The sequence below is a fragment of the Clostridium sp. genome, assembly GCF_017888565.1.
Classification (GTDB): Bacteria; Bacillota; Clostridia; order Clostridiales; family Clostridiaceae; genus Clostridium.
Map to the genome: position 1 here is coordinate 1 of NZ_JAGHFX010000090.1, position 57,671 is coordinate 57,671.

The 57,671-nt window shown below is 25.8% G+C and carries 53 protein-coding genes (1 of these 53 running past the window's edge); 5 read left to right on the top strand and 48 right to left on the bottom strand.

Features of this window, described 5'->3' with window-relative positions:
- Nucleotides 1–210 precede the first annotated feature (210 nt).
- On the top strand, nucleotides 211–540 hold the full coding sequence (locus J7M87_RS17230) for a HesB-like protein (protein WP_291652931.1): 330 nt from the start codon (nucleotides 211–213) through the stop codon (nucleotides 538–540).
- A gap of 77 nt (nucleotides 541–617) precedes the next feature.
- Here the strand turns inward: J7M87_RS17230 and J7M87_RS17235 are convergent, their stop codons facing one another.
- The 7 genes from J7M87_RS17235 to J7M87_RS17265 all read right to left on the bottom strand — a co-directional run bounded on the left by J7M87_RS17235 (nucleotide 618) and on the right by J7M87_RS17265 (nucleotide 7,467).
- Nucleotides 618–1,487 carry a methionyl aminopeptidase gene (locus J7M87_RS17235; RefSeq protein ID WP_291652933.1) on the bottom strand — a complete coding sequence of 290 codons (870 nt, stop codon included), beginning with the start codon at nucleotides 1,485–1,487 and terminating at the stop codon, nucleotides 618–620.
- A gap of 339 nt (nucleotides 1,488–1,826) precedes the next feature.
- Entirely contained in the window at nucleotides 1,827–2,483 is a 657-nt protein-coding gene (locus J7M87_RS17240; protein ID WP_291652935.1) for a hypothetical protein, read from the bottom strand.
- 152 nt (nucleotides 2,484–2,635) lie between these two features.
- Nucleotides 2,636–3,979, bottom strand: a complete 1,344-nt coding sequence (locus J7M87_RS17245; RefSeq protein ID WP_291652937.1) for a VWA-like domain-containing protein — start codon at nucleotides 3,977–3,979, stop codon at nucleotides 2,636–2,638.
- Nucleotides 3,980–3,992: 13 nt separating this feature from the next.
- Entirely contained in the window at nucleotides 3,993–5,078 is a 1,086-nt protein-coding gene (locus tag J7M87_RS17250) for an AAA family ATPase (RefSeq protein ID WP_291652938.1), read from the bottom strand.
- Between the two features lie 19 nt (nucleotides 5,079–5,097).
- A complete protein-coding gene (locus tag J7M87_RS17255; RefSeq protein WP_291652940.1) occupies nucleotides 5,098–5,871 on the bottom strand; it encodes a hypothetical protein in 774 nt (257 codons plus the stop codon).
- 221 nt (nucleotides 5,872–6,092) lie between these two features.
- Entirely contained in the window at nucleotides 6,093–6,887 is a 795-nt protein-coding gene (locus J7M87_RS17260) for a hypothetical protein (RefSeq protein WP_291652942.1), read from the bottom strand.
- Nucleotides 6,888–6,906: 19 nt separating this feature from the next.
- A complete protein-coding gene (locus J7M87_RS17265; protein WP_291652944.1) occupies nucleotides 6,907–7,467 on the bottom strand; it encodes a TetR/AcrR family transcriptional regulator in 561 nt (186 codons plus the stop codon).
- 231 nt (nucleotides 7,468–7,698) lie between these two features.
- On the opposite strand from J7M87_RS17265, the gene J7M87_RS17270 reads away from it, so the two are divergent.
- Complete coding sequence (locus J7M87_RS17270; protein WP_291652946.1) at nucleotides 7,699–8,520, top strand: N-acetylmuramoyl-L-alanine amidase; 822 nt, start codon at nucleotides 7,699–7,701, stop codon at nucleotides 8,518–8,520.
- A gap of 162 nt (nucleotides 8,521–8,682) precedes the next feature.
- Here the strand turns inward: J7M87_RS17270 and J7M87_RS17275 are convergent, their stop codons facing one another.
- The 7 genes from J7M87_RS17275 to J7M87_RS17305 all read right to left on the bottom strand — a co-directional run bounded on the left by J7M87_RS17275 (nucleotide 8,683) and on the right by J7M87_RS17305 (nucleotide 16,859).
- Complete coding sequence (locus J7M87_RS17275) at nucleotides 8,683–10,200, bottom strand: ClC family H(+)/Cl(-) exchange transporter (protein WP_291653059.1); 1,518 nt, start codon at nucleotides 10,198–10,200, stop codon at nucleotides 8,683–8,685.
- Nucleotides 10,201–10,247: 47 nt separating this feature from the next.
- Nucleotides 10,248–11,012, bottom strand: coding sequence for a 5'/3'-nucleotidase SurE (surE, locus tag J7M87_RS17280; RefSeq protein WP_291652948.1), 765 nt, complete (start codon nucleotides 11,010–11,012; stop codon nucleotides 10,248–10,250).
- 174 nt (nucleotides 11,013–11,186) lie between these two features.
- Nucleotides 11,187–12,188 (bottom strand): LLM class flavin-dependent oxidoreductase, encoded by a 1,002-nt coding sequence (locus tag J7M87_RS17285; protein WP_291652950.1) that lies wholly within the window; start codon nucleotides 12,186–12,188, stop codon nucleotides 11,187–11,189.
- 117 nt (nucleotides 12,189–12,305) lie between these two features.
- Entirely contained in the window at nucleotides 12,306–14,297 is a 1,992-nt protein-coding gene (locus J7M87_RS17290) for an ABC transporter permease (RefSeq protein WP_291652952.1), read from the bottom strand.
- Nucleotides 14,287–15,057 carry an ABC transporter ATP-binding protein gene (locus J7M87_RS17295; RefSeq protein WP_291652954.1) on the bottom strand — a complete coding sequence of 257 codons (771 nt, stop codon included), beginning with the start codon at nucleotides 15,055–15,057 and terminating at the stop codon, nucleotides 14,287–14,289. The genes J7M87_RS17290 and J7M87_RS17295 overlap by 11 nt, the downstream gene beginning before the upstream one ends.
- Before the next feature lie 114 nt (nucleotides 15,058–15,171).
- Nucleotides 15,172–16,188, bottom strand: coding sequence for a sensor histidine kinase (locus tag J7M87_RS17300; protein WP_291652956.1), 1,017 nt, complete (start codon nucleotides 16,186–16,188; stop codon nucleotides 15,172–15,174).
- Entirely contained in the window at nucleotides 16,179–16,859 is a 681-nt protein-coding gene (locus tag J7M87_RS17305) for a response regulator transcription factor (RefSeq protein ID WP_291652958.1), read from the bottom strand. The genes J7M87_RS17300 and J7M87_RS17305 overlap by 10 nt, the downstream gene beginning before the upstream one ends.
- Before the next feature lie 319 nt (nucleotides 16,860–17,178).
- On the opposite strand from J7M87_RS17305, the gene J7M87_RS17310 reads away from it, so the two are divergent.
- Entirely contained in the window at nucleotides 17,179–17,310 is a 132-nt protein-coding gene (locus J7M87_RS17310) for a hypothetical protein (protein ID WP_291652982.1), read from the top strand.
- 85 nt (nucleotides 17,311–17,395) lie between these two features.
- Here the strand turns inward: J7M87_RS17310 and J7M87_RS17315 are convergent, their stop codons facing one another.
- The 3 genes from J7M87_RS17315 to J7M87_RS20465 all read right to left on the bottom strand — a co-directional run bounded on the left by J7M87_RS17315 (nucleotide 17,396) and on the right by J7M87_RS20465 (nucleotide 18,786).
- Nucleotides 17,396–18,160, bottom strand: a complete 765-nt coding sequence (locus J7M87_RS17315; protein WP_291652984.1) for a hypothetical protein — start codon at nucleotides 18,158–18,160, stop codon at nucleotides 17,396–17,398.
- Between the two features lie 176 nt (nucleotides 18,161–18,336).
- Entirely contained in the window at nucleotides 18,337–18,570 is a 234-nt protein-coding gene (locus J7M87_RS17320) for a metallophosphoesterase family protein (RefSeq protein WP_291652986.1), read from the bottom strand.
- A 63-nt stretch (nucleotides 18,571–18,633) separates the two neighbouring features.
- A complete protein-coding gene (locus tag J7M87_RS20465; RefSeq protein ID WP_365846107.1) occupies nucleotides 18,634–18,786 on the bottom strand; it encodes a metallophosphoesterase family protein in 153 nt (50 codons plus the stop codon).
- Nucleotides 18,787–18,900: 114 nt separating this feature from the next.
- Between J7M87_RS20465 and J7M87_RS17325 the strand changes: the two genes are divergently transcribed.
- Complete coding sequence (locus J7M87_RS17325; RefSeq protein ID WP_291653061.1) at nucleotides 18,901–19,314, top strand: EamA family transporter; 414 nt, start codon at nucleotides 18,901–18,903, stop codon at nucleotides 19,312–19,314.
- Between the two features lie 301 nt (nucleotides 19,315–19,615).
- Here the strand turns inward: J7M87_RS17325 and J7M87_RS17330 are convergent, their stop codons facing one another.
- The 12 genes from J7M87_RS17330 to J7M87_RS17385 all read right to left on the bottom strand — a co-directional run bounded on the left by J7M87_RS17330 (nucleotide 19,616) and on the right by J7M87_RS17385 (nucleotide 31,259).
- Nucleotides 19,616–19,834 carry a hypothetical protein gene (locus tag J7M87_RS17330; RefSeq protein WP_291652988.1) on the bottom strand — a complete coding sequence of 73 codons (219 nt, stop codon included), beginning with the start codon at nucleotides 19,832–19,834 and terminating at the stop codon, nucleotides 19,616–19,618.
- A gap of 31 nt (nucleotides 19,835–19,865) precedes the next feature.
- Nucleotides 19,866–21,074 (bottom strand): ATP-binding protein, encoded by a 1,209-nt coding sequence (locus tag J7M87_RS17335; RefSeq protein ID WP_291652989.1) that lies wholly within the window; start codon nucleotides 21,072–21,074, stop codon nucleotides 19,866–19,868.
- Between the two features lie 2 nt (nucleotides 21,075–21,076).
- Entirely contained in the window at nucleotides 21,077–21,748 is a 672-nt protein-coding gene (locus J7M87_RS17340; RefSeq protein ID WP_291652991.1) for a response regulator transcription factor, read from the bottom strand.
- A 479-nt stretch (nucleotides 21,749–22,227) separates the two neighbouring features.
- Nucleotides 22,228–22,974 (bottom strand): ABC transporter permease, encoded by a 747-nt coding sequence (locus J7M87_RS17345; RefSeq protein ID WP_291652993.1) that lies wholly within the window; start codon nucleotides 22,972–22,974, stop codon nucleotides 22,228–22,230.
- Nucleotides 22,967–23,665: an ABC transporter ATP-binding protein gene (locus J7M87_RS17350; protein ID WP_291652994.1), complete on the bottom strand. Its 699-nt coding sequence runs from the start codon at nucleotides 23,663–23,665 to the stop codon at nucleotides 22,967–22,969. Before J7M87_RS17350 ends, J7M87_RS17345 begins: the two co-directional genes overlap by 8 nt.
- A gap of 1 nt (nucleotide 23,666) precedes the next feature.
- Nucleotides 23,667–24,596, bottom strand: a complete 930-nt coding sequence (locus J7M87_RS17355; protein WP_291652995.1) for an ABC transporter substrate-binding protein — start codon at nucleotides 24,594–24,596, stop codon at nucleotides 23,667–23,669.
- 135 nt (nucleotides 24,597–24,731) lie between these two features.
- The gene (locus J7M87_RS17360) at nucleotides 24,732–26,906 is read right to left on the bottom strand and encodes a sensor histidine kinase (RefSeq protein WP_291652996.1); all 2,175 of its coding nucleotides are present in this window, start codon (nucleotides 26,904–26,906) and stop codon (nucleotides 24,732–24,734) included.
- The gene (locus J7M87_RS17365; RefSeq protein ID WP_291652999.1) at nucleotides 26,881–27,585 is read right to left on the bottom strand and encodes a response regulator transcription factor; all 705 of its coding nucleotides are present in this window, start codon (nucleotides 27,583–27,585) and stop codon (nucleotides 26,881–26,883) included. The genes J7M87_RS17360 and J7M87_RS17365 overlap by 26 nt, the downstream gene beginning before the upstream one ends.
- Nucleotides 27,586–27,709: 124 nt before the next feature.
- Complete coding sequence (locus J7M87_RS17370; protein WP_291653000.1) at nucleotides 27,710–28,324, bottom strand: hypothetical protein; 615 nt, start codon at nucleotides 28,322–28,324, stop codon at nucleotides 27,710–27,712.
- A complete protein-coding gene (locus J7M87_RS17375) occupies nucleotides 28,305–29,555 on the bottom strand; it encodes a glycosyltransferase (protein ID WP_291653002.1) in 1,251 nt (416 codons plus the stop codon). Before J7M87_RS17375 ends, J7M87_RS17370 begins: the two co-directional genes overlap by 20 nt.
- 11 nt (nucleotides 29,556–29,566) lie before the next feature.
- Entirely contained in the window at nucleotides 29,567–30,082 is a 516-nt protein-coding gene (locus J7M87_RS17380; RefSeq protein ID WP_291653003.1) for a DedA family protein, read from the bottom strand.
- Nucleotides 30,083–30,575: 493 nt separating this feature from the next.
- Nucleotides 30,576–31,259: a VTT domain-containing protein gene (locus J7M87_RS17385; protein WP_291653005.1), complete on the bottom strand. Its 684-nt coding sequence runs from the start codon at nucleotides 31,257–31,259 to the stop codon at nucleotides 30,576–30,578.
- A 416-nt stretch (nucleotides 31,260–31,675) separates the two neighbouring features.
- Here J7M87_RS17385 and J7M87_RS17390 point away from each other — a divergent pair, with 416 nt between their 5' ends.
- A complete protein-coding gene (locus tag J7M87_RS17390; protein ID WP_291653007.1) occupies nucleotides 31,676–32,788 on the top strand; it encodes a DEAD/DEAH box helicase in 1,113 nt (370 codons plus the stop codon).
- Between the two features lie 200 nt (nucleotides 32,789–32,988).
- On the opposite strand, the gene J7M87_RS17395 is transcribed toward J7M87_RS17390, so the two are convergent.
- From J7M87_RS17395 to mgtA, 19 genes are all read right to left on the bottom strand, one after another.
- Nucleotides 32,989–35,250 (bottom strand): glycogen/starch/alpha-glucan phosphorylase, encoded by a 2,262-nt coding sequence (locus J7M87_RS17395; RefSeq protein ID WP_291653009.1) that lies wholly within the window; start codon nucleotides 35,248–35,250, stop codon nucleotides 32,989–32,991.
- A gap of 311 nt (nucleotides 35,251–35,561) precedes the next feature.
- Entirely contained in the window at nucleotides 35,562–36,374 is an 813-nt protein-coding gene (locus J7M87_RS17400; RefSeq protein WP_291653011.1) for a nitroreductase family protein, read from the bottom strand.
- 291 nt (nucleotides 36,375–36,665) lie between these two features.
- Nucleotides 36,666–37,379: a Crp/Fnr family transcriptional regulator gene (locus J7M87_RS17405; protein ID WP_291653012.1), complete on the bottom strand. Its 714-nt coding sequence runs from the start codon at nucleotides 37,377–37,379 to the stop codon at nucleotides 36,666–36,668.
- A 169-nt stretch (nucleotides 37,380–37,548) separates the two neighbouring features.
- Nucleotides 37,549–38,355: a DUF438 domain-containing protein gene (locus J7M87_RS17410; RefSeq protein WP_291653014.1), complete on the bottom strand. Its 807-nt coding sequence runs from the start codon at nucleotides 38,353–38,355 to the stop codon at nucleotides 37,549–37,551.
- Between the two features lie 31 nt (nucleotides 38,356–38,386).
- Nucleotides 38,387–39,088 carry an iron-sulfur cluster repair di-iron protein gene (gene ric, locus J7M87_RS17415; RefSeq protein WP_291653016.1) on the bottom strand — a complete coding sequence of 234 codons (702 nt, stop codon included), beginning with the start codon at nucleotides 39,086–39,088 and terminating at the stop codon, nucleotides 38,387–38,389.
- Nucleotides 39,089–39,349: 261 nt separating this feature from the next.
- Nucleotides 39,350–41,002 carry a hydroxylamine reductase gene (hcp, locus tag J7M87_RS17420; protein ID WP_291653018.1) on the bottom strand — a complete coding sequence of 551 codons (1,653 nt, stop codon included), beginning with the start codon at nucleotides 41,000–41,002 and terminating at the stop codon, nucleotides 39,350–39,352.
- A gap of 143 nt (nucleotides 41,003–41,145) precedes the next feature.
- The gene (locus tag J7M87_RS17425; protein WP_291653019.1) at nucleotides 41,146–43,044 is read right to left on the bottom strand and encodes an FtsX-like permease family protein; all 1,899 of its coding nucleotides are present in this window, start codon (nucleotides 43,042–43,044) and stop codon (nucleotides 41,146–41,148) included.
- Complete coding sequence (locus J7M87_RS17430; RefSeq protein WP_291653021.1) at nucleotides 43,044–43,796, bottom strand: ABC transporter ATP-binding protein; 753 nt, start codon at nucleotides 43,794–43,796, stop codon at nucleotides 43,044–43,046. Before J7M87_RS17430 ends, J7M87_RS17425 begins: the two co-directional genes overlap by 1 nt.
- Nucleotides 43,797–43,892: 96 nt before the next feature.
- Nucleotides 43,893–44,918: a sensor histidine kinase gene (locus tag J7M87_RS17435; protein WP_291653023.1), complete on the bottom strand. Its 1,026-nt coding sequence runs from the start codon at nucleotides 44,916–44,918 to the stop codon at nucleotides 43,893–43,895.
- On the bottom strand, nucleotides 44,918–45,589 hold the full coding sequence (locus tag J7M87_RS17440) for a response regulator transcription factor (RefSeq protein WP_291653025.1): 672 nt from the start codon (nucleotides 45,587–45,589) through the stop codon (nucleotides 44,918–44,920). Before J7M87_RS17440 ends, J7M87_RS17435 begins: the two co-directional genes overlap by 1 nt.
- Nucleotides 45,590–45,811: 222 nt before the next feature.
- Nucleotides 45,812–47,152, bottom strand: coding sequence for a DUF4179 domain-containing protein (locus tag J7M87_RS17445; protein ID WP_291653028.1), 1,341 nt, complete (start codon nucleotides 47,150–47,152; stop codon nucleotides 45,812–45,814).
- A 4-nt stretch (nucleotides 47,153–47,156) separates the two neighbouring features.
- Nucleotides 47,157–47,696: a sigma-70 family RNA polymerase sigma factor gene (locus J7M87_RS17450; protein WP_291653030.1), complete on the bottom strand. Its 540-nt coding sequence runs from the start codon at nucleotides 47,694–47,696 to the stop codon at nucleotides 47,157–47,159.
- A gap of 831 nt (nucleotides 47,697–48,527) precedes the next feature.
- The gene (locus J7M87_RS17455) at nucleotides 48,528–50,381 is read right to left on the bottom strand and encodes an ABC transporter permease (RefSeq protein WP_291653032.1); all 1,854 of its coding nucleotides are present in this window, start codon (nucleotides 50,379–50,381) and stop codon (nucleotides 48,528–48,530) included.
- Entirely contained in the window at nucleotides 50,368–51,126 is a 759-nt protein-coding gene (locus J7M87_RS17460; RefSeq protein ID WP_291653034.1) for an ABC transporter ATP-binding protein, read from the bottom strand. The genes J7M87_RS17455 and J7M87_RS17460 overlap by 14 nt, the downstream gene beginning before the upstream one ends.
- A 481-nt stretch (nucleotides 51,127–51,607) precedes the next feature.
- On the bottom strand, nucleotides 51,608–52,588 hold the full coding sequence (locus tag J7M87_RS17465; protein ID WP_291653036.1) for a sensor histidine kinase: 981 nt from the start codon (nucleotides 52,586–52,588) through the stop codon (nucleotides 51,608–51,610).
- A gap of 9 nt (nucleotides 52,589–52,597) precedes the next feature.
- A complete protein-coding gene (locus tag J7M87_RS17470) occupies nucleotides 52,598–53,290 on the bottom strand; it encodes a response regulator transcription factor (protein WP_291653038.1) in 693 nt (230 codons plus the stop codon).
- Between the two features lie 221 nt (nucleotides 53,291–53,511).
- Nucleotides 53,512–54,534 (bottom strand): ROK family protein, encoded by a 1,023-nt coding sequence (locus J7M87_RS17475; protein WP_291653040.1) that lies wholly within the window; start codon nucleotides 54,532–54,534, stop codon nucleotides 53,512–53,514.
- On the bottom strand, nucleotides 54,534–55,166 hold the full coding sequence (locus J7M87_RS17480) for an HAD-IA family hydrolase (protein ID WP_291653042.1): 633 nt from the start codon (nucleotides 55,164–55,166) through the stop codon (nucleotides 54,534–54,536). The genes J7M87_RS17475 and J7M87_RS17480 overlap by 1 nt, the downstream gene beginning before the upstream one ends.
- A 154-nt stretch (nucleotides 55,167–55,320) precedes the next feature.
- A protein-coding gene (mgtA, locus tag J7M87_RS17485) for a magnesium-translocating P-type ATPase (protein WP_291653044.1) crosses the window boundary here: on the bottom strand, nucleotides 55,321–57,671 show its 3' portion. Its footprint extends 340 nt past the window's final position; 2,351 of the gene's 2,691 nt are visible here — the last part of the coding sequence; the start codon falls outside the window, past its right edge; its stop codon occupies nucleotides 55,321–55,323.

The window sequence follows — 57,671 nt, forward strand, 5'->3', positions numbered from 1 at the left end:
TAATTATATAATTTATAAAATACTAACTATTCATAGTAATTTATAGTAATTTTATTATTTATAATAATTATTATATTTACAATATATAGTAATGACAATAACTATTTATTAAAATTTACTATATATTGCATAAAAAAAACCCTTGATATTTAATTATACTATGTTATACTAGTGATATAAATTATCATTTAATAATAGAAGGTGAATAATATGGATAAAATAATAATAAGTGAAGAAGCATACAAAGAATTCAAATCATTTTTAGATGAAAATGAAGTTGATAACTACAGTATAAGAATTAACTTAGCTGGATTTGGATGTAGTGGTCCTGCTTTCAATATATCTGTTGATGAAGCAAAAGAAGGAGACATTACTCACAAAGTTAACGACATTACTTTCGTAGTAGAAGAAAAGCTAGTTGATGAATTCGGCGGCTTCAAATTACTTTCAACTGACGAAAATGAAGGAAGAGGATTGTCTCTTAAGCCAGTTATCGAAGTTGAAGGCGGATGTGGATCTTGTGGTGGCGGATGTCACTAATTTAATTTTTAAAATTGTTATGCTTTAACATAAAGAAAGCTGTATCATTATTTGATACAGCTTTTTCTATTCCCTTATTACCAAGCTATTATTTCTGCGCCATCCTCTGTTACTAATACAGTATATTCCCATTGTGCAGAATATCCACCATCCTCTGTTAAAACTGTCCATTCATCATCTTCATCTACAAAAACTTCGTAAGTACCTTCATTTATCATAGGCTCTATTGTAAATATCATTCCTGGTACTAAAACCATTCCTTCTCCTCTTTTGCCATAATGAGCTACAAAAGGCTCTTCATGAAATTCTATGCCTACTCCATGACCACCAAAAGCTCTTACTACTGAAAAACCATTTGCTTCTGCATGTTCTTGTATCACAGCTCCTATATCACCTAGGAATCCCCATGGCTTAACCGCTTCAAACCCCTTATCTAAGCATTCCTTAGTAACTCTAACAAGCTTTGCATCCTCTTCAGTCACATTACCTATCATATACATCCTAGAGGCATCAGAATAATATCCGTTATAAATAGTCGATACATCTACATTAACTATATCCCCATCTTTTAAAACAGTATCTTCACTTGGAATACCATGACATACAACATCATTAATAGATATACAAACACTCTTTGGAAATCCCCCATAGTTTAACGGTGCCGGTATTGCCCCACTATTAACAGTAAGTTCATGAACTATTTTATTTATTTCTTCTGTAGTCATCCCAACCTTGATTTTTTCTTGAACTAAATCTAATACTGCATTATTAATTTTAGCACTTTCTTTAATTCCTTCTATTTGTTCTTTATTTTTAATTAAATTTCTAGTTGGGACTTCATAGCCTTTTAATTTTAAACTTTCTAGTTTTTCATCAAATTCAATATGACACTTCTTGTATTTTTTACCACTTCCGCACCAACATTGATCATTTCTATTTAAATTCATATTAAACCTCCTAAAAATCGTATAGTCATAATATATGTATTCCATCTTATAATAGTCATTTTATATTATATTTCTACTATAACTAAATGTGGCTTAAATATTAGGAATTTATATTAACTAATACTACTTATTATTTCTTATATTATAAATATATCATATATTCTGTATTATAAACTTAAAATTTAGTTAAAATAAGAAATCTTATTAATTTTATTATTAATAACTTCACTATAATAAGCAAAAATATTATTTACATTTATTAAATAATTTATTAACTTTTATATCTACTAATCTATTTATTAAAAGAAAAAAACACTCTATCTCTAGAGTATTTCAATATTAATTCTTTATAGTAAATTCATAATTTAAATATTGATCCATTATAGAATTTATACCTTCTAAAACATCTATCCAGTAATTCTTCTTAATTGTAAGTAGCTCTTTATCTTTTTCATCTACATTTTTAAATTTATTTTCGTTAAAATCTTTAAAAAACTCATCTAATTGATTAGTCATACTACTCATAGCTTTAAAATTATCTAATGTTCCATCTTCTAGAATAACCTTTTCATTACGATTTTTCATTTCAAAATTTAAGTATTCGAATAATAAACTTTCAATTCTAAGATAAACTTCATTAGGCATCTCTTTTGATATCTTTGTTTTTTTATTTATAGATATAATTTCTTCTTTTCCATAATCTCTATAGTTTGCCCATAAATTTGTAAACTCTTCTGATATTGAACTATAACTCTTATATAATGTAAGTAACTCCTCATTATTAATACTACCTGCTTTAATGCATTGATTTAAAGTATTCAATATACCTTCATTTCTACTTCTTATTTCTTCAACACTTTTATAATTTTCTTTTCCTATTAATATTTTATAACGTGAATTCATTACCGACGTGTAAACGTTTATGGAAAGACTTATAACCAATACAATTATTATTAAAAGAATACTATTATTTTTACTTATTTTATAAGATTTCATAATGCACCCCCACAATTTTTTATTATATCATAAATTATCGCCTAATACCAGTATTGGGAGTATTTTGCCAAGCAAAATAATGTAAAATGAAAAACTTGAGGAAATCCGTTTTCATTTTCCACAATTTTTCACTTTACATTTCATTTCTTCACTTAAAAGTATCTTCCATGTTCTTGTTGATACTCCTTAATCATTTCTAATCCAGTAGTACCACCTTCACCTTTTTCTACTTTACCTTCTATTCTTTTTATTTTTCCATAAGGATTTGTTAAAGATAATTCTTCATCTCCTGTTAACACCCAAATTGTGTTTGGATTTAAGGGCGTGATTTCTAGTTCCTTCTCACCTACTCCATCAGTAAAATATATAAGTACATGATTTCGCAATTTATTATCTCTTATATATTTAAATACCGGTGAAAATCTAGTTGATCCAATATTAGATACCCTTTTTTTAATCTCATTTTTAGATTTTATTTCATAAACACGTCTAATTTCATTATCACATTCTATTACAGTAATTTTATTAGTTCTAGTCCTAGTTATTTCTAATATTTCAATCATTATTTTATAAACTTCTTCTTCACTCATAGATGCACTAATATCTATTGCGACTATAACCTCTGGAATACTATTAGGAAGTGTTCCTCTTATATCTAATCTTTCTGGTTGTCTTCTATTTCTTCTTGTTATAGTCTTCTTTTCTCCAGCTCTAAGAGACGGTATCAAGTTTTTTAATAATTGTTGCCATGATATTTCTGCTTTTTCTGTATATGATTTAATAATTGCTTCTATATCTTTCGGCGCTTTACCTCTAAAAGAGCTTATTGCTACCTTCTTAGTCATATCCTTTATTGAATCGTAATTTAAAGTACTTTCTTCCCAAACATCATGTGCTTTTGAAATATCTATAATTTCTCCTATAACATCACTTTTTTCACTCTTCATACTTTTAGATAACTTTGACTTTATTGCTTCTTCAATTTTTTCGGCATATACTTCAATTGCATTATCTTCTTTAAGACTTAAATTATATTCTCTATTCACCGTTTCAATTTTAAAGCTATCTGTCGGTAAATTCTTTATAAATTGATTTATAGAGATATCTAATGCTAAATTAACAGCTGTAGTTGTATATTTATTTTTTAGATCTCTTTCTCTTTGATGATGACCATACATTATATGATATATTTCATGTTTAAAAAGAGCCTGCATTTCCTTTTTATCAAACATCAAAAATAATATTGGATTAAAATACATTTTAAATCCCTGCATCTTTGGAATAGTAGCTAAAGGCCATGTTATATTAAACCTTATACTTCTTTCTATTTTTACTAAGAATTGTCCAAAAAAACTATCTTCACCTTCTAACATTCCTATAACAACTGATTCTACTAAAGAAAAAAATTCTCTTTCAAAATTACTATCTATCCTAGCATTTTCCTTTATATCTAAAGCTTGCTTTAATAAACTATTACGCTTATCTTCAAATAACATATATCATCATTCCTTATTCAAAAATATTAAAGAATGCATCTAAGAATGTATCTTCATTTAATAAATCATAATATAAAGCTTCACTAGAATCACTCTTAACTTCCTTCATTATACCAAGCCTTAAATCTCTTGGATAACAAGTTAATAGATTTCCAAAAAGCTTTCTATTATTTTCTGTATTATTTTCTTCTAAGTATCTTAAGGAATTCTTAGCTAAAATATATAATCTTGAATGACTTTCTTTTCTTATTTCATCTTTTAATTCTATAGGTAAAATAATGTATGAAAATAAATCTTCTGGTTTAATTAGTGGATTTTTTATATTCTTAATGTAATTGATAAAATCTGTTGCAATGCTTATTCCTAAATTACCTTTTACAACATTATAAAATATATCCACTGAGTAGTTATTAACGTTTTTCACATAAATATTATATGCTTTGGCAACTCTTTCCCAACTTCTTGGAGTTGCTTTTATAGTTTCTTTAGAATTTGGAGTGTTTAAATATTCTGGGAATGTTGATAAAAACTCAATTATATGATCATGAATGTTCCCATCATCACTCATAGCCCATTTAATCCATTCCTTTATATCAGAGTCTAATTCTATCCATACAAATCTATCTTCTTGAGCTTTATCCATATCAACAACTTGATAGTCACTGTCTTCAAAACCATCATATTTATTGGAAGGATTCATAGCAGCCACTATCTTAACATTATGTTCTAACTTATATCCGTTTATTTCTCTATTTAAAATTAAATTCATAAGCTCTTGTTGAACAGCATGCTCGCATCTATTTAACTCATCTATAAATAATAATACCCCATCATAATTTTTATTTTCTATAGCTTCTTCCATTTCAATAAGCTTATAATGAGTTGCATATTTTGTTCTTCCATTTTCAACTACTGGTAATCCGCCTATTTCACCTTCTTTTAAAAGGTTAGCATCTATATTAACTAAATAATAATTATCACTTTTACATATTCTTTTTACTAATGAAGTTTTACCTATACCAGCTTCTCCTATTATTAATGGTACACTTCCTGATTCTAAAACTAATTCTATAGTACTTATAGCTTCTGAAAATTTCATATTATCACCTCTTTTTGCCTTATCTTGAAAGTTTATAATCTACTAATAAAATTTTAGCCTTTTTGCTTCCATATTCTCTTATGAAATTAACTTTGTCCATTTCTAAAATTTCAAGTTCTAAAAAGTCTTTTATATACTTTTCATCTATAAGGTCTTCCTTTACTTTATCTATTACAACATTAACTACAAAATCCACATCTATAGAATCATAAACATATTTTACAATTTTTATATTATCTCCAATTAATATTCTTAATTCATCTAAATTAAAATCGATATAGTTAATTGCCTCTTCATTTCCTCTAATCGCTTCTCTTCTAGCTTCTAAACTAGCATTATCTATAAATTTTATTGCTGCCCAATATTTTTTAATTGCTTCAATTTGAACCTTCTCAGAAGGATTTTTTATATATTTTATTGCATCATAATCTTTAGATACAGCTTTTATTTGCATTTCCTCACTAGGATCGACTATAAATTGAATAGCCCATCCCTTTGCATTAATCGCCTCAAATTTTACCTTTTCAGTAGGATTCTTTATATATTTAAGTGAATTCCACAATAATCTAACTGCAAGTATTGCATTTTCCTCACTTAACTCTTCTATATATTCAACTGCAAGTGGATTATTTTTAATTGCTGCTTCTTTCATTTCATTAGTTGGATTTTCTATATATCTTATTGCTAACCCATTCTTTTTAACAGCTTCAAGTATTAATTCTACACTTGGATTTTCTATATATCTTATATATAAAGGGTTATCATATATTTTTTTAAAATCATTATTTTCCATGCCTTTTCCTTCCTATCACTTAAAATTAGTTTATTTAAAAATTAATTTTTCTAATTAATTTGTAATATCTATATTACTTATATTATACTATATTTAACTGATAATTACTATTGCTATTATTTAATAATTATTGTTAATTAAATGGTAATAAAACAATTACATCTTAGTTTATAAATAAAAAAGGTAAAAGTATCTTAAAATACCTCTACCTTTAAACTATTTTACTTATGCTCGTGATCTCTTATATGGTTTATACAATAACATTGCTTTCCTGAACATTTTGAACAATATCTAAATTCCATATTTGAATCATCTTTTTCAGTTATTCCACATACTACACATTTATGAAGAACTTCTCTTTGCTTTACTTGCGATTTAAATTTTTGTTTTCTATGATAATTTATTGTTCCACTTTTCGTTCCAGTTATTATATCTTTTCCAAAGAATATTAAGTAATTAATAACTGGAATTAATACTAATATCATACCACTCAATGATCCTGCTGTAATAAAGTTAAAACCTATTATAATCCAGTTGAATATCGCCAGATATTTAACTTTTATTGGTATTATATAAAATAGCAATATTTGAAAATTAGGATAAATTCTAGCAAATGCTAAGAATAAAGAAAGATTAATAAAGGTTCCTGTAGCTTTAAGTCCTGTTAAAAGCGATACTACTATGGTAGCAATCATACCTACTAAATAATATATATTTAGTTTAAATCCGCCCCACTCATTTTCAAGACCTGTTCCTGCTAAATAATAAAAATATAATGAAAAGAATAAAGAAATTATACTACTTGCTTCTGGAACAAATATAAATGTTACAAGTCTCCATACTTCTCCCTGCATGACTCTTTGTGGAATCAATTCAATATTATTAATTAGTGTAGAGTCTCCTCCATTCATCATTGTAAGTGCAAATACAAAAGCATTTCCTATTACAATAATAAGCATTAAGTTTCTTATATAAAACTTTCCAAACCTTCGTTCTAATTTATTTAATAAATTCATAACTTCAAACTTACTCCTTTTATAATTTATTTGTAACTATGTAAATTAAATCATCTATTGAAAATTCTTTATTTTTCATTGTTATTGTAATCATATTGCTTATTAAGAATGAAGTTAATTTTCGCGTTTCTAAATCGATAGTTATATCCTTGTTTGCTTTATGCAAATCTATTATTTCATCTACAATTATATACAAAGGATCTAAGACATCATATCTCTTGCACCCATGAGACTTTTCACTTTCTACATGCTTTTCACTTTTGGTCAATTCAAAAAATACTTCTTTATGATATATTAAAAACTTTTCTAGTCCTAAGTATATTAACTTTAACTTTTCATCAAATGATATTTCTTTTTCTTTTACTTCTTTTAATTCTCCTAATATTTCTATCCATCTATTATTAAATATTTCACCAACTAATGACATTTTATTTTCAAAATAATTATAAACTGTCCCTAAAGCTATTCCACTTCTACTAGCTAGTTCTCTCATACTAAATTTACTATATCCTTGCTCCTTTAAAAGTGAATATGCTTCTCTTAATATTGTTTCTCTTGGATTTTGTAATATTTTTGGCATGAAACTCCCTCCCTTATAATATAGTTTATATTAATATTCTTATATTATCAACCAAGTAAACTTCGTTTATTGACTTTCCATTTATTTACAGTTATTATTATGTTAAGTATAATAATATTATATAAGTTGCTGTATAAATCTTATCCAAGAAAAGCTTTTATACTTAATAAAAAATTTATCAAAAGCAACTTATAAAAACAAACTACTATACTTAAATAAGAGGTATGTATTATGGAAAATCAAAAGTTCAATATCGCATACAAAAGAAAACTTCTCTATAAACGAAAAAGAAAAAGAAAATTAATATTACGTCTTTCCCTTATATTAAGTGCTTTTTGTATCTTATCATTAATTTTATTATTAAATAGTAAAATTAACAACAATAATAATTATATCAATAAAAAAGTAACAACCTCTTCTTCTACCGAAAATGAATTTATAGTTTGTATTGATCCAGGACATGGTGATTGGGATGCAGGGACAAAAGGTACTAGCGGAGTTCTTGAAAAAGATATAGTGTTAAATATAGCACTTAAACTTGGACAATTATTAGAATCTAATGGAGTAAAAGTTGTTTACACAAGAACTAATGACTCACTTCCTTGGCTGGAAACAGCTAATGATAGTTTAAAAGAAAGAATTAAGATATCTGAAGTATTTGAAGCAGATTTATTTATATCACTACATTGTAATAGTAATTATGATGACTTAGAATCTAAGGGATTGGAATCTTGGTATAAGCCTTCTAGTGAAGCTAGTAAAAACTTAGCACTAACTATCCAAAATGCTCTATTAAAATTAAGATATACAGATGATAGAGGATTAAAAACTTATAAAAATAAAGATGATGCTCTTGCTGTTTTAGAATTAAATTCAAGTGTTCCAGTCTTAATAGAACTTGGATTTTTAAGCAATTACACTGATGAAAGATTTTTAAAATCTAATCGAGGCCAAGAGTCTTCTGCAAAAGCTATAAATGAAGCAATTTTGAGTTATATTGAAAATAATAAGGAGGACTTGCTAAAAGCTCGAGAAAATAAGAAAAATCAATGAATTGCAAAATAATTTATTAGTGAAAAAATGAAAGAACTGAGGTTGTTTTACTACGCAAAACTTAAAATGTATAAGTTGTAATCACTTTCTATTCAAAAATCCTTCAAGGATTTTTTCCTCAACTTTTTCACTCTTTCATTTTTTCGCTATTCACTTTTCTTTCTATACTAAAGTCAAACCATTAATTTGTTCTATCACTGAAGCCCGCCTATCTATATTTACTAAGACTACTATATAATCACCACTTATTAGTTTTACGGACCCCCTAGGAATTATCTCTTTATCCCCTCTTTTTATAGAAACAAGTAAACAATCCTTAGGCCAGTCGACTTCGCTTATAAATTTTCCTTCTACTATACTTTCCATTTCAACTACAAACTCTAATATAGCCTTCTTATTATCATTTTCTTCTTTGCTTACTCCAAGCCTCTTAAGTAACCTTTCTAATAAGACTTCATATATCGGCTCATTCCTTAATAATTCTGAAGTAATAAATGATATTATTACTACAACTGATAATGAAAGTAAATGGCTAAATGAACCTGTCATTTCCATTATAAGAACTATTCCTGTTACTGGAACTTTTACTACTGATACAAAGTATCCCGCCATACCTAGTGCTATAAAATTAATTATAAATGAACTATTAACACCTAATAATTCTATTGATAGAACTCCAAAAACATCTCCTATTATTGCTCCTAGAAGTAGCATAGGCAGAAATATACCTCCTGGTACCCCTGAGCCAAAACAAACTAATAACAAAAGAAATTTTAAAATATATATTATGATTAAAAATAAAATTGACTGCTCTCCTGAGGTTAACTCTAATATAAGTTCATGTCCCCCACCTAATAGCATAGGCGCTATTAATCCTACAATAGCTGTTACTACAAAAGGTATCATAACTTTAACTTCTTGAGGCACTTTTTTTAGCTTAGAATAAATATCTTGAAATAAATATATTCCTTTTGAAAATAAAACACCTAGTATCCCTGTTAAAACTCCTAATATTATCAATATCCAATAATATTTTAAAGGGATTGCATTCATTTCACTAAAATTTAATGCTGGCGCCATTCCTAAAAAGTTTTTTGATATAAAATCTGCACTTATTGCAGCAGCCATAGCTGATAATAAAACTAATGGCGAAAAGTTTCTATGAATTTCTTCTAATGCAAATATTATTCCTGACAAAGGTGAATTGAATGCAGCTGAAAGACCTGCTGATGCCCCTGATGTTATTAAAAACTCTTTTTTAACAGGCATTTTTTTACATGTTTTCTCTGCAACTCCTTCTCCTATAGAAGCACCAATTTGTACTGATGGACCTTCTCTCCCAAGAGATAAACCAGCTGATAGAGCTAATAATCCACCTATAAACTTGTAAATTAATATTCTTAACCAGTTCATTTTAAGCTTATTTATAACTCTACCCTTTACCTGTGGAATACCACTACCTGAAATCATACCTTCTCTCTTAACCATAAGTCCTACTAGCAATCCTATAAGAGCCAACACTACCATTACTAAAATAGCATTTACTACTCCTTTATTTCCCCAAGCATAAAATCTAATAAAAACTGAATATAGTTTATTTATTCCTAATCTATTTAATACAATTACTCCACCTGTAATTAACCCTATGATAATTCCTTGAATAATTAATCTAAATTTCATATTCTTTCTTTGAAGTAATATATCTTTTATTTTTTCTCCTTCCACCCTTACATCACCTTATCTTCAAATATATCTTTTACTTCATCTAATATTTTAAAGTTTGTAAAATCAAAATGTAGTGGTGTTAATGTTACATAACCTTGTGATAAGAAATATAAATCAGAATCATCTTCTAAAATATCATTTCTAGTACCTTTTGTTATATAAACTTTATCTTCGTTTTCTTCTAATAAAATATAATTTGTTTTGTATGTGGACTTTCCTAATCTGCAAACTTTTAATCCTTTAATATCTTCTTCATTTATATTAGGAACATTAACATTTAAAACTACATTATCTTTCAAATAATCTTTTTCTGCTACATCTACTATTTTACTTACCCATTTAGCAGCTTTAGAATAATCCTCATCTTCTCTATCCCAATCTACATCCATAGAAATAGCAATTGAAGGTACGCTATATATTGCTCCCTCTACTGCTGCTGATACCGTTCCTGAATATAAAATATCAGTTCCACAATTTAATCCTCTATTTATCCCTGAAATAACTAAATCTATATTTTCTCCAAGTAAAGATAAGCCTGCTTGTGTACAGTCAGCTGGTGTTCCTACTAAGCTATAGGATTTAAAATTTCCAGCTAATTTTTCTTCTCTTATTTTAATAGGATTATGAATTGATATAGAATGACTAGAAGCACTTTTTTGCTCTCTAGGAGCAACAACTATAATTTCATGTTTTTTTGATATTTCTTTTGCTAAAGCAATTACTCCCTTAGCATTTATTCCATCATCATTAGTAATTAATATTCTCATATAAGTCCTCCTCCAATTAACTTTTCTAATTATTATAAATTTAATAAAAACTATTTATTATATTATTACTTTTTACTTATATATTATATACTACCATAAAATTAAAGATGATGAAAAAAAGAGTAATATAGCCTAAATAAATTAAACTATATTACTCTTTCTATTATTTTTTTATTATTCTTTAAAAGCCTCTGCGATTAACTTATATGAATTTATCTTAGAATTTAAATCTGTATTTAAAGTTATAAGCATAAACTCATCAGTTTTATATATTTCACTCATATTTAATATTTGCTCTTTTATTTTATCTGGTGTTCCTATCAACATTCTTTTTCTATTTCTCTTTACTATTTGCATTTCTGTATCAGAATACTTATAGGATAAAGATGTATCTAAAGAAGGTATTCCTTGAGTTCTACCTGTTTCTACAAGAACTAAAGCTAAATCCATAATAGAAGCTTGCCTATTAACCTCTTCTTCATTTTCAGCACAAATCGCAAAACTACATATTATTGTATTAGGCGAAGAAGAAATTATTGAATTTTTGAAGTTATCTCTATACCAATTAACTGAACTAACTCCCATTCCACCTGTAATAAATTGAGCATATGCATATGAAGCTCCTATTTGGGCCGCAAGTCCTGCACTACCTCCACTTGAACCTAAAATATGAATTTCAGGAACTGTATCTATAATGGGTGTAACTTTTAAATCTTTAAACATATGATTTTCTGGCATCATATCATAAATATATCCTACTAGATCTAATACCTTATCTGCATAATCATCAGAATAAATATTTTTTCCTTGTTGCATAGCCCTACTTACTAAAGGCATTCCTCCTGGTGCTCTACCTAAACCTAAGTCTATTCTATTTGGATATAATGCTTCCAAAAGCTTGAAGTTTTCTGCAACCTTATATGGACTATAATGTGGTAGCATAACACCACCAGAACCAACTCTAATTTTCTCAGTTTGAGCAGCAATACTAGATATAAGAACTTCTGGGCTAGATCCTGCTAAACTCTTTGTATCATGATGTTCTGATACCCAAAATCTATGATATCCTAGCTTCTCTAATTCCTTAGCTAAGGTTATTGTATTTTTTAATGCTTCACTTGCATTTGAATTTTCTCCAATAGGAGATTGATCTAATGCACTTAATTTTATTTTCATTTAATTTGCCTCCTATTATTTTAAACTATATTTATCTTTTCCTATAGCTTTACTATAAATACTTTTTAAAAATTTACAAGTAGGCACTTTTAAGAAACTATTAATTAATAATAATTATTATATTTTCTGATTTATATTTTTCTTTGCTCCAATATAAGTTGCAATAAAATATCCACCATATATTACCAATAGTACACATAAAGATATTAATATATTATTCATCATGCTGCTACTACCAAATACTGTTATTATCTTTTTTGAAAATTCTAAACCAACAATTGAATGTATTAAAGCTAATGATAAAGGCATCATAAAGTATATACCTATTTGGCTTAATAAGGATCTATTAATAATATCATCATCTACCCCTATTTTTCTAAGCAAATTATACCTTTCAATATTGTCTGTTGATTCTGATAGCTGTTGAAGAGCTAATACTGCTGCTGATGTTATCATAAATATTCCACCAATATAAATTCCTAAATAAGATATTATAGCTCCTAAACTTGATGTATTAGATAATATCTCTTCTTTAGACATATAATATAAAGTTTTATATTTGCTTTCTATTATAGGGTCTACTTCAGAACTAATTAGATTTTTAATATCATTATTTCCATCTTTATAGTTTAAATTTAGAAATGAACTTTTTGGTTCTAAGTTATTTATAAGGCTATCAGCAACTACAATAGTACATATATTATTTTTCATCATATTATCATAAGCCACCACTTCTATAACCTTATCTCTGCCTGGCTTAAGGATAGTTCCATTTGTATTTATATCCTTATTACCACTTAGAACTTTATCTAATACTTTTACTGAATCATTTATATCTGTAAATATTGCATATTCACTCTCTTTTAAACTTATACTTTCTCTATTTGCCATATTCATAATTTCATTAAACTTTGATAACCCTATTATCTGAACTGGTTGATTTACAGAAACAGGATAGTAATTTTTAAGATCTTCTCTTTCCTCTTCTGATAAAATATCATTATATTTAAGATCACCAGTATAATTTATATAACTAACATACTTATCAGAATATTTACTTAAATCTACTCCACTTTCTTCCAACGCCTTTTCTATATCCATCCCTTTTAAATTCCAGAAGGTTAAATCATATTGTGTTAAATCCTTTATATCTTCATTCATTGCACTACTAATTCCAAGACCACCTGAAAGCATACAGATTCCAACAAACAGCATTAAGCAAATAAAGGACATTGATATAAATACTGTATTTATCTTACTATTTATTTGCCTTAATACAAACATATTTAAATCTTTTAAATAGTATTTTTTATTAGCTTGAACAAGCTTTAATAAAAAACCAGATAATGAAAAGAAAAATAAGAATGTTCCTACAGAACCTAATAATATACTTAACCCATTAATACTCATTTCTAAAGTTGCTACTCCACCAGTAAGAACAGTATGATAAGCATATCCTAGCATAATACAACTTATAATAAATATTATTACTGAAACCCAAACATTCCTTACTCTTATATTTTCATTTTTTCTTGATGATGTTAATAAATCAATAAGGCTAATTTTTCTTATTGATATAGAGTTAAACATTAGTACACCTAAATAAATAGCTCCAAAGCAGACTATAGTTTTTATCATTGCATTATACGAAAATATAAACTTAAATTTAATAAGATTAACTTGGAACATTTTAGCTGTTAATACTGACAGTCCTTGTGATAATAGTATTCCTAAACCTAGTCCAATAGCTAAAGATATTATTCCTACTAATAAGGTTTCTATAAAAATTATTTTTGATAAATTTCCCTTTTCCATTCCTAAAGTCATGTATATTCCAAACTCTTTTTTTCTTCTTTTTATTAAATAATTGTTTGCATATATTATTAAAAATGCTAATATGAAAGATACAAATATTGAAGCATACCCCATTATATTTTCTACTTGTTCAAAGGCAGATGCCTGCATATCATTTAATTCCATCATAATACTTTGAGATTGTATTGAATTAAAAATATAAAATATACATACTCCAAATACTAATGTTAGAAAATAAATAGTATAATCTTTAAAGCTTCTTTTTAAATTCCTAAACGCTAACTTAGAATACATTATTTTGGTCACCTCCAAGAAGTGTTATAACTTCAATTATCTTTTCAAAGAACTCTTTTCTTGAATCATTTCCACGAACTAACTCATTAAATATCTTGCCATCTTTAATAAACAAAATTCTCCTTGCATAGCTTGCAGAAAAAGCATCATGTGTAACCATCATAATAGTTGCATTTAGATTTTTATTTAAATCTTCCATACTCTCTAATAGCATTTTAGCTGATTTAGAATCTAATGCTCCTGTTGGCTCATCTGCTAATATCAACGAAGGATTTGTTATTATTGCTCTAGCAGATGCAACTCTTTGTTTTTGACCTCCTGACATCTCGTATGGATATTTATTTAAAATTTCTTCTATATTTAATTTTTTTGCTATTTCCTTAACTCTTTTATCTATTTCTTTATGATTTATCTTTAATATAGTCAAAGCCAATGCTATATTTTCATAAGCAGTTAAAGTATCTAGAAGATTAAAGTCTTGAAAAATAAATCCTAATTCTTCTCTTCTAAACTTTGCTACCTTTTTTGAATTTAATTTAGTAATATCATTTCCTGATATATGAATATGCCCACTAGTTACTTTGTCTATAGTTGATATACAATTTAATAGTGTAGTCTTACCGCTTCCAGAGGCCCCCATCACACCAACAAATTCTCCTTCTTCTACTGAAAAACTGATATTATTAATAGCTTTAGTTATATTCCCTTTTCTTCCATAATATTTTTCTATATTACTTACTCTTAACACTTCTTTTCTCATATTATTATTCCTCCTATTTGATACTATAGGATAATTTTAAGATTTAATCATTATATAATCCATTGAAGAACATAACAGAAAACTTACACTTTTGTAATATAATAATATTTAAAATTAATTTTCAAAAATCATCATTTTATTTATAGGAAATGTTATTGATACTTTAGTACCAATTCTAAATTCTGAGTTTAAACTTATTCCAATCCCAAGTTTAGATGCTAGCTTTTTGCATAAATATAGCCCTATCCCTGTTGATTTTCCAAATTTGCGTCCATTTTCTCCTGTATATCCTTTATCAAAAGCTTTAATTACATCACTTTCATTCATTCCAATTCCAGTATCTTCAATATGTAAAACAATATTATCACCTAATTTTTTTGTATAAAATTTTATTTTACACTCACCACTTCCAATATACTTTATAGAATTAGATACTATTTGATTAATAATAAACTCAATCCACTTACTATCTGAGTATACAAATACATCTAAATCACTAGCTTCGATTTTTATTTTTCTTTCTATTAGGGTATTAGCATTTCTTTTTATGACTTTGTTTACAGAACTTTTTAAATTTAATTCTTTTATTATATAATCCTTTTCTAAAGCATTACTTCTTGTATAAAAAAGTGCTTGCTCAATATAGTTTTCAACTTTATCTATTTCCTCATCTATACTTTTAGTTAATTCAGATTTATTATTTTCTATAAGTAATTTACAACTTGAAATTGGAGTTTTTATTTCATGAACCCAGAGCTCTATATACTCTCTGTATTCATTATTGTTTATTTTTAAAGAAGCTATTTCATCGTTCATTGATTTTGCAGCTTCTTTAAGTGCATAATATAAAATTTTGCTATCTAAAAAACTTCCTTCTTCTAAAATTTCTGAAATTAAATATTTTTTATCTATCGTATCTAAATTAGAAATTAATTCATCATAATACTTTTTTTTATTAAAATAATCATATAAGTGAAATATTAATATTCCTATAGAGTTAAGAATGAATATAAATACAATGGCATATAAATCTACACTCAAAGCCCTAAGTAATATTGAACTAAAAGCTAATATTACTATACCTATTATAATAAATAACATTCTTTCCTTGATGAAATCAATTAATCGCATATCAATATATATCCTTGTCCTCTCTTAGTCTTTAAATAATCTATTGCACCTATTTCTTCTAGTTTTTTTCTTAATCGATTTATATTCACTGTTAATGTATTATCATCAACAAACTCATCAGATTGCCATAAAGATTCAATTATTTCATTTCTTGATACTATCTTTTCTTTATTTTTAATTAAAACATATAATATTCTACTTTCATTTTTACTTAATTCTATTCTTTTATTGTCATATTCAGCTTCACTTGTAGATAAATTATGTAATAAACCTCTATACTCTAATATTTCCGAATCATAGCTATTATAAGTTCTTCTTATTATTGAAGAAATCCTAGCTAGAAGTATTTGAGTATTATATGGTTTTGTTATAAAATCATCTGCACCCAAATTCATACTCATAAGTTCATCTACTTCACTATCTCTACTAGTAACAACTATTATTGGTACAGAGCTTCTTCTTCTAATTTCTCTACATATGTAATATCCATCATAATAAGGTAAATTAATATCTAATAAAACTAAATGATATTTTTCTTTCATGAATTCTTCTACTATATTTTCAAAATTTAAAGAATAACTAGTTTCATATCCATATCTATTTAAAAATGTACATAATTCATTTCTTATTTTTTCCTCATCTTCTATTATAAAAATTTTCTTTATATCCATATTTCCTCCAAAATCAAAATCTATTTTTTTCTTATTTTGTACTACATTCAATTATATATCAAATTTATATATTTATTGCAATTAATTATTCACATAATTTTTATTGGTATTACTTTAAAGAGTTAAGAAAATCATTTAATTAAAATAAGAAATTAAATTTATGCAAACTATCTAGTTTTAATAAAAATTGATTGATTTATAAATACTATTGAATTTAAATAGTTCGAGAAAGACATTTTATTATTATAAATTATAAAATAATATTTTCTATTAATAAGGGAATTCTATTATTGATAATAATAATTTAGGAGGACTTAAAATGAAAAACAAAAATTCTAACGATGTTACTAACCCATCATCATCTAATTATGATAAGAGAATCAAAAATAAAGCTAATGAAAAAACTCCATATGGTGAAAATGAACCATCTACTCATACAACATATAAATAAATTTTAATAAATAAATACCGTTTATAAAATAAACGGTATTTCTCATTAATTAACTATATACATATTTCTAACATTTATTATTTTTCTATCCTAATAATCTATTCACTATATCACTTGCATCCTGTGCTATTGGTATTATATTTTTAACAAAGGAAATAGTCGTATTAATACTTGTAAGCAAGCTTAAAACCTTTTTAATATTTTCTTTAAACCTTTGATTTTTAGATGCCTCTTCACAAATATTTTTATTAAGCATTATGCTTCCAAGTCCTTGCTCTATAGATGTTTTCAATCCATCTATTCCGTATATTTTATATTCTTCTATTTTATAATATAAATCACTAAGTACATTATTTAAAAATGACTTTAGTTCCTCATTTACCTCTAATTCTTCTAACTCCTCTAATAAAACTTGTATCTTTTCTTTAAATTTCATTAAATTCTCTTCTTCAATATTTTTATATTGATTACATACATCTAAAGCTAAAGCTAAACCATTTATAGATATCAATATTTCCTTTGTAATTATAATATCTAACTTGTGTATATCATCATCTAATCCTATAGCCATAATTTTCTTTTCAAAATTAGTAAGAGATTTTACTAATTCATCTTTTGAATTACTTTCAATCTTATTAGTCAGTTTTTTAATATTTTCTATCATTCCAATAATTTGTATGATAGATTTAAATATTTTCTCATCATCGTTTATATCTAAATCGAAAACCTGAGCAAGAACTGATTCTACCGTTCTAAATCTACTTTGTTTGTTAGCATTGCTACTACAAAACTCTTTTGATTTACTTAAGATCTCGTATAGTCTAACTGCCGGATTAGTTGATAATACCATACTACCCCCTCCATAAAATTTGATACAGTTACTATTTCTATACTCTACTACCGTTCTCCTCTTTTTTTCTTTAATCTTAATAGTTTTTTAAGTATTAAATATTATTAAATTATAATTGATATTTAAATTCATCTTACTATATATAATGCTTTAAATGCATATTATATGTATGTTTTTCAATTATTTATATTTATTTTTTCTATTTGTACTTCCCCATTTATAATATTCATAATAGCCATAGTCAAAGGTAATGAAAATCTCTTTCTTCCACAACTTCCTGGATTAAGATATATAATATTCTCGCTTATATCTAAACTATATTTATGTGAATGCCCATATATTATAATATCAATCTCTAGTAAATTAACATTTATGTTATTTTTATCATGGACAATATAGTTTCTTACCATCTATTTCTAATAGCTCTTCTTTATTTAATATATCTTCAAAATTTTTATTATCATTATTGCCTTTCACAGCAACTGTTTTGCAATATTATTAAGTTTTAATAATATCTCCTTACTACAAATATCTCCTGCATGTATTATTAGGTCACAGTTATATAAGTATCCTACTACCTCTTCTCGTAACAAATTATGTGTATCTGAAATAATTCCAATTTTCATATCTTACCAGCACCTTTTCTTATTTTTAATGATACTATATAATTAAACATAACTATAATTTTAATGGAGGATTTTATATTGCTAAAAAAATTTAATATTAAAGGAGTTGCTAATATGTGGGTTATTTATGCATTACTATCAGCTTTATTTGCCGCGCTTACATCTATTTTAGCTAAAATAGGAATAGAAAACATAAATTCAAATTTAGCTACTGCAATACGTACAGTTGTAGTCTTAGTTATGGCTTGGGGAATAGTTTTTATAAACGGTAGCTTAAATCAAATTAATAACATAAGCCAAAAAAGCTGGATTTTTTTAGTTTTATCAGGTATAGCCACAGGTCTATCATGGCTATTCTACTATAAAGCTCTTCAAATTGGAGAAGCTTCAAAAGTAGTTCCAATAGATAAATTCAGTGTTGTAATAACCATGATCTTAGCTTTTGTAATTTTAAAAGAAGCCCTTACAGTTAAAACAGTTGTAGGAGGAATATTCATTACAATTGGAACTTTTATAATGATCTTGTAAAAATTAATAAGAAATATTATCCGAAAACTAAATATAGCTAAATCTATTTAAAAATCTAAAGCTAATCTTCAAAAATTTCAAATATTAATTTTAAAAACTCAGCTTTGGCTGAGTTTTCTCATTAACTTTTCACTATTTCATTTTTTAATTACTAATTGTACTTATCCATTTTTAATTATCAATTGCATCTCGTCCTTCTATATTCTTTATATAAAAAGTCCTTTGCCTTGGGCAATAATCAACCATAGTTTGTTTTTTTATTGATAAACTATGTTTAAATATATTTCACATAGTATTAATACTACTTATAATTTTCAACTACATCTTTTATAATATCTTTAATTTCACTTACTGATAAATCTAATGTTTCAATTCCACCAATATCACATTGTGACGTAGTTTTTATACTGTTGAATATCCTTGCATATAATTGCTTTTTGTTATCAAATTTCTCATTATCTTGTAATATATAGCTATAAACTAACTTAGTTTCTTTTTCTATATAATCTCTATCATCCATAATATCTTTTCTCCTATTTTAATTATAAATTTTACTTTTCACTATTTAGCTCTATTGTAAATGTAGTATCTTTACCAAGATTACTTTCAGCATATATTTTTCCATTATGTCTTTCAACTATAGATTTAGCTATTGATAATCCTAATCCATATCCACCGGTTTCTCTTGCTCTTGAAGTATCTACTCTATAAAATCTTTCAAATACTTTATTTAAATCTTCTTTTTTTATACCTTCACCTGTATTTCTAACTTTTAGTCTTATTTTATTTTTATCTAAATTTAGATCCACATATATTTTCCCATCTTTATTAGTGTACTTTATTGCATTGTCCAATAATATTATGCATACTTTTTTTATGCTTTCTTTATCTCCTTTTAAAAGCACATCATTTAAAATATTGGTTTCTAGTTCAATTTTATTTTCAAATATAACTGCTTCAAATGTTAATAATATATTATTTAACAATTTACTTAAATCAAATGTTGAAAATTCTATAAGCTCTTTACCTGTATCAAGTTTAGCTAAAGATAGCATTTCATCTATTAATTTTGTCATTCTTTCTGTTTGATTATTTATATAATTTATCCATTTAATTTGATTACTTACAGTATCGTCTTTATTAGATAAAACTACAGATGTATTCGTTCTTATAATTGCAAGAGGTGTTTTAAGCTCATGTGAAGCATCTGCAATAAATTGTTTTTGCTTTTCAAAGCTATCTTTTATAGGTTTTATAGTTCTATTAGTTAAATAAATACTTATAAAAAATAGTCCTACCAAGCTTATACTCCCAATAGTTAAATATGAACTTAAAAGACTTGATAAAGCATTTATTTGAGGTTCCCTACTCATAAGTACTATCTTCATACCTTTATTGGTAGCTTCTTTCATATATACATAACTATTTCCATCTAGTTTTACTTTATCAAACTTTTTATCACTTTTTATTATTTTATATACAGTATCTTCTAATATCTCATTATCAACTTCCATAAAGGTTAATACATTTGCTATATTATTATCAGTATCTAAATCAATAATTATGCTACCCGCCATCATTGGAGAATCTGGTCCTGCTCCCTTACGAGGAGTAAACATAGCACCTTTTAATTGATGCTCTAAATCTCTATTCATATTAATAGCAGTATTAATATATATCGTCCCAAAAATCAATATAAATACTAAGGTTAATAGTGACATATTTATTAATATAAATTTTTTCTTTAATTTGTCAAACAACTCTACTCCTCCATCCTGTATCCTACTCCCCTTATAGTTACAATACTTACATTTGATTTTAAATAAGATAATTTTTTTCTTATAAATGAAATATATACCTCTATATTGTTATATTCAACATCTGAGTCAAAGCCCCAGAGTTTTGTTATTATATCATCTTTACTAACAACACATTTAGGCCTTTCCATAAAATATTTAATTATCTCGAATTCTTTTAAAGTTAATCTTATACTTTCATTATTTACATCTAAATCATAAGTATCTAAATTTAAACTTATATCTCCATATGTTAATATATTGTCATTTACAACAGCCCCTTTTCTTCTAGTTATAGATCTTAAGCGAGCTAGTAACTCTTCTGTAGCAAAAGGTTTTGTTAAATAATCATCTGCACCTAAATCCAGGCCTAAAACTCTATCCTCAATTTGACTTTTAGCTGTAAGCATAATAACTGGTGTAGAAATTCCTGATTTTCTTAACTGCTTTAATAAGCTTAACCCATTTAATTTTGGTAGCATAATGTCTAAAACTATGACATCATATATTCCTGTTAAAGCATAATCTAAACCATCTTCTCCATCATAAACTGAATCAACTGAGTACTTATTATTTGTTAGTATTTGAAACAAGGCTTCTGAAAGTTCTCTTTCATCCTCCACTAGTAACAACTTCATATTATTAACCCCCTTATTTGTATTAAAATTTAAATTCCATCTATTTTTAAATTCTTAAAAGTTCTCTTTTTCCTAAATTCATTCCTATTTTTTATTCTTTACTTGTATTATTGTCAATTCCAATAAAATGATATTGTCAATCCCAATAAAATTTTATCATAGAAACCTTAAAATTAAATTAAATTCCAAATTAAATTAATTTCTACTTAGCAATATTTTTCATTATTTCTAGACCCAACGAAAATATTACATATTATCACATTTTACTTCTAAGTAAATATATTATTATCATGGTTATTTATAGGAGATTACTACGATAATAACACCTTAAATAAAATATTTAGATATAAAGATGCATTTAATCATTTTACTTCAATTAATCCCTCTTATAGCCCTTGGTGAATAATAGTGAATAATAAAAGCCTAATTAGTTTTAAAACATCCTTATCAAAGAGTATTTTAAAGTAATTAGGCTTTTGTTAATTCCATGGACATATTTTCTTTTCTAATAAATCTATAATTTTAAATATAATAAGAGACATTATACTAAGAGCTAATACTCCAGCAAACATTCCTTTATAATCTACCATTGACCATGAATTCATTATATAATATCCTATTCCATATTTAGTTGCATAATTTTCACTAAAAAATAAAGCTGAAATTGCTATCCCTATACTTACTCTTAAAGCCGAAAATATTTTGGGTGCTATTGAAGGCATTACTACTTTTAATATAGTATCCACTTTACTAAATTTCATAACTTTTGCAGATATTAACACATCTTTGTCAATTTCCTTAACTGCATCTCTTGTAACAATTAAAATTTGAAAAATAATTATAGTTACCATGAGTATTATTTTAGATTTATCTCCTATTCCAAACATAACCATAAATATAGGTAAGAAAGCTATTTTAGGTATAGGATATAATAAATATACTACTGGTGATATTATTTTATCTATTAAATTACTAAGTCCAAGAGCAATTCCAACTGGAATACCTATAATTAAAGATATTGCTATTGCTCCTAATATCCTATACATACTATATAGAATATGATATATAAAATCATTTTGTAATAATCTTATTAACTCATATATAGTAGTTTTAGGGGATGGTACCATATTAGAACCTATTAATATACTTAGTAAATACCATAAAGCAACTACAATTATTACTCCATAAAGTCCTTTTATCATTTTTAATAGTAGCTCTTTAATCATATAGTTTACCTCTTACCTCATTACATATTTCTATATACTCTTGCTTTCTTCTTATATCTTTATCACCAAAATATCTATTATTAATTATGCTATGTATTTTACCTTCTTTCATAACAACTATATACTCACCTAAAAAAACAGCTTCTTCAATACTATGTGTAACTAAAATCATAGTATTATTTCTTTTATCTTTTATATCTAAAAGTAAATCCTGAATTTTTTCCTTATTTATTGAATCTAGTGCAGAAGTAGCTTCATCCAATAGTAGTGTTTCTGGATTGCTTATTATTGTTCTTGCTATAGCTACCCTTTGCTTTTGACCTCCGCTTAGCTCCTTTGGATATTTATACTTCAAAGCTACTAAATCTAATTCTTTTAATACATCGTTAACTAATTTTTCTTTTTCTTTTTTTGCAAATTTATATTTATTTAATCCAAGCTCTATATTTTTATATACTGTAAACCAATTAAATAACCCTAAATTTTGTAGTATTAAAGAGGTTTCTCCTTCTATTTCTAATTTCCCTTCATAATTAGAAATAAGCCCTGCTATAGTATATAGCAGGGTTGTTTTTCCACATCCCGATTTACCTATAATTGCATAAGTTTTTCCTTTTTCTATAGATAAACTTAAATTATCTATAGCCTTTTCATTCTTATACTTTACAGTTAAATCACTCATTTTTATCATACTACTTTACAAATTTTCCTTCTAATAAATCAGCTGGCTTTACTGATAAATCTTTATTTAAAGTTTTTTCAGTCCAGTCTATTATACTTTGTAAATACTCATCACTTGGAAGGGCTGCTTTTTTATATGTAGGTAATACCATAATATCTTTTACAGCAGGATTTGTATTTGGTATTTTTTCAATTAATATATCTTTTGCGATTTCAGGATTTTTGTTTATTTCTTCTACAGCTTTATTATATGCTTCATGGAAAGCCTTAATTGTATTTGGCTTTTCAGATATAGATTTTCCAGTGAAAACTAAACAATCTGGTGAAAACTCATCATCCATCCCATAAATATTTTTCTTTAATCCTTGTAATTCTCCATTTGAAGCTACTGGCTCTGGGAATAAACTCATATCAACTTCACCACTTTTTAAAGCTGCAAGTCTTGCTGGTATTTCATTAATAAATACCTTTTCTACATTATATTTATCTCCAAGCCACTTATCTATTAAGTAATTAGAAACACTTACTTCCATCATACCTACTTTTATGTCTTTTTTATCCGTTGCTCCTTCAGTAGCTAATACAGGAAACATCCCGTCTGTCATTGTTGTTGCTTTTATATCAAATCCACCATCTACATTAGTAGCAACAGCTATAAAGTCAGTCATTGCCCCATCTATAGCATTACTTTGAAGAGCACTTTGCCTATTTTGAGCATTATTATAAATTTCTATTTCTACATCTATACCTGCATCTTTAAAATATCCATTTTTTTCTGCAATAAGTATTGGTGCTGTATCAACGGCAGGCATTAAACCAATTTTTAATGTTGTATCTTCTACAGAAGCTTCTTCATTTTTTTCATTCGATCCACATCCAATTAAAATAACTGAGAACATTGATATCAAAATAAGTGATAACAATTTTTTAAAATTTCTCATTTGTTAATCCTCCTACAATCTTTTAATCCATATTTATTATAGTTAAACGGACAAACTATTTCAATATCTTTAGGAACATTCTTCTAAAATTATAAAAAATCACTAATATCATATAGACATTAGTGATTTTTTTAACTACTTCTTAAATTTTAATATTACTTTAAATAAATCTCCATCTATTTCTATATCTAATGTTCCACCTTGTAATTCAACAAAACTCTTAGCTATTGCTAAGCCAAGTCCCGACCCTTCTGTATTTCTAGACTTATCTCCTCTTGCAAATCTTTCTACTATTTCTTCAGCCGTAAAATCTATTTCATTTGAAGACATATTTTTTAATGTTACATAAACTTCATCATTTCCATCTATTATATCTATAAATACTCTTGAGTTTGGCATTGAGTATTTTACTATATTAATTAGTAAATTTTCAAATACTCTAAAGGTCTTTTGACTATCTAAAGGAACTATAACTTTATTTTCTGGGAAGTTCCACTTGAACTTTAATGATGATTCTTCAATTTTATCACTTAATTCAAATTGTGTTTGTTTCATAAGTGAAACTATATCTACATTAACTACATTTAACTGAACATTTTTACTTGTTGCCTTACTTACTTCGAATAAATCCTCTATCAAGTTCTTAAGCCTTTGAGATTTTCTATCCAATGTATCTAAATATAACTTTCTATTTTCTTCACTTATATTTTCATCTTTTAATAAATCTATATAAGTAATTATTGATGTTAAAGGTGTTTTTAAATCATGAGAAACATTAGAAATAAGCTCTGTTTTCATCCTTTGACTTTTTACCTCTTCATTAACTGCATTTTTAAATCCTTTTTGTATTTTTTGAAGTTCATCTTTTAATGGCTCGAAAACTCCAAGTTCTTCTTCTATAGTAACATCTAAATTACCTTCTGCAATTTTATTGGTAGCTTCTAATAATATTTGATACTTATTCCTTATATCATTAAAATACTTTCTTAAAATAAAATATAAAAATATTGTATATATTATAGCTGCACCTACTCCAAAAAACCATATGATACTCATAAAAGCAAGAGCTATAAAGTTAACTGCTAATATCTTTATTATTATTTTATTAGATTTATCATTTAAATCTATATTTGTAACTTCATCATATATTTTTGTCCATATTCTTTTTATTAGCCTAAATATTTTATATATTATTGTATTTTCTTTTATATAGCTTTTTAACCCTTTATTAAATATATATTTAATTAACACTACTGCTGTAAAAGCTGTTATTAATAGTACAAACCAATAAGCAATATTACCTATCATTAATATTGAATTTGTAAACTCAAATGGTATTCCAACTCTTACTAGAGATTCCTTAACCCATTCATTATTTACAGTCCAATATGATATATTAGGTGATAATGCAACTAAAGTTGTTACTAACGTAATTATAATTGCATTTATCTCAAAAGGAATCTTGATAATTCTTTTAACTCCTATAATATCTTTTGATTTTCTAAATGGAATAATTAATGATATAAATATTATAGCTATATAAGCTATTAATATATAGACTAGTATTATATCTCCATATGCATAGCTATCTGCCCTATCAATATAATTGCTTATTCTATCAACATATTTAAGATCATTTGGTACTCCATAAACAATAGTTATATTTTTAGGATTTGATAAAACAAAATTACTATCTCCATTAATTAAATTTCTCCACTGAAAATCTAAGAATGTACCTATTACATCTTCATTTGCACCTTTTAATTTATTTACGCTAATTTCTCCATACTCATTATAATCAATAACCATATAATAAGCATAATAATTATCTAAATCATTTAAAACTTCTTTATTACCTTCATTTAAAATTAAATCACTTAATTTTTTTTCTGAATTTGAAGATGAAGTATTAGTTTTTTTATCAACTATATAATAATCTAAATTCTTTAATTCTCTTTTTAATACTTTATTCCAAATTCCTATTTCATAATTAATATTTCTCTTTATATAACCATAATCATCTATATTGTCTCCATTATAACCTCTATAATCTTTAAAAAATATCTCATCAGCAGAAATATCTTTATTTTGCTCCTTTTCTAATAAATCTTTATACAATACAAAACTTCCTTTATATAGATCCATCTGAAAATTATAATCTTCAAAATATGGAGGCTTTTCTTTTTCATTTGCAAGTTTTGCTATTCTAGGGTAAGATGCTACTAAACCTATTGATGTCATAATCACTAATATATATACTATTACACTAAAAAAATAATTATTTTTACTGCTTTTCAATTTTATATCCAACTCCCCACACCACCTTTAAATATTTCGGATTTTTAGGATTAATTTCAATTTTTTCTCTTATATTTCTTACATGAACCATTATTGTATCAGTATTAATTGCTTGCTCGTTCCATACTCTTTCATATATTTCTTCCGGAGAAAATACTCTTCCTGGATTTTGCATAAGCAAATGAAGTATTTTAAATTCAATTGGAGTTATTTTTACTAGATTCCCATCAACAGTTAATTCAACTGTATCAACATTTAATTCAAGTCCTCCAATTACAAAGCTATTAGATTTTTCTTTTTCTACACCTACTAAACTTAGATATTTTGAATATCTTCTTAACTGAGAATTTACCCTAGCTAGTAATTCTAAAGGCGTAAAAGGCTTAGTAACATAATCGTCTGCACCTATATTTAATCCCATTATTTTATCAACTTCTTCAGATTTTGCTGAAAGCATAATAACTGGAAAATCATATTTTTCTCTAAGCTTCATTGTCATAGCTATTCCATCCATTTTTGGCATCATTATATCAACTATAGCTAAATGAATTTCTTCTTTATTTATAATTTCTAAACCATCTACACCATTATATCCTTTAAACACATTATACCCTTGATTTTTTAAGTATATTTCTATAGCATCTGCTATTTCCTTTTCATCTTCTACAACTAAAACATTATATGCCTTCATAATTTAACTCCCTCTTTTTCTGTAATAATATAAATATTATACAATAAAAACCTTAAATTAATCTCATTAACTAAAGTATATCTTCTAATCCTAAAGATATACTTTAGTTAATTCTAAAGATTTTCTAAAGAGCTTCTTTAATTTTTTCACTATACCATTTAAAATTCTTAAGATTATCTGATGTAACAATTCCAAAGTCATTAATATTTATTTTTATAGTTGTAAATGGTAGTGGAATTATATATTTATCCCACCTACTTTTTAAACTTATCTTTCTTGAGTAATCTAATTTAACTCCAATAAATTTTTTATTAGTTTCTCTTGATAAAGAAAACCCTAATTTTTTAGGAGTATGATATGGTCCTAATGGTCCATCTAATGCTATTGCCACTGCTTCATTTTCTTTTTTACTCACTAACCTTAATTCCCTTAAAAATGATTTCATCTTAATTCCATCTGGCATTCTCAAAGCTTTAACTTTATATTTTTTCAGGACATTTTCTATATAATTTCCTCTCGTATCCGCTGTAACAATTACATTTAAACTAAATTTCTCACTAATTAACTTCTTTATAACTAAATTCATTGAATAACTATCTCCATGCCAAAACCCAATGATACTATTATTTATATCAAAATTAAATTCATTTAAAACTATATCACTTGTTTTGAAAACTAACTCTAGATATCCTATAAATAATTTACTTATTATAGTTTCATTAATTCGCCTTAAGTTCATATTTAAATCCTCTATTATAATATTCTTTTATAGTGTACTCATAATGATATTCAGCTTTTTTAGCTATATTAGAATTTAGATATTTTAAAGCTTCATTATATGCTCCATATTTAAGTTCATTCATTTTATCACAGCTACTTACAATATCTTTCACTTTTTCTGACCACTCATCTATATTTTCAACTGTCATATACCCATTTTTATCATTTATTACAACATCAACTACTCCACTTGCTTTAACTGCAACTACTGGAAGTTTTGCTGCCATAGCCTTAAGTAATACAATCCCTTGAGTTTCAGATTTAGACGCAAAAAGGAATAAATCACAAGCTTTATAATAATTTCCAATTTCCTTATTATCAATTTTATTTAAAAATGTTATATTATCTTCTAAATTTAATTCTTTAACCTTTTTAATTAAATACTCTTTTTCTGGTCCTTCTCCAATTATTAAAGTATTAAATGAGTTTCCAATCTTATCTTTCAATAATTTAATTCCCTCTATAATAAATTCAATATTCTTTTCTTTACTTAATCTTGATACTGTGCAAAAAAGATACTTTTTATCACCTTTATATTTTTTTCTTATTTCTTTCACAATTTCATTTTCTTCTTCAAAATAACTTTCATTTAATCCAGTTGGCATAACTTCAATTCTTGTTTTAGTATTATTATCTATTAAATACTCCTTCATCATATTTGTTGGTGCAAATACTAAATCACACTTATTTGTAAAATACTTCACAAGTCCAGGAACTAATTTTTCTTTAGTAAAATCTAATATTAAATCTTCAAACTCTCCAAAGTAATTTTCTTCATTCTTTTTAGCATTTTCTTCCAATGCTCTATAAGTTTTTATATAATGTAAGTATTGTTCATATCTTGTATGGTATGTATAAGCCACTGGAATATTATATTTTTTACCTAAATGTAAAGCTGTTTGTCCCATAAGAACTGGGTGATGAACATGTATTATATCAATTTTTAATGATTTAAACTTTTCTTCTATTTCTTTATCAAACATATTTGGAATTACTATTCCACCTGAAAATTTATAATTAGCTGACTTATATCTTATAACATAATCTTCTTCTACTTGATTTTCATAAGTTGGAGCAAATATATAAACTTCATGCCCAAGTTCTCTAAGCCCATTAGATAATCTTTCTATAGATATGGGTACTCCCCCAACAAACGGTTTATAATTATTAGTTAACATTGCTATTTTCATTTATATCCCCCTTATAAAAAAGCTAATTTTTGAAATACTGCTTCTCCAAATACATATCCAGCGCCGATAAATACAAAGTTCCATATAAATATTCCAAGTATTGAACTTACTGTATATTTAACAAAGTCTAATTTTAAAACTCCTGCTGGAATTGAAATTAATGTTCTTGCCATTGGTAAAAGCTTACTTATAAATACTCCCATAGACCCCTTTTCTCTTAAAACTTTAAAATTTTTATTGATAGCTACTTCATGCTTAGGAAATTTTTTCAAATACTTTTCTAGTATAAATTCTCCAAAAAATCTACCTAGAAAATATAATGCCCAACTTCCTAAAAGTCCTGCTAAAACAGAAAGTGCTATTACTAAAATAATATTTACTCCACCTTTCGAAGCCCATACTCCAGCAAGTGGCATTATTATTCCTGCCGGAAAACCAGGTAAATTTAAATATTCTAAAAATACAATTATAAAAACAACTATTATTCCATATTGTGAAAAATATTGATTTAAAACTCCTATATCCATTTCTCTATCTCCTTTTCTCTTATTAATTTTAGTTTAAGCTTAAAATCTTAATATATTTTTGATATAAATCTAAAGACTTTCTAAATATAACTTAAAAAAAATCTATACTCATTAATTTGAATACAGATTTTTTTATTTATAATATTTTATTTAATTCTTTAATTACTAACTTGATATTATAGATATTGATTAAATCAATAAATAAATTAAAACTTTTTGTTGACTATTTATCTATTTAATGTTATTCTTATTGAGCAGTTGGTACGTAAGTGCTAATTACTTGAGGAGCTTGGGTTGTCTTTCGCCGGATACCAAGCTCCTCTTTATTTTTATGAATTTCAAATTATTAAACTTGACTAATAACATGTATTAAATAATATAAAATTAAAATTAATTAAAAACTATAATAGGAGTTGTATTATTGAAGTGACCTAAAATGTTAGGCATAAAACATCTAACATTGAGATTCAAATCATTGTAACAACTCCTATATTTATATTGATTTTATTAATCTAGTTAATTTTTCTTCTATTTTACTACTATTAATTACTATAATTGCAGATATTAATAGTACTCCTCCCCATCCCCATAAAGGTATTGATATACTTGCTGAACCTAATGCGCTTGCTATTAAAACTTCCCAAGGCCTTGTAAGTATTAATATAATAAAATATCTTTTAAAGCTAATACTACTAATCCCAACTAGAAAATTTATTATATCATCAGGGAAAAATGGAAGTAATAACATTAAAAAGATTATTATTTCTCCCTTTGGAGAATTTATTACTTCTTTGTATTTTTGTAAAACTTTTGTACTCACAAACCTTTCTACAAATGCCCTTCCACATATTCTTGATAAGTAAAATATTATTGCTGACCCACTAATTATAGCTAAAGTAGTTACTATAAAAGACTCCCACATTCCAAATACCATTGCACCTGCCACAGCACTTACATTACTAGGTATAGGAGCAATAATAATGGATGCCAATTGTAATAAGAAAAATACAATGTAAGCTTTATTTCCAAACCCTTCAATATAGCCTTTAAAATCTTCTAATGATGTCATATAGCCTAAAATACCACTTGACCTAAAATAAATTATTATAGAAATAAGTGATACTATTGCTATCAATAAATATATCCACTGTTTCGTCTGTATCTTACTTTTACTCATTAATTTTCTCCTTTTATAAATTAATCTATATAATTTAAATAAGCATCTATAAAAATACTAGTCTTAAATTACTCAGTACCTTTTATCTACTGCATATTTTTTATTAACTTCAGTATAATTTTAAAATCTTAATATATTTTCATATAAAGCTTAAGATTTCCTAAATATAAAGTAAAAAAAATCTGTACATATAATTTAAATACAGATTTTTTGTTTAATAATATTTTCAATTAATGATATAACTAAATAATTCATTCAATTTTAAATGAATTATAACTTTATATTGATTATTAATATATTAAATGTTATTATTAAGCCATTAATAGATAAGTAATATAATTGTGGAGCTTGGATGTCTTTCACCGGATACCAAGCTCTAATTTACTTTATATGACCTCTAAAGAAAGGAATTAATTATGAATTTTAAAGATTTAAAAATAAATACAAAATTAGTTGATGAATTAAAGAAAAATGGTATTACAACACCTACCAAAGTTCAAATTAATGTTATACCTGAAATAATCAATAAAAATGATGTAATAGGAAAATCCAAAACTGGCTCTGGAAAAACACTAGCCTTTTTATTACCTATACTTCAAAGAATAGATAGTAATTCTAAAAATACTGAAGTGCTAATTTTATCTCCAACTAGAGAACTAGCAATACAAATAACTGAAGAGGCTAATAAATTTAATATAAATAATATAGGAATATTAGCTGCTTATGGTGGAAAAGACGTTGGATCTCAATTAAAGAAACTTAATAAAGGTATTAATTTAATAATTGCAACTCCTGGAAGATTACTTGATCATTTAGAAAGAAATAGTATAAACTTAAGTAAGTTAAATACTGTTGTTATAGATGAAGCTGATCAAATGCTTTTAATGGGATTTAAAAATGAAATTGAAAAAATAATGTCTTATGCTCCTAAAAAGCTTCAAACTCTTTGTTTTTCTGCAACTATAGATTCTAAAGTAAAAAAACTAGCTTATAGATATATGAATAACCCAACTATAATTGATATTACAGAAAATGAAGAATCTGAAATTCCTAATATTAAACAAGAAGTAGTTAAAACTACAGATAGATGGAAAGTTGATGCTTTAGTTAAGGTTTTAGAAGAAGATAATCCATTTATGTCTATTATCTTTTGTAGAACTAAAAGAAGAGCTGATGAGTTAGAGATAAAACTTGCTACTAAAGGTATAAAAGCTGCTAAAATACATAGTGATGTTCCTCAAAATAAAAGAGAAAAGATAATGAAATCTTTTAAAGATTGTGAAATTCAATATTTAATAGCAACCGATGTTGCTTCAAGGGGAATAGATGTTACTGGGGTTACTCATATATATAATTATGATGCACCAGAAAGTGTTGAAAGCTATATTCACAGAATAGGAAGAACAGCTCGTGCTGGAGATAGCGGCTATGCATGCCTTATTACAGATCCTAAAAACTACAATATATTAGAGGAAATTGAAAGTTACTTACAATGTAAAATTCCTGAACGTGAAGTTAACTTCAGATAAAAAATAGACAATAAATAAACATATTATTTTAATAAATAAAAAGTTAATAGAAAAATTTCAAGGACGTCGCGTTTCGCGACGCCCTTGAAATTTAATTAGTAATAATTCTTTTCATAATTAATTACAGAAAAACAGTAGATAGATTTGTTTTATACAAACCTATCTACTGCCTCTTTGTAGTTGTAATTTATAATGATCTTCTACTTTAATTTCCAGATTTCCTTATTGTATTGTTCAATAGTTCTATCTGATGAGAAGAATCCCGCTTTACTAATATTAACTAAAACTTTTCTATTCCAAGTTTCTCTATCTTCATAATCCTTAAATACTATTTCTTTAGTTTTAATATACTCTTCAAGATCTAGTAATGTCATGAACCAATCCTTATTGATTAATTCTTTATGAAGTCTTGTTAAGTTTTCTTCATCTCCAACTGCTATCATTTCATCACTAACTATAAAATCAACTAATTCCTTTATTGCAGGTTTTTCATAATATTTTTTAGAAACATAATCTGCTTTTTTATAGTGTTCAATAACAGTTTCACTTGCTTCCCCAAAGATATAAATATTGTCATCTCCAACTAATTCATGTATTTCAACATTCGCTCCATCTTCTGTACCTAAAGTTAATGCTCCATTTAACATAAACTTCATATTACCTGTTCCAGAAGCTTCTTTAGATGCTAAAGAAATTTGCTCTGAAACATCACAAGCAGGGATTAATTTTGATGCTTTTGTTACATTATAGTTTTCTACCATAACAACTTTTAAATACTTATTAACTGCAGAATCATTATTTATAATTTCTTGTAGACATAAGATAGTATGGATTATATCTTGAGCTATTATATAAGCTGGTGCTGCCTTTGCTCCAAATATCATTGTTATTGGAGTTTCTGGGATATTTCCATTTTTGATATCTAAATACTTATGGATTATATAAAGAACATTCATTTGTTGTCTCTTATATTCATGAAGTCTCTTAATTTGAATATCAAATATTGAGTTTTCATCTATTTCAACACCTTGAGTTTCTTTTAGATAATTCTTAAGAGCAATTTTATTATTCTTCTTAATTTCTCCTAATTTTTTTAAAACCTCTTTATTATCTATATATTTTAATAAGTTTTCTAATTTAGTAGCATCCTTCTTATAATCATCTCCAATTAGCTCACTTATATACTTTGCAAGTTCATTATTGCAATGAATTAACCATCTTCTAAATGTTATCCCATTTGTCTTATTATTAAACTTCTCTGGATAAATATTGTAAAATGGTTTTAACTCTTCTTCTTTTAATATATCTGTATGAAGTGCAGCAACTCCATTTACACTAAATCCATAATGAATATCCATATGAGCCATATGAACTCTATTATCTTTATCTATAATATATACTTTTTCATCATCATACTTAGCTTTTACTTTATTATCTAATTCTCTTATAATTGGCATTAATTGTGGAACAACCTTATCTAAATATTCTATTGGCCACTTTTCTAATGCTTCTGCTAATATTGTATGATTTGTATATGCACAAGTCTTTGTAACTATTTCAATAGCCTCTTCCATTCCTATTCCTCTTTCTCCTAAAAGACGAATTAATTCAGGAATAACCATTGATGGATGTGTATCATTTATTTGAATAACTACATAATCATATAATTTATGCAAATCATATCCATTTTCTTCAACTTCTAATAAAATTAATTGAGCTGCATTACTTACCATAAAGTATTGTTGATATATTCTTAATAAGTGCCCTGCTTTGTCACTATCATCAGGATATAAGAATAAAGTTAAGTTTTTCTTTATTTCCTCCTTATTAAAGTTTATACCATCCTCTACTAGTGTTTCATCTATTGTATCTATATCAAATAAACGAAGCTTATTACAAGACTTATCATAACCTGTAATATCTATATCATAAAGACTTGATATAACTTTAAATCCTCCAAATAATACTTCAAATTTTATATCTGATTTATTTAACCAGCTTTCACTAGTTATCCATGGATTTTTTACTGCCTTTTGTTTATTATTTTCAAATACTTGCTGGAATAATCCAAAATGATAGTTTAACCCTACCCCATCCCCATTTAATCCTAAAGTTGCAATTGAATCTAAGAAACATGCAGCTAACCTTCCAAGTCCACCATTACCTAATGATGGTTCTAGTTCTATTTCTTCTATTTCAGTTAATTTTTTACCATTTACAGCTAATACTTCTTTAACTTCTTCATAAAGTCCTAGATTAATTAAGTTATTTGATAATAACTTTCCTATTAAAAACTCAGCTGAAATATAGTAAAGTTTTTTATCTCCTTTATTAGTTCCCTTTTTATTAATTGTTCCTTTTGTTAATTCTAATAAAGCTAAATAGATTTCTTCGTTACTTGCTTCCTTTATTGTCTTGTCAAATCTCTTTTCTAGAATTTTTGTTAAGTTTTCTTGTACCATTATTCTATCCCACCCTTAAATAATTATTTTAATTTTTAATAATCTTATTTATATTCATTTCTGTTTCACAGGTTTATCAAACCCTTTACAATTACTATAATATCAACTTTAGATATATTAATTTGTAAATTCATTCTTTTATTTGTATATTATTTATATAACTTTATAAAAATTTATTTTTCTATCTTTTTAAATACTAACATAATAAGAAATTACACTTATTCAATCAATTAACTAAAGATCACATATTTTTTTTAATTTTCTAGTGTAAATTAAAAGGAGATGCCCCAATACATCTCCTTTTAAAACATCTAATTATCTCTTACCCAAGAAATAACATATGCATATTTACTTTTAATAACTGGATTTATGAATTTAAATTCCCCATTAATCCCTTTTTCTTTCATATATAAATCAAAATGACAAAGTGCTATACCTATATCTATTTTATTCATGGTAATATTACCACTATTATATATATGAATATCATCCTTTACCTTAACTATTCTCCATGGTTGCTTGTTCATTGATGATGGTGCTAATCGTACCATTTCAAGTGCTTCTCCATACTCCTTTGCTTCTTCCTTTGAAATCGGAGTATCAAAATTTTCATTAAAGAATAATTCTGAATAATCTTTTCTTATATTTTTATGGTCTTTCATAAAAGAAGCAAGAAATGATTTCCTTCCCCCTTCATATCCAACTGGTGATACTACTGGTAATATTTCATTACTTTTCAAATTAATAGTCTTTCCAAAATCACCTTTACTAAATGTTCCTCCAAGCCAAACTGTACCTAGCCCCAGCGAAGTACAATATAATATTAATTTTTCAAATGTATATCCTAAGGCTTCTAATGCAAAATCTTTATTTTCACATGCACCTACTAAATAATAGTTTGCTCCTTTTATAACTCCATAAGTGCCTAGTCTAATTACATCTTTATAAGTCTCCTTCTTAATTAGATTTATTCTCACTTTTATTTTAAAAGGATTATCTAATTTACTTATATAATTCTCTATTTTTTCTATTAATTCCTGAGATAAAGTCTTGTCTTCATAATTCCTAACAGAATATCTAGCTCTTATTACTTCTTCTAATGGTTTATTAAATATCAACTCCATATAAATTATCTACCCCTCTTTTATAGCATACTAAATATACATTATATCTTTTATAATACCCCTTGCAATTATTTACAATATATTATATCATCTAATTTTTTTTATATCTATTGTAAGAATACCAGAATTTATTTTAAATAATTTATGGTAAATATTAAATAATATATTTAATGTAATATTATTTGATATATATGAAATAAAAAAAAGATAAATAATATCTACCTTCTTTTTACATAAACAATATAAATTATTCTTGCAATCGCAATATGTATACATAATAATACATCATTTTTAAAATATTGATTCTTCTAATAAGCTTAAATTATTAATTATTATTTTCTTCGTACCTAAAGCTTTAATAATATCTTCATTTTCTAATAAAGTTAGTTTCCTACTTAATGTTTCTCTTGCTATGCCACAATAATTAGCCATTCCTTCTCTATTTAAAGGCAAATCTATTTCTATCTTTCCATTTATATCTTTTCCATATTTCTCTGAGAACTCTAAAAGCATACAACATATTCTTGCTTCTGGATTATTATTAGATAAATTTTTCGAAAGATTTTCTACTTCTATTAATCTTTTATTTAATTCTGAAAGAAGTTTCAAACAAATGGAAGGATTAGAATATAATATATCTTTTAGATCCTCCCTTGAAATAGTACATAATTCAGTATTTTTTACTGCTACTGCTGATACATTACTTTCCTTAGTATCACCTAGTATATTACTTTCTCCAAGGAAATCTCCAACAGTTAATATATTTATAATTTGTTCCTTTCCAGTTGCAGTACTTTTACTTATTTTTATAATTCCTTCACTTATTATAAATAGCTTCGAAATTTTATCTCCTTCTAAAAATAGGCTTTCTCCTTTTTTTAAAACCATATGCTTTCTTACTGAAATTATCCTATCTAATTCCTCTTCAGAAAGTGATTCAAATATAGGTACTTCTTGTGCATATAATCTACTTGCACATTTTTCACAACAACAATCACAATTCAAAATAAAATACCTCCTAACCTAAATCATATAACTCAATTTAATTATACTATAAAATTCACATTTATAATTAAATTATATAATTTACAAGAAGGTATTTAATTAATTTATATATTAATTTTAAAAATTCACTTAATTTCAATTTACATTTAGCTTATTAAAGATAAGATTATTACTTACAATCTTCAGGTGTAAATGTACAATAACCTATATTATCACATTCTTTTTTCATATTATCCCACTTAATATCGCCTTCTATACTTTCTAATGCTGTAGGATATAATATATAATTTTCCTTGAATATATGATCTTTTAATTCAAAGCAAATAGCATTTGAAAGTTTCTTTAATTCGATTTTATATTCATTAAAATCTAAGTCTGCAACTGACTCACTTAATTCCTTTAATGCTTTTTTCTTTTTTCTTAAATCTTCATGCTCAAGTCTCATTATTCTAGTTGGACCAGTTATCCCCCTTATTTCAAGCTCTGGGAATAAAACATCTTCTTCTCTTTTATGATGTGGTTCAGCATCTAATATACTAATAATTAATTCAGTCACTCTTGTAAATTCTTTTCTGTTATTATCATAACTTTCCATTTCTAGTATTACATTTGTTGCTTCTTCTAACTCCTTTAAAAAGCTTAAAATCAATGCATGTTCTTCAACTAATGTATATAAGACATGTCCCTTAGATATATTACTTTGTAATTTTTCAAGTTCACCTTGTAAAATCATCATATGAATTTCACATAAATGTCTTAATTCACTTGGGTCCATTCCTTCTTCTACTAAGCTTTGCTCTGCCATAGAAAGTTCCAGCGGACTTATTGATTTAACAAGTTTTAATCCTTTTCCCTTTAAATCTTCTGTTAATCCCTTTTCATTCAGATTTCTTAAAAGTACTGTTAATTCCTTTATTTTTTCTTCATTAACTGCTCTATTTACACCATTATCTAAAATAAATCTTTTCTTTTCCAAATTAATCACCTCTATATTTTTAATCAAACTTCTATTGATATCTCTTAAATAAAATATTATTTTCTTTATGAATATGAACAAATAAGTCTTTTTCAAGATCATGCATCTTCATATATAATAATTTAAAGCTTGTACACGCCCACTCTGGAGCATTATAATCATCAGTAATATCCGCTAATTCTTTAAGTATATCTCCTGCTGCTTCATGTTCTCCTATAAAGCTTTCGATTTCTTCTTTTAAAATATCCTTCTTTGCCTCATCACTAGTAGCCTCAAATTCAATTATCTTTGGAAATAATATTTTTTCCTCTTTTATTAAATGTTCTTCTAACTCAGATTTTAATGCTCCAAAAAGTTTATGAACTCTTGTTAAAACTTCTGGTAAATGAGTATAATGAACTTTAAATACCTTAACTAGTAATGGGTCTATATCTCTTAGTAATTCAAAAGTTTTAGCATGATGAGTATTTATTATATGGTGAATTAATTCTTCTGAATTTCTTTCATTCCAATTTATATATGATGAATTATCAAATATAAATTCTTTAAGATCTTTATTTATATCTTCAATAAATTTATCTACATCAATATTTTTTTCTTTTAATGCAATTTCTAAATTTTTATTTCCACCACAGCAATAGTCTAATTGCATATCATTAAATTTTTCAACAATAGCAGGATAAATAATAACACATTCACCTAAACTTAGATTTTTATTTATATTATTTTTCATAATCAATCCCTCCAACCTTGTTTTCTTATCTATGAGTAAATTATAAGAAAATTTTTAAAATAAAAATGTGATTCAAATCAAATTTTGAAAAATTATAATCTTACATTAAAAAATGCATATATAACATCATAAAATCAGTTTAATCTTTAATCATTAAAATAATAAAAACTTTATATCATAACCTTTTTTTAACTTCAAAGTATAATAAGAATCAAAAAAATAAGAAGATATAGCATAACTACATCTCCTAAAATATTTATATTATACTATTTGTTGAAGACATGTCTTTAAATCTTCTTCTGGTGTACTAATAGGTTTAAGATCAAATGTATCTACTAGATATTGCAATACATTTGGTGATATAAATGCTGGCAATGATGGTCCTAAGAACATTCCTTTTATTCCAAGAGATAATAATGCTAATAAGTCTGCAACAGCTTTTTGTTCATACCATGATAAAATTATAGATAATGGTAATGCATTTACATCTGTATCAAAAGCATCTGCTAAAGATGTTGCAATTTTCACAGCAGAATAAACATCATTACATTGACCTACATCTAAAAGCCTAGGCAATCCATTTACTTCTCCAAATTCTAACTTATTAAATCTATATTTTCCGCAAGCAAGGGTTAAAATAATACAATCCATTGGAACTTGCTCAGCAAACTCTGTATAATAATTTCTTCCTGGTCTTGCTCCATCGCATCCTCCAATTACAAAGAAATGTCTTAGCTTACCTTCTTTAACTGATTCTACTATCTTATCTGCATGACTTAAAGTTGATTTATGAGCAAATCCTACTAGTATCTCATGTTCTTCTTCATCTTCTTCAAATCCACCTAACTCAAGTGCTTTATCTATTATTTCTGAAAAATCCTTATATCCATTTTCATCTCGTCCTATGTGCACTATTCCATCCCATCCGACAACACTAGTAGTATAAATTCTATCTTTATAACTTTCTCTTGGCTTCATTAAGCAATTAGTTGTCATAAGAATACATCCTGGTATATTATCAAATTCCTTTTGTTGATTTTGCCATGCAGATCCAAAATTTCCTACTAAATGCTTATATTTTTTAAGTCCATCATACCCATGAGATGGTAACATTTCTCCATGTGTATATATATTTATTCCTTTTCCCTCACTTTGCTCTAATAACATTTCTAAATCTCTTAAGTCATGGCCTGAAACAACTATAAATGGTCCTTTTTTAATATTTACATTTACTTTATGAGGTGTTGGATTTTTGTATCTAGTTGTGTTTGCATCATCTAAAACTCTCATAACCTCTACAGCTATTTCTCCAGTTCTCATTACCCAACGTATTAATTCTTCTACTTCGACACTATCATTTGTTATAATTTCTAATGCTCTAAAATAAAATTGATCCACTTGATCGCTATAAAAATCAATAAACCTTGATTGATGACCATAAGCAGATATTCCCTTTAATCCATAAAGAATAGTTGATCTTAATGATCTTATATCTGCATCTAATTCTTGATCATACATTATTCCCGCTTTAACTGCATCCTTTAGCATTTCCTGTTTAGTAGCACTTAAGTTATATGTAGCAGGATCAGGATAATCCCCCTTTGGTGCTTTGCTTCGTAATAACTCTTTTATTTTTTGAGAATCTTTAAGCATTTGTATATGTACTTCTACATCAAAGTTAACATTAGTTAAGGTTGTAAAAAGTCCATTTTCTACAAACTCAACTATTGTTTTATCTATAAGCTCCCCTTTGTCTATTAATGGTCTAGCATAACATGATATTCCTTTTAGCTGATAAATCAATAAATCCTGAAGATTTGCAACTTCTGGTGTTTTACCGCAAACCCCCATCTTAGTACACCCCTTGCCCCCCATAGTTTGCTCACATTGATAACAAAACATTGCATTATCCATATTCTTATCTCCTTTCTATATAAACCTATTCTTAGTTATATAACCCTATTATCAGTTATATAAACTTTTTTTATTCATATATAATACTCTGTTGAAAAACAAAAAATTCACGATTACCTCAAACAATCGTGAATTTTATATGTTTAATTTTTCTTTATTCCTATTATTTTTTTAAATCCTATTATTGAAATAATACAATTAACTATAAATATAACTATGCAAATTACTAAGCTAAGTAAATATACAAAATTCAAATTTTCTTTCATAAAATCAGCTAATGCATTAATTGCAAAATAACTATGAATTGCACCAACTGCTAATGGAATGAAATAAAATAATGCAACCTCTCTACTTATAGATTTACTTATATCTTTCTTTGAAGCTCCTATGCTTAGAAGAGTTTTATATTTTTGCTTATCTTCATTTGCATCACTATAAATTTTTATATAAATAATACTAGCTTCCGCTAATACCATTACTAAAAATAAGAATCCTCCAATTGCATAAACAAACTTTACCCATTCTATTGTTTTAAGCTCAAATTGCCCGTAAAATCCCTGAGTGGTTTCTAAATTTAGATTTTTTCCTATTTCATCTATTATATTAATTATATTTTCTTCATTTTCTATTTTAATGCCATAGAAGTTTATTTCAGTTGCTGTTTCTTTAAGCTTTTCATATTCATCATTATTAACAACTATAGTAGAATAATTTAATGCTTCACCAAAAACTCTGATTCTAGTGCTTTCACTTACATTAAACTTAACATCATTTAATGTAATGTCTTTAATATTTGATATAAAACTCATAAGCGTACCTGGTCTTTCAATGTATATAACATTATTACCTTCTACCATTTCCTCATTAAACTTATCTAAGTCTTTCTCATCACCATTTGCTTTTAATATATTGGATAAATTATCATAAGATACTACTATATATTCATTATTTTGATATTTAGGAACATCTCTTAATGTACTATTAACCTTTAGTACTTTAGTATTTAAGGAATATTTTTCTTCTCCAACTTCTTTTAATTTATGCGCTATTTCTTCTGAATTAAACTCATCTGTAGATGAAATTGCTAAAGAGTATAAAGTAATATTCCTTTGACTATTTTCATATGTTGTCTTCATTGAAAAGGCTGTTCCAAGAACTGTAGTAGTTGTTGCTGTTAGTATAGCTATAGTAGCATAAACAGTATAGTTTTTCTTAAATCTATAAGCTAAATTATTTATAGTTACAATATTTGATCCTTTGTACAATATAGATTTTCTATTAATTAAGAAATTAAATACTACTTCAAAAACAGCTCCAAATAATCCATATGTTCCTATACAGACTAATAATAAAGTCTTAAGAGCATTCATTGCTTCTTCATTTACTAAATAATATCCATATCCAATTAAAACCAATGAAATTATAGCAATTATATATATAAGAAAATTAACTTTAGGCATCTTTTCTTGCTTTTTACTTGCATTTAAAAGATCTACAATTTTACTCCTAACTATACTTATAAAACCTTTTATACTCATAAATAAAAAGATACACATAAAAATTGCTACAGGATAAATTATAGAATTAAAACTTATATTAAATGTAACATCTATATTAAAGTCTGCAATTTTAAAAACTATTATTTGAAAAAATTTTGATAAGCCAATTCCTATAATTGTTCCAATTATTATTGCGCTTACTCCAATTAACATCATTTCAATAAAATATATTTTTCCTATTACAGATGAATCAAGGCCCATAAATGCATAAATACCAATTTCTTTTTTTCTATTTCTCAAGAATATATTTGATGCATACCAAATAAAGAAAATCATAAATATAATTAAAATAATAGTTATAACTTTTAAAATAAGTTTGCTATATTCTTCATTCATGTCACCAAGGACTTTCATTGCATCACTATCCATCATAATTGAAAAATTACTTAAAACCACTACAGAAAATATCATTGAAATAAAGAACATAGTATAAACTTTTATATTATTTTTGAAATTATTATAAGCTATATTGAATACGCTCATTATTTAGCACCTCCTAAAGATGCTAACATATCAATTATCTTACTATAAAACTCTTTTCTATTATCTCCTTTATTTAATTGACACTTTATTTCTCCATCACTTAATATATAAACTTTATTAGAATAGCTTGCTGTAAGAGCATCGTGAGTAACCATAACAATAGTAGCATTTTCTTCTTTATTTGCTCTACTTAAAGATTCCAATAAATCTGATGATGATCGTGAATCTAATGCACCAGTAGGCTCATCTGCAAAAATTACTTTAGGTTCAGTTATTAAAGCTCTAGCTGCTGCCCCCCTTTGCTTTTGTCCCCCAGATAATTCATATGGATACTTCCTTAAATGCTCCTTAAGGCCGAATATCTCTGCAATATTAATTACTTTGTTTTCTATATCTTTAGTTTTCTTTTTTCCTAATGCTAATGGCAATGCTATGTTATCCATTAAATTCATATTATCTAACAAATTATAATCTTGAAATATAAATCCTATTTTATCTCTTCTTAAATTAGATAATTCCTTATTCTTAATCTTTGTTATATCTTTTCCATCAAGAATTATTTCACCTTTTGTTGGTTTATCTAAGCTTGAAATTAAATTAAGCAAAGTAGTTTTTCCTGCTCCTGATGGTCCCATTATTGAAATAAAGTCACCTTCACTTACAGTAAAATTTATATTATTTAAAACCCTTGTTCTAAACCCTCTAACTCCATACTCCTTAGATACATCTTTTAACTTTAAAATTTCTTTCATAACTAATTCCTCCAAAATTAACTTTAACTTTAATTTTATTTTAATAGTTTTTTAATTTGGATTCCTTCACTTAACCTTACCTTTTTAATTCTAATGTTACATTTTAGTAACCTTTAAGTAATCTGATATCTTATAAAAATATATATTAAACAAAGTATATTCACCCTTATTTGATTCCACAGAAATTTCATGCTCTAATTTGTTTAATACTTTTTTAGTAAAATAAAGCCCCATGCCAGTAGATTTATATACTTTATTTCTACCGTTACTTCCTGTAAAACCCTTATTAAATATCCTATCAATATCTTCTTTCTCTATACCAATACCGTTATCCTTAATGCATAGTTTTATGTATTCTCTATTATCCTCTGCATAAAATTCTATCTTACCATTTTCTTTTGAATATTTAATAGCATTATTAATTAATTGATCTATAACATAAATAATCCATTTTCCATCGCTATAAATATTATAATTTAAATTACTTGTAACAACTTCTATCTTATTTTTTATTAAGAAAAATGAATTGTTTCTTATAGATTTTTTGACTACATTTCCTAAATTTTCTTCCTTAATAAATATATCCTCTGAAGCTACTGTAGCTCTACTTCCATAAATAACTGAATTAACTAAAAAATTAATTTTTTCTGTTTCATTTTTTATGCTACTTGCTACATCATAATCCTCTATATCTTCTGAAATTATATTTAATGCTGTTATTGGTAATTTTATTTCATGAACCCATTTAGAAATATATTCTTCCATATCTCTTAATTTTTCTTCATATTCCTTAGTTTTAAAATCATACTTTCTATCTTTATTGTCTATAAGCTTAAAAATAATTTCCTCTTCTAAAGAATTTTCTTTAACATCTTCTAGAGAAATATCATTTTCATTTAAAATAGATTTATATAAATCGTAATATTTCTTTTTCCAATTAAAATAAGTCGTTGCTAGCCATATTAAATATATAGTAATCATAATAAAATCCAGGTAAATTAAATCACTAGTTCTACCGTTGAATGAATTTATTGAAATTAAATATATGTTTATTACTAATAATAAAGCTATTGAAAATATTATATTTATACTCTTTTCTTTCATAAATCTTATTAAGCCCATTAAACCGTATACCCTATCCCTTTCTTGGTCTTTATAAAATCATTTAATCCTAATTCATCTTTAAGTCTTCCTCTTAGCCTAGTTACATTTACAGTTAATGTATTATCGCTTACAAACTCATCATCATTCCATAAGCTCATCATAATTCTATCTCTTGATACTACTTTTCCTTTATTTTTAATAAGTATTGATAATATCTTCATTTCATTTTTAGTTAATTCAATAATATTATCTTCATATTTAAATGTACATTTTTCCATATCTAAGATAGTATCTTTATAATAAATAACAGAATCTGAAAAAGTATAATCATAGCTTCTTCTTAATAGCGCATTTATCTTAGTTATTAAAACTTCTATGGAAAAAGGCTTTGTTATATAATCATCACCACCATTATTTATTCCCATAATTAAATCCATATTTGAATCTCTTGAGGATAAAAATATTATTGGCACCTTAGATATTTCTCTAATTTTTTCACACCAATAAAACCCATCATAATATGGTAAATTAACATCCATTATTATTAAACTCGGTTTCTTTTCAGTAAAATCTTTTACTATATTGCTAAAATCATCTATAAGCTCTATGCTAAATCCCCATTTTTCTAAAGATAAAGAAAGTTGCTTTGATAAATCTAAATCATCTTCTACTAATAATATTTTTCTCATGATTGTTACCTCTCAATTATTTTTATGTAAATTATAACATTACTTACATATATATAAAACCTTATGATTTGTAAATAAACCAATCTTAAAATATTGTATATGTATTTCACTTTACTCATCTTAAAACTAAAATAAAAAAAGTAAATTAGTAAATATCATAGAACAGATATTAGCTAATTTACTTTTTTATTATATTTATCTTCACATATTATATTCACATACTTACTTTAAATCAGATAAATTTACTCTTATAATTTGGCTATCTAATAGTTCTAATAGCTTAGGATGATATAATCTTATATATATTCCACTTTCTTTATCTAGCTTTGGAAATATATAAGATGCCTTCATATCTAAATCACCGTACACTTCTTTGTTTGTTATTTCAGAAGCTATATAGTTCTCATCCCCATTAATAACTGGTAAATTATCAGCTGAAATATATCCTGTAGTTCTCATTGTAATTATAGTTTTATCATCCTTATTAACTATACTTTCTACTTCAATCTTTCCTAAGTTTCCTAAATCTAATTGAATTCCTTCATCTAATTTATAAGTAACCTTTCTATCTTCGCCATTTCCTATTTCACCTGTTTCACTAACAAAAGATATTATTGATAATTCTCCATCTTCACTAGGATTTTCGTATTCTTCTCTTATTATTATCCCATTATCATCAGTATCATTAGTTTTGCCTTTAAAATCTAAAATTCCCTTTTTACTGTCCCATAAGTAAGTAAGAAAATATACTCCACTACCTTGATTCAAAGTATTATTATTTAAAATTTCCATACTTATTCCTGTTGGATATTTTGTTAACTTAGTGATTTCACTTTCTACAACGTTATAAGAGATAGATTTACCAATCAAAAGCTCTTTACTCCTTATATTCCTACTATCCAAATTAATCTTAAGTGGTTCTTTGTTAATTTGTATAGTTTCTACATAATTAGATTTATTATATATGTCTATACTATTAATAGTAATAGTTCCATCTAATATCTCTGGCCATGTTTCACTACTATTTGAATTTATTCCGTAGCTAATCATAGCATAATAGGTATAATCATCAATAAATTCCTTTTTCTCCAATCCTCCAGTAGCATCAATATCAGCATTGACCTTTAAAGTAGTATTTAAATAGTAAATATTTGATTTATCAAGAACTTCAGTGCTTTTTATTTTATAAAAAAACTCTAACTTCGCACCATCAAAATATAGATCTTCAATATCTACAGTATATTTATCTTCACTTGCTGAATAGTTTTCTGTAACTGTATTACCTTCATATCCTGTATCTATTTTATTGTTTTTTGTAAAATACTCTAAAACCTTGCTTATTATAGGAATTTCTTGAGCATAAGCATTTATGAATATTCCAAATGATGTTGTGAACAATATTAACAGGCTTACAGCAATTACAAGTTTCTTATATTTTGCTAATTTATTCGTTCTATTTGCACTTTTATATGCATTTCTAGCTAATTCTTTTATATCCCAAGGTTCTTTAACACTAGATTTTTGAGCCATTTCTTTTAACTTTTTATCAAAATTATCATCCATATTGCTAATCCTCCTTTAAAATTTCATATAACTTTTCTTTCGCTCTAAAAACTCTAGATTTTACAGTTCCTTCAGGAATTGATAAAATTTTAGATATTTCTTTATATGACAAGTCATCGAAGTAAAATAATATGGTAGGGATTCTTAGCTCCTTTGATAATATTGAAATTGCATTGTAAAGATCTATTTTATTATCTGAATCAATTATATGTGATAAAATATTTTCAACGTTTTCTAAGTTAACAACTTTTTTATTTGAATTATAAATTTTATTGCATTCATTAATCAAAATTCTAATAGACCAAGTTTTAAATAAACTTATATTTTTTAATGTATATAATTTATTGTATATAATTATTAATGTATTTTGAATTGCGTCCTTAACATCTTCTTCAGATGATAAAATTCCTTTTGCTATTCTATAATAAGCAGTTGCATTAGGTTCTATCAAAGATATAAAAGTATCTTCTTCACAATTATTACTTAGAAATTTTATGTGTTCAAAGTGATTTAATCTTTTATCAGAATAACTTATAGTTTTCAAAATATCCCTCCTTCTAATAATTAGATATATAATTTTTATAAATAGTTCCATATACTTGTATTATTTTTTTAATATATCTCTAGCTTCTACTATAATCTTATATTAAGAGTTAATAAACTCCATTTCACAAATTCTCTTAAGTGATATATTCTCAATATTACTACTTTAGAAAAGCAGAATATTTGAATAATACATGTAGATATAAATTTTCTTATTTTAATAAATAATAAGAAAAAGAAGGGTATGTTACTGCTAATAGAAATTTTTATGCAATAGTTATACAAAACGGCTTATCTACATACTTCTACGAAATTGACTCATTATTATTTAGTGAAGTTTCTGCACTTTAACTTCCTATAGCAAATAAATTTAAATGGATTTTTGATGAAATATTTGAAAAATAGAAATTAAATATTACTAGCTTTAGTGATATTATCTTATTAAAGTTTATTTATTTGTACAAAATGCTATTTATCTAAAGTTTGGAGATGATTAGTTTATAAATTTAAGAAATATTAGAATTTCTTTTTTATATATTATTAACTTAATTGAGCTTATTTTAATAATTTCTTTTTTAGTTAGTTGAATTATCTTTTCTCTATTTATATTTTGCATTATAATCTCTTTTTCAAGTTTAATATATTAAATTAAATATATGTATTTAGTTTTTAAAGCTTATAAAATTTATAATCCTAAAGATTATATTATTAAATGGACATTAGTTAGTTTTATTTTTACACAAAATCAACTAATGTCCCATAAAATCAAACTAATTACTATCTTCTTTTTATCTAAATGCATTTGATTTTACTATCTTTGCAATATTTTTCATTAATACAAATTTCTTTTTATTTCTATTAAGTATTTATTTCTTATAATAATGAAATACATTATTTGAATAATAAAAAAACTTCCCATAACTGTAATTGCTGATATACTTATTTCCATTCCGAAAGCATTATTAAGTGCTAATAATGCAAATAGAGAATGTATTACTGCAACTATATATGGAAGCAAGAATAATACTCCAATTTCAATAGTTGATATTTTTTTAATTTCTTTAAAAGTTAAACCTATTTTATTTAGTTTACTGTATCTTACCTTATCTTCTTCTATATCCATATAATATTTGTTGTATAAGAAGCTTGCTGTAGTTACAAAGAAAATTATACCTATAAATATTGATAAGAACATAAATATCCCATAGCCTAATTTAATTGATTCTAATAAATTAGCTTTTATTAGTAAAACTCTTTCTTTACTATAGTTTTCTTCACCAAATCTTTCTAAGTAACTTCTTGATATATCTAATATATCTTTATAATTATCTACATTAATACTATAAAATGAAAATTCTAAAGCTTTAACTTGATCGTAGATATCATCATCTAAAATATATAAGCTTTCATATAAAGCTGGAAGAATATTATCTTCTATTTTTGAAATAATTTTAATATTTATATCATCAATTTCTATACTAGTAACATTTCTTGATACTGATGAAACTAATACCCCTTCATTGTTATTAAGGTTTACTTCCCCTTTACCAAATGAGTTAGCTAATTGATTATACACACCTTCGCTTATTATATTTATCTCATTATCATTATACTTTAACGATTTTATTTTTCCTTGAACTTTCTTATAGTCATAATTACTTTTATTTAATGCTACCTCTAAAAATGCTATTTTTTCATCAACATCTAAACTTTCTTCATTAAAAGCATAAAAAAATTCCTGTGGAAAACTATAATTAACTTCAGATTCTTTATTAAGCCAAAAAGAATATACTCCTCCAATAGATGTAAATGCCACTGCCGAAGTTATTGTTATAAGAAAAAACATCCTTGTATTATCTTTTATTCTATATAAAAGATCTGAAACCCATAACAATTTTGTCTTGTTCATATAAAATACTTTATTATTTCTTAGTTTATTTATTATAAAAACACTAAATTGTGAAAATAACAGATAAGTTCCAACTACAACAATAATCGTTACTGGTATAATCCTATAAATTATATTTTCCATAGTTGAAGTAATGGAAAAATAATATCCTAAAACAATTAATATAATACATATTAATGTAAGAATCTTTGATGATTTTGGTTCATTCTTTGGCTTTTTAGTTGCTTTAAGTAATGTTAATACTCTATCTTCTTTTATTATGCTAGTAGTAAAAATAGAAATTATCCCTCCCATCAAGATAAATCCTATTACTGTAATCATAATTGCCTTAATTGGTAAATAAAATTCTAAAATATTATATCCTAATAACTTTCCACTAGCTAACAAAAATATTTTTGAAAAAACTAAACCTAAAATAATTCCTATTAAGCCCGATAAAGAACTAATTAATATATTTTCTATTATTATCATTCTCTTTACTTGCTTATTTGAAGCTCCTATTATATAAAGAACTCCTATTTCCTTGTATCTACTTTTTAAAAATACGCTTACTGAATAAAAGATAAAGAAACATAAAAATAAATATGCTATACTCATAGTTAACTTAAAGCTAGCCTGCAAGTAATTACGAAAGCTACTTATATCTATATCGGGATGCAATATTAACATAGTAAAAGAAAATAATAATGCTGCCGAAATGCTACTGCTTAAGAAATATCCAAAATATGCTCTTATGTTTCTTATTACATTCCTAGTTGCAAATTCAATAAATTTCATTATCTTTTCCTCCTAGTAATGCAAGAACATCTAATATATTTTGATAAAACCGTTGTCTACTATCCTCTCTATAAATTTCATTATATATAGCTCCATCTTTTATAAATAGAATCCTATTGCAGTAACTAGCCGCTACTGGATCATGTGTAACCATCATTGTAGTAACATTTTCCTCTTTATTAATCTTTTCAAATAACTCCATTACTATTTTTGATGATTTTGAATCTAAATTTCCAGTTGGCTCATCAGCTAAAAGAATTGATGGGTCGTGAATTAATGCTCTTGCAACTGCTGTTCTTTGAGCTTCCCCTCCTGATACTTCAAAAGTTCTCTTATTTAATATTTTTTCAATTCCTAGAATCTTTGCTACCCTTTCTAGCTTTTTATTTTGTTCATTTACTGATACTTCATCTAATGTTAGTGGTAGTAATATATTTTCACCAATAGTAAGTGTGTCTAGTAAATTAAAATCTTGAAATACAAAACCTAATTCTCGTCTTCTAAATAATGCTAATTCATCTCCTTTTAATAATAGGGGTTTATTTTCATTTATCCTTATTTCTCCTGAAGTTGGCTTATCTATTGTAGAAATTACATTTAACAATGTTGTTTTTCCACTTCCTGAAGGCCCCATTACCCCTACAAATTCTCCCTCTTCTACAGTGAAGCTAATATTACTTAGCGCAGTAAATACAATCTTACTTCCATATATCTTTTTTAAGTTTTTAACTTCTAAAATCTCCATAATATTCTCCTCTTGTATATTTAAAATTATTATCTTTTTTAATACTAATACTGTAAGTGAAAATTTATTTAAAACCTTCAACAATAGCAATTACAATAGACTTTAATATAAATATTATATCAATCATTCCATTTATCCTCCTTTAAACTTTATATACTTAGTTTAATGGAGACTCAATTCTATGTACTATCTTTAAACCTTACACAATTATTACATGTATGTCACTTTTACTTTTATAGATATAAAAATAAGGCAAATCATATCAAATATAACTCACCATTATCTTATTACTTATACATTATTCAGTTAATAATATCTATAATCAAAATCATTAATATATTTAATTAAGTATATAATCGGAATTAAAAGTATTAATTATGTAAGCTAATAATATAATAACTTTATTTATATATTTTAAGCTTCGTATCATTTAATTAAATGTAAAGTTTTTATTGTAACTTTACACTATTAATTAGAGATATTACTTCTTGAACTTTACTATAACAGTTGTTCCAAATCCTATATTAGAATCTATTGATACAATATGCCCTAAATTATCACAGACCTTTTTTACAATGTATAAACCCATTCCTGTTGATTCCCCAAATTTACGTCCATTTTCTCCTGTAAAAAAAGGATCAAATACTCTTTTTATATCTTTTTTATTTATACCTATACCTTTATCTATTACCTTTAATATAACATATTCAAAATTTTCTTCTGCTTTTATTATTAATTCATTTCCTACATCTTTTGAGTACTTTATTCCATTAACAATAAGTTGCTCTAATATAAATTTAATCCACTTTTTGTCACTATATATTTCTATATTTTTTTCTATTTCAACTACCGGTTTTATTCTATTTTTAATAAATATAGTTTTTTCTTCATTTATTTTATTCACAACTAATTCATATAAAGAAACCTTCTCTATTACAAAGTCTTTTTGAAATGAATCTAACCTTGCAAAATACATTGCAATATTTAATCCTTTATTTAGCTTATATATTTCTTCTCTTATACCTCTAATAGGCCCTTCGCCTTCATTTTCTTGCATTTTTAGCTGTGCTATTGAAAGTGGTGTTTTCATTTGATGAACCCATTGATTTATAAACATTAAATGTTCTTCATGATTTTTATTTTTATCTACTAACTCGCTGCTATATAAATTATTCATTTGATTTAAAATATTTGATATTCCTTCACCTAAAACTGAATTTCCTAGGTCTAATACTGTTTCATTTAAATCATTTAAATTCTTATCTAATAAGTTATATATTTCTCTATTTTTATAATATCTAACTCCTAAAAAGATAAACAAAATAAATGTATTAAATAATAATATATAAAAAAACTCGTTTACATCTAAACTTCCTAGAAGGCTTATATAACTTATTGTAATTAAAAGACTTAAGAAATACATAATTATATATCCTCTATTATCCTTTAAAAATAATTTCATACTATTCCCCTACCAAGTTTTATTTAATCTATATCCGACTGTTCTAACAGTTTCTACTCCATTATATATTCCAATATCCTGAAGCCTTTTTCTTATTCTACTTATATTAACATTTAATGTATTTTCCTCAACAAACTCAATATCATCCCATATCTTCTCCAAAAGAAAATCTCGATCTACAACTTTAGGATACTTTTTAATTAAATACTCTAATAAAATTCCTTCCTTTTTAGTTATAATCAACTTCTTATTATTAAACTCTATTTCAGATCTTTCTGGGTAAAATATTAACCCATCAAGCTCAACTATTCTTTCTTTCATTTGCATTGCATAATCTCCAAAAGCCCTTCTTAAATGGCTTTTTATTTTTGCCATAACAACCTCGTAATAAAAAGGCTTAGTTATATAATCATCTCCACCATTTTCAAGTGCCATAACTTGATCCATTCCACTATCTCTTGCTGATATAAATATAATTGGAATTTTTGACTCTTGTCTTATCTTTCTGCACCAATAAAATCCATCGAACTTAGGTAAATTTACATCTAAAAGTACTAAATCAGGATTAAATTCATTAAACTCACTAATTATATTTTCAAAATCTTTAACAACCTTAACATCGAATTGATATTTAGAAATATAATCTTTTAATAAACGACTTAATGATGCATCATCCTCTATTATATATATCTTATAGTTCATACTATCTACTCCTTAATAATTAGAAATCACATTAATTATACAATTAATTTCCATACATTTGTATTACAATTTAGTAATGTTTAAATTAATTATATTCCTTTATTAAATATAAAAAAGCTATAACTATTATTAATATAGTCATAGCCTTAATTTTATTTAAAAGTAATTTGGTTACGCTAGCTAAAGCTATAACGCCCTCTATACTAATAATAACATTATATTTAATTTCTAATTAACTTAACTTCTTTATTTATTAACCTTAATGTTTCTTCTTTTATTCCTTCTAATGAATAATTACAATTTTTTTCTTGTATTAATATTTTCGTTTTTATATTAAATTCTTTAATATATCTATCAATTATTTTATTTTTAATATGGTATTTAAAATTGCTTCCACCTAAAACAACTACACTAGGGTTAATTATTGCTGATATCGTCTTTATAGTGTTTATAATTACATGTATATAATCATCGTTATTTAAATTGCTCATCATCATAGTATTTAAATACATATTTCCTACAGGAATAAATCCAATTTCTCCAGCATAACCATTGTCACCTTTCAAAATACTTCCATTGATTATTATTCCAGATCCTACCCCTAAAGAAGTAAAACTTATATACACAAGACTAATAGGTTCACATTTATTCTTTTCTATATAATCATTATAAAAAGCTAAAGATGCAGAATTAATATCATTTTCCAGCAGTATAGGAACATTAAATTTTTCTTTAAGATATTTTTTTATTTTTATTTCTTTCCAATCTTCCATTCTAATTCCAGATAAATATCCATCATTAGTAACAACTCCTGGAACACTAATTCCAATACCTTCTATATTATGATAAACTTCGTATAAGTCTTCTACTGTATTTGCAATTGTTTCAATATCTTCTAAACTACTTATCACTTTAATTTTTTCTTCTAAAACTTCTCCTAAAGAATTTACTATTCTATAAGCTGTTTTATCTTCTTCTATTGATATCGCTATTATATATCTTTTATTAGAATTCATCTTATATCTTTCAGCTCGTCTTCCACCACTAGATTCATCTAATCCTACAGATATTATTTCATTTATTTCCATTAACTCATTTAGAATAACTCTTACTGTTGTATGACTTAAACCTGTATCCTTAGTAATTTCCGCTCTAGTTGCATTACCTCTAGTCCTTATTGAATTCATTATTAATGAAGTGTTTACATTTTTAAGTTCTGTTGGTTTTCCTGCAATTTTTTTCATTATAAAAGATTTAACTCCTTTAAAATGTCCCTCGGACTTTTGAAATTATAATCGGCTTCTATTCCTTCTAAATTATCAGCACCCCATACAGCCAGTCCAAAATCCATCCCTGCAGCTTTAGTTGCTTTGAAATCAAATATTGTATCACCAATATACATACAATAACTTGGACTTATATCTAATATTTCAGTCACTTTCAATAATGGATCAGGATATGGTTTATGTCTTTTTGTATCATCTGCTAAAACTTCACACTGAATATATTTTTTTAATCCAGTAGGTCCAAAATCTATTTCATACTGGTCTTTCATTTTAGAACTTGCTATAGCACATATGATTCCTTTTGAATTTAGTGTTTTCATAACTTCATCAAAACCCTCATATAATACAGCACCTTCCTCAAAATCATTTACATACTTTACCCACTTCTCATAGGATTTTTCTATGTCCTTAAAACCCAACTCTTCTAAAGTTCTCTTTCCAGCATATGCTTTATATTTAATCAAATCTTCATAAGAAATGACTTCGCCTAGCTCTTCTTTTATTAACCTTTGAAGTGGAATTAAATTCATTCTCTCTGTATTTAAAATTGTTCCATCTAAATCAAAAATAATACATTTATACTCTCTCATATTTATAACCATACCCCTACTTTATACTTTTGAAAGTTTATTTCAAAAGTATAATAACATAAATTAATAAACTAATCAACATAATTATTTAAACTTAAAATAGACCAAGCCACAATAATTGGCTTGGTCTATTCTTGATTATTTTAAAAATATACTATAATAATTCACCATATCTCTTTATAAAAACTTTTTTTAATATCGTTGCTAATATCATATAAAGTATTATTATTACAATTAAACAAGGAAAATAAATTGCTGGCATAGCAACCATATCCAAAGCTTTTCCAAAAGCTGTATAAGGAATTATAGTTCCTACTAATATTCCTAATGTTGTTAATGTTGTAAGTTGCCATGATGCTCTACTTTGAATAAATGGAATGTCTGGTGTTCTAATCATATGAATTACAAGAGTTTGAGACCATAATGATTCAACAAACCATCCTGCATGAAATAATCCCATAAATCCTAGTTGTTGTACTTCATTTAATGTGTGATATTGTCCTCCAAATACAAGCGGACAAATAAAGAAATACATTAAAATATAAGTTGCAATATCAAAAACTGAACTTGTTGGTCCAATCCAAAACATAAATTTACTTATTGAACTCGCATCCCATTTACGAGGTAATCTTAGATAATCTTCATCAACGTTATCCCAAGGAATAGTTATACAAGAAATATCATAAATTAAATTTAACATTAGTAATTGTATTGGTAACATAGGCAAGAATGGTAAAAATATACTTGCTATTAATACAGAAAACATATTTCCAAAATTTGAACTTGCTGTCATCTTTATATATTTAATAATATTAGCATATATCTTCCTGCCTTCTACTACTCCATCTTCTAATACCATTAAGTCTTTTTCTAATAGAATTATATTTGCTGATTCTTTTGCTATATCAACTGCTGTATCAACTGAAATTCCAACATCAGCTTCTGTCATAGCTGCTGCATCATTTATTCCATCCCCCATAAAGCCAACAGTATGTCCATTTTTTCTTAATGCAGCAACAACTCTTGTCTTTTGATTAGGAGAAAGTTTAGCAAATACATTTGTTTCTTCCACAACTTCACTTAATAATTCATCATCCATTTCTTCAATATCTGATCCAAGTAATAAATTATTTACCTTTATTCCAACTTGCTTACAAACAGAAGATGTTACTGCATCATTATCTCCAGTAAGAATTTTAACATTAACTCCAAAGTCTTCAAGAGCTCTTATTGCATTAGCTGTACTTTCCTTTGGTGGATCTAAAAATGCTAGATATCCTATTAATACCATATCTGATTCATCTTTTACTGAAAGCTCACCTACCATTGATGGATTATTCTTTTGAGCAATTCCTAATATACGCATTCCTTGATTATTGTGGTTAGAAACCGTATCTAAAATTTCTTTTTTAATTTCTTCTGTAATAGTTTCAATTTTACCCTTATATTCTACATGAGAGCAAACTGATAGCATTTCTTCAATAGCACCTTTAGTTATTAATTGAGTTTTTCCAGCTTTATCTTCAACTACTACGCTCATACGACGACGACTAAAATCAAATGGTATTTCATCTACTTTTTTATAATCATTCCATAATTCAATCATATCTTTTTCATTTGCATGATTTACTATAGCTATATCCATTAAATTCTTTAGTCCTGTTTGGTGATAGCTATTTAGAAAGGCATGACGTAACACTCTGTTATCTTCTTTTCCATGGATATCAAGAGAGTATTCTAAAACTACCTCATCTTGAGTAAGTGTACCAGTTTTATCTGTACAAAGAACATTCATCGCCCCCAAATTTTGTATAGCATTTAAATCTTTTACTATTACTTTCTTTTTTGACATAGAAACTGCACCCTTTGCAAGGTTTGCTGAAACTATCATAGGTAACATTTCTGGAGTAAGACCTACAGCTACTGAAATCGAAAATAAAAATGCTTCCATCCAATCGCCCTTAGTAAATCCATTCATAAATAATACAAATGGAACCATTACTAACATAAATCTAATTAATACCCATGATACTGAGTTTACACCTTTTTCAAAATTTGTAGTTACTTTTTTTCCTACTAGTTGTTTTGCCATTGATCCAAATATTGTATCATCACCAACATTAATTACTATTGCTATTGCTGACCCACTAATAACATTACTTCCCATAAAAGCTAAGTTATTTAATTCTATAGGATTTTTACTATCACAAGTAAAAGTTGTATCTACTTTTTCAATTGGTTCACTTTCACCTGTCAAAGATGATTGACTAACAAATAAATCTTTTGCCTTTAATATTCTAACATCTGCTGGAATCATATCTCCAGCTGCAAGATGAATTATATCTCCAACTACAATTTCATTAATAGGAATTTCTTTTGCTCCTACTCCTTTACGCTCAACACTTATAGTTGTTTTAACCATTTCACTTAATTTTTCAGCAGCTTTATTTGATTTTGTTTCTTGAACAAAACGAAGAATACCACTTACTAAAACCATTGAAGTAA

Bases quoted from the DNA above. Each gene is read 5' to 3' on its own strand.
- J7M87_RS17230 (WP_291652931.1), top strand. From the start codon at position 211: ATGGATAAAATAATAATAAGTGAAGAAGCATACAAAGAATTCAAATCA.
- J7M87_RS17235 (WP_291652933.1), bottom strand. From the start codon at position 1,487: ATGAATTTAAATAGAAATGATCAATGTTGGTGCGGAAGTGGTAAAAAA.
- J7M87_RS17240 (WP_291652935.1), bottom strand. From the start codon at position 2,483: ATGAAATCTTATAAAATAAGTAAAAATAATAGTATTCTTTTAATAATA.
- J7M87_RS17245 (WP_291652937.1), bottom strand. From the start codon at position 3,979: ATGTTATTTGAAGATAAGCGTAATAGTTTATTAAAGCAAGCTTTAGAT.
- J7M87_RS17250 (WP_291652938.1), bottom strand. From the start codon at position 5,078: ATGAAATTTTCAGAAGCTATAAGTACTATAGAATTAGTTTTAGAATCA.
- J7M87_RS17255 (WP_291652940.1), bottom strand. From the start codon at position 5,871: ATGGAAAATAATGATTTTAAAAAAATATATGATAACCCTTTATATATA.
- J7M87_RS17260 (WP_291652942.1), bottom strand. From the start codon at position 6,887: ATGAATTTATTAAATAAATTAGAACGAAGGTTTGGAAAGTTTTATATA.
- J7M87_RS17265 (WP_291652944.1), bottom strand. From the start codon at position 7,467: ATGCCAAAAATATTACAAAATCCAAGAGAAACAATATTAAGAGAAGCA.
- J7M87_RS17270 (WP_291652946.1), top strand. From the start codon at position 7,699: ATGGAAAATCAAAAGTTCAATATCGCATACAAAAGAAAACTTCTCTAT.
- J7M87_RS17275 (WP_291653059.1), bottom strand. From the start codon at position 10,200: ATGAAATTTAGATTAATTATTCAAGGAATTATCATAGGGTTAATTACA.
- surE (WP_291652948.1), bottom strand. From the start codon at position 11,012: ATGAGAATATTAATTACTAATGATGATGGAATAAATGCTAAGGGAGTA.
- J7M87_RS17285 (WP_291652950.1), bottom strand. From the start codon at position 12,188: ATGAAAATAAAATTAAGTGCATTAGATCAATCTCCTATTGGAGAAAAT.
- J7M87_RS17290 (WP_291652952.1), bottom strand. From the start codon at position 14,297: ATGTATTCTAAGTTAGCGTTTAGGAATTTAAAAAGAAGCTTTAAAGAT.
- J7M87_RS17295 (WP_291652954.1), bottom strand. From the start codon at position 15,057: ATGAGAAAAGAAGTGTTAAGAGTAAGTAATATAGAAAAATATTATGGA.
- J7M87_RS17300 (WP_291652956.1), bottom strand. From the start codon at position 16,188: ATGCGATTAATTGATTTCATCAAGGAAAGAATGTTATTTATTATAATA.
- J7M87_RS17305 (WP_291652958.1), bottom strand. From the start codon at position 16,859: ATGGATATAAAGAAAATTTTTATAATAGAAGATGAGGAAAAAATAAGA.
- J7M87_RS17310 (WP_291652982.1), top strand. From the start codon at position 17,179: ATGAAAAACAAAAATTCTAACGATGTTACTAACCCATCATCATCTAAT.
- J7M87_RS17315 (WP_291652984.1), bottom strand. From the start codon at position 18,160: ATGGTATTATCAACTAATCCGGCAGTTAGACTATACGAGATCTTAAGT.
- J7M87_RS17320 (WP_291652986.1), bottom strand. From the start codon at position 18,570: ATGGTAAGAAACTATATTGTCCATGATAAAAATAACATAAATGTTAAT.
- J7M87_RS20465 (WP_365846107.1), bottom strand. From the start codon at position 18,786: ATGAAAATTGGAATTATTTCAGATACACATAATTTGTTACGAGAAGAG.
- J7M87_RS17325 (WP_291653061.1), top strand. From the start codon at position 18,901: ATGTGGGTTATTTATGCATTACTATCAGCTTTATTTGCCGCGCTTACA.
- J7M87_RS17330 (WP_291652988.1), bottom strand. From the start codon at position 19,834: ATGGATGATAGAGATTATATAGAAAAAGAAACTAAGTTAGTTTATAGC.
- J7M87_RS17340 (WP_291652991.1), bottom strand. From the start codon at position 21,748: ATGAAGTTGTTACTAGTGGAGGATGAAAGAGAACTTTCAGAAGCCTTG.
- J7M87_RS17345 (WP_291652993.1), bottom strand. From the start codon at position 22,974: ATGATTAAAGAGCTACTATTAAAAATGATAAAAGGACTTTATGGAGTA.
- J7M87_RS17350 (WP_291652994.1), bottom strand. From the start codon at position 23,665: ATGATAAAAATGAGTGATTTAACTGTAAAGTATAAGAATGAAAAGGCT.
- J7M87_RS17355 (WP_291652995.1), bottom strand. From the start codon at position 24,596: ATGAGAAATTTTAAAAAATTGTTATCACTTATTTTGATATCAATGTTC.
- J7M87_RS17365 (WP_291652999.1), bottom strand. From the start codon at position 27,585: ATGAAGGCATATAATGTTTTAGTTGTAGAAGATGAAAAGGAAATAGCA.
- J7M87_RS17370 (WP_291653000.1), bottom strand. From the start codon at position 28,324: ATGAACTTAAGGCGAATTAATGAAACTATAATAAGTAAATTATTTATA.
- J7M87_RS17375 (WP_291653002.1), bottom strand. From the start codon at position 29,555: ATGAAAATAGCAATGTTAACTAATAATTATAAACCGTTTGTTGGGGGA.
- J7M87_RS17380 (WP_291653003.1), bottom strand. From the start codon at position 30,082: ATGGATATAGGAGTTTTAAATCAATATTTTTCACAATATGGAATAATA.
- J7M87_RS17385 (WP_291653005.1), bottom strand. From the start codon at position 31,259: ATGAGTAAAAGTAAGATACAGACGAAACAGTGGATATATTTATTGATA.
- J7M87_RS17390 (WP_291653007.1), top strand. From the start codon at position 31,676: ATGAATTTTAAAGATTTAAAAATAAATACAAAATTAGTTGATGAATTA.
- J7M87_RS17395 (WP_291653009.1), bottom strand. From the start codon at position 35,250: ATGGTACAAGAAAACTTAACAAAAATTCTAGAAAAGAGATTTGACAAG.
- J7M87_RS17400 (WP_291653011.1), bottom strand. From the start codon at position 36,374: ATGGAGTTGATATTTAATAAACCATTAGAAGAAGTAATAAGAGCTAGA.
- ric (WP_291653016.1), bottom strand. From the start codon at position 39,088: ATGAAAAATAATATAAATAAAAATCTAAGTTTAGGTGAATGTGTTATT.
- hcp (WP_291653018.1), bottom strand. From the start codon at position 41,002: ATGGATAATGCAATGTTTTGTTATCAATGTGAGCAAACTATGGGGGGC.
- J7M87_RS17425 (WP_291653019.1), bottom strand. From the start codon at position 43,044: ATGAGCGTATTCAATATAGCTTATAATAATTTCAAAAATAATATAAAA.
- J7M87_RS17430 (WP_291653021.1), bottom strand. From the start codon at position 43,796: ATGAAAGAAATTTTAAAGTTAAAAGATGTATCTAAGGAGTATGGAGTT.
- J7M87_RS17435 (WP_291653023.1), bottom strand. From the start codon at position 44,918: ATGGGCTTAATAAGATTTATGAAAGAAAAGAGTATAAATATAATATTT.
- J7M87_RS17440 (WP_291653025.1), bottom strand. From the start codon at position 45,589: ATGAGAAAAATATTATTAGTAGAAGATGATTTAGATTTATCAAAGCAA.
- J7M87_RS17445 (WP_291653028.1), bottom strand. From the start codon at position 47,152: ATGGATGATAATTTTGATAAAAAGTTAAAAGAAATGGCTCAAAAATCT.
- J7M87_RS17455 (WP_291653032.1), bottom strand. From the start codon at position 50,381: ATGAAATTTATTGAATTTGCAACTAGGAATGTAATAAGAAACATAAGA.
- J7M87_RS17460 (WP_291653034.1), bottom strand. From the start codon at position 51,126: ATGGAGATTTTAGAAGTTAAAAACTTAAAAAAGATATATGGAAGTAAG.
- J7M87_RS17465 (WP_291653036.1), bottom strand. From the start codon at position 52,588: ATGAAATTATTTTTAAAGGATAATAGAGGATATATAATTATGTATTTC.
- J7M87_RS17470 (WP_291653038.1), bottom strand. From the start codon at position 53,290: ATGAACTATAAGATATATATAATAGAGGATGATGCATCATTAAGTCGT.
- J7M87_RS17475 (WP_291653040.1), bottom strand. From the start codon at position 54,534: ATGAAAAAAATTGCAGGAAAACCAACAGAACTTAAAAATGTAAACACT.
- J7M87_RS17480 (WP_291653042.1), bottom strand. From the start codon at position 55,166: ATGAGAGAGTATAAATGTATTATTTTTGATTTAGATGGAACAATTTTA.